The sequence below is a fragment of the Paenibacillus sp. CAU 1782 genome (assembly GCF_054551715.1).
Window position 1 is genome coordinate 57,672 of the sequence record NZ_JBTOLL010000019.1, and the last position, 42,005, is coordinate 99,676.

Consider the following 42,005-nt stretch of genomic DNA (forward strand, 5'->3'; position numbering starts at 1 on the left):
TAGAATACAATATCCGGACAATAATCAGAGAGGCGTTTTTGCCGGAGTCTTTATCCCATATGAAAACGCTGGAGGAAAGGAGCGCTGATGAGCGGAAAGCAGTGGATTTTTCTTTTTATGACCGGAATTCTGCTAGGCGGGTTGCTGTTTGGAGTGGAAGGGGTTCTCTCAAAGACGCGGCCGGGATTTCATAGAGAGCCTGGAGTGCGGCTAGAACAGCAGCTTGGGGCGGCAGGTGTGGAGGAAACGAACAACACGGAGGCTGTGGCCGGAGATGGGGCCGGCCGCAGCGGCGGTATCTCCGAAACAGGAGAGCAATCTTTAAGGGATACCGATGCCAGGGTGCGGGCAGCATCTGCACAAGCAGGTCCGTCCGGGCTTAACGTTTCCGACGATGAACGGGGGGGCGGCGGCGAAAAAGGCGGTTCGCTACATATGCCAGTAAAATCTGCGGGGGCCCAACCGCTGGCATCTGGGGAGGCAGGGCCGCTGGACAACGTGCAGGTGAGGGTTTATTTAAGCGCAGAAAAAAAGATAGAAAAGGTTCCGCTGGAAACTTATGTGCTAGGAGTGCTCGCGGGGGAAATGATGGCCGATTTCGAGCTGGAGGCGCTGAAAGCCCAGGCGATAGCGGCCAGAACCTATATTGTAAGAAGGTTATCTGCCCCCGCTGACGGGGCGTTGAAGAAAAAAGGCGCAGATGTGACGGATACAATTGAGCATCAGGTCTATATTCCCCGAGGGGAGCTTCTGGGCCGATGGCCAGGCGGGGCCGATGCGGAGCAATTGATAAAAATGAAACGGGCAGTTGCGGAAACAAGGGGGCTGGTCATTACCTATAACGGAGGTCCGATTGAAGCGGCCTTTTTTTCCACTAGCAATGGATATACGGAAAATTCGGAGGACTATTGGGAGCTGTCGCTGCCCTATCTGCGCAGTGTAGCCAGTCCCTGGGACAAGGAGTTGTCGCCAAGATACCGGCAGCAGGCGGAGTTTGGACAGAAGGAGCTTTATGCAAAGCTGGGGGTGTCCGGCAAGGCGGCAAAAGGGAAACCGGTCATCAAGCTGATGTCCGAAACGGAAGGCAATCGGGTCAAGGAAGTTAAAGTTAACGGCGTTTTGTTTACCGGCAGGGAAGTGCGCGAGAAGCTGGGGTTGGCCTCATCCCAGTTCACCTGGAAGATCGACGGGAACAACGTTTCCTTTACGACCTACGGAATGGGACATGGAGTCGGCATGAGCCAATGGGGAGCAAACGGCATGGCCAAGGAAGGGAAAACGGCGGCCGAAATTCTGCATCACTATTATACGGGCGCAACAGTCGAACAAGCTTCTAAGCTACCAATGACTCTATCCTCGTAAAAAATGGTAAGCCTCACGTATAAAGCCGGTAGATATGGCAACAATGGCTAGTGAGGTGATCGCTAATGAATGATCAAAACCAAAACAAAGGGAAGCAAAGACCCGAAGAAACTCCCAAAAATAGTCTGGGAGGAGCATCTGCCGCCAAATCTAGCAGCGGACTGAAGAAACTATTCGCAAAGCGTTGGGTTTCTCCAGCAATCTTCATGGCTGCGGCAGCAATTATCGTAACCTTAATGTGGATCTATCAGGGCAGTGATCCCGCGAAGCCGACAACGGCTCCGGAAGATGCCACTGAGGTGACGCAAGAAGGCGGACAGCAAGAGGGTACAGCCCAGGAGAATGTCGGCGGCGGCGATGGCAATGTGGTGGAGGAAGCGGCGAGCAACGAGATTATGCAGTGGCCGGTAGGCAAGGTGGAAGACTTGCAGGTTGATGTCGGTTTTTACGATGAAACGGGCAGTCAATCCGACAAGGAGGCTGCGGTTGTACAAGTCGGTTCGACCTTCGCTCCGCATACCGGGGTAGATTTTGTTCACCCGGATGGAGTTGCCTTCGATGTATTGGCGGCAATGTCCGGCAAGGTAACCCGCGCCGACAGTCACCCCCTGTTAGGCAATATTGTTGAAATCAGCCATGGCAACGGGCTGGTTACCGTGTACCAAAGCTTGGCAGGCGTTGAAGTGGAAGAAGGAGACAACGTGAATCAGGGCACGGTCATTGCGCAAGCGGGCCGCAGCGACCAGGAGCGCGATACAGGCATTCACCTTCACTTCGAGACTCGTTTAAACGGGGAAGCCGTCAATCCGAAGGACTATATTACGGAGTAACTGCATCCAGGGAACTATAGAAGAAACCGCGGCGGGCAAGGGATTTATCCTTTGCCCGCTTTGCTATTTTCAAAAATTATTCACTTTCAAGGCTTGTCACGCTTGGACATAGAGAATATATGCCCACTCCACTCATATACTGTACCAAACTATCTACAGCAGGGAGGCGGGAACGTGCACGATTACATCAAAGAGCGAACCATTAAAATAGGCCGCTGCATCGTGGAAACGAAGCATACGGTGCGCACAATCGCAAAAGAGTTCGGCGTGTCCAAAAGCACGGTGCATAAGGATTTGACCGAACGTCTGCCGGAAATCAACCCTGATTTGGCCGATCAGGTCAAGCACATTCTCGAATACCACAAATCCATCCGGCATTTGAGGGGAGGAGAAGCGACCAAGATCAAATATAAAAAAAGCAGCGGGAAAAAGCGAGAGGTGCTTGCGGCCGGGAAGGCTTAACGTTAGTTTTGGCTGATGGCATATTGGATGTCTACCATGCCGCTAGACATGCTTCGTAGTGGAATTCGGGCTTTTGGAACAACCCTTGGCAGTGCTCTTGGCCGTCCCGGAACGATGAAGGCTGCGTGCCGCTTCATTATTTTTTGCCGTGCATAGAGGAATTTTGTCCTTTTTGGCGAATAATGCAAATGGAACGATTAGGAACGTTGATTAACATTATTGGTTGGGGGACTTTAGCCTTATGCTGAGCAAGGATATCGGGATTGATCTTGGGACGGCGAATGTATCCATTCATGTCAAAGGGAAGGGCGTTGTGCTTGACGAGCCTTCGGTTGTAGCGATCGAGAGCGACAGCAAGAAGGTGCTTGCGGTCGGCGAGGATGCCCATCGGATGGTGGGACGTACGCCGGGCAACATTATTGCCATCAGGCCCCTGCGGGATGGCGTCATCGCGGATTTCGAGATTACGGAAATTATGCTGAAAGCGTTTATTGACCGTGTCGATGGCCGCAAGTGGTTCAGCCGTCCGCGCATACTGATCTGCGCCCCCACGAATATTACGTCGGTGGAGCAGAAAGCGATTCGCGAGGCGGCCGAACGCAGCGGCGCTAAGGAAGTGTATTTGGAGGAAGAGCCTAAGGCAGCCGCAATCGGGGCTGGAATGGATATTTTCCAGCCCAGCGGCAACATGGTCGTCGATATCGGGGGCGGAACAACGGACGTTGCCGTTTTGTCCATGGGCGATATCGTTACGGCATCCTCCATTAAGGTGGCCGGCGATAAGTTTGACGACGCCATCATGAAGTACATCAAAAACAAGTACAAGCTTTTGATCGGCGAGCGGACCAGCGAGGATATCAAAATCAAGATCGGATCGGTTTACGATGACGGAACCCGCGGCGAAATTGACATACGCGGCCGCGACATGGTGTCCGGGCTTCCTCAAAGCGTAACCATTCGGTCCGGCGAAGTGAGAGAAGCGCTGTGGGACCCGGTTATGTCTGTGGTTGCGGCGGCCAAATTCGTGCTGGAGCAGACGCCGCCTGAGCTGTCGGCGGACATTATCGACCGCGGCGTTATTTTGACCGGCGGCGGAGCGTTGCTGGGAGGACTGGACACCTTGCTGGCGGAAGAGCTGAAGGTTCCGGTGCTGGTAGCTGATAATCCTATGCATTGCGTGGTGAAAGGGACAGGCATTCTGCTGGACAATCTGGACAAGCTTAAAAAATAGCAGAGGCGGGCATTCGCGGGTAGGGCGCCTTAGGGGGGCGCGCCGAGGCGGAAATAAGCCTATAGTCTCATGCGGGGCTATTCAGACTAGCCGGATTAAGGCCGATATAAAGGAGAGGCCTGACTTTCGCCAACCAGGACAGGAGGATTACAATGCTGAGAGGTTTGTATACGGCCGCGTCTGGCATGATTGCCCAGCAGCGCCGTCACGATACCGTTACGAATAATATAGCCAACCTGAATACGCCGGGGTACAAGCAGATCAACGCGGTTACGCGCTCGTTTCCGGAGATGCTGCTTGCCATGACGGGAGTGCAGAACGCCGAACGCACGTCGGTCGGTACCTGGACCAGCGGCGTTTTTGCTGAAGAAAGCTTGTCCATTCATGTGCAAGGCGATTTGATGCAGACGAACCGCTCCTCTGACTTTGCCCTCGTCTCCAATCTGGAGCTGAACGGACTGGCGTTCGACGCTTCCGGCAAAGCGATTACGGATGACGGCACCGCTGTATTTCAGCCGCAAGCGTTTTTTACGGTACGTGACCAGAACGGGGAAATTCGCTATTCAAGGGGCGGGGCGTTCATGCTGGACCGGGAAGGTTTTCTTCTGGCAAGCGACGGCTCCAACGTGCTTGACGTTGGCGGCAATCCTATTCAGCTTCCTGCTGGCGTGTCGCTAGATGATCTGGTGCTGACCGAAAACCAGACTTTCCTGGACGGGAACGGCAATGACATTGGAAACCAATTAATGATTACGCGGATTGAAAATCCGAATCAGCTTGTACGGGAAGGCAACGGCAATTTCAGATTCGCGACTGACAATGGACAAGCTGCCCTTATCGGAGCGGGAGACCGCGTCGAGGTTCGTCAGGGCTACGTGGAACGTTCCAACGTAGACGCCGCGCAAGCTGCCGTAGATCTGATGGCGGCCCTAAGAGCATACGAGGCCAACCAGAAGGTCATCCAGTTCTATGATCAGAGCTTGCAAAAAGCGGCTAACGAAATCGGCCGGGTCTACTAATAGCAAGGATCGCGGACTATAGCCAATTTCGTAAAGTGACCGAGGGGAGGATTCATTGTCATGAACGCTTCTATGATCAACGCCATGGTGTCGATGAATGCGCTCCAGCAGAAGCTGGATGTCATGGCTGACAATATTGCCAACGTAAATACAGTAGGTTACAAAAAGAAGGAAGTTACATTTGAGGATCTGCTGACCAACCTGAAAAACCAGCCGGATTCCTTTAATCAGCCAGGCAGGAGAACGGCTATGGATTTCAACCAGGGCTGGGGCGCAAAGCTGTCCGTCATTCAGCCTAATTTGTCCCAGGGACCTCTGCAGGCAACGGAAAATTTGACGGACGTTGCTATTGAAGGAAATGCGTTGTTCGAGGTTACGATCGATGGCGCCAATACAAGCGCTTATACCCGCAACGGGGCCTTCCAGTTGACGATGGCTGCAAACGGTGATACGATCTTGGCAACGGAAAATGGTTATCCGGTCGTTGCAAATGTGCCTGACGCTAACGGCAATCTGGTGGAAGGCAACATCATTGTTCCAAGAGGTTATTCGCTTCGCGTTAATGCCGACGGAACGGTGCTTGGCGTCTCTTCCGACAATACCATCGAGCTTGGAAGCATCAAGCTTCTTCAGGTTTCCCGGCCTGCCGCCTTGACCGCGGTGTCCGATAATCTGTTTATTATTGCCGATGGCATCAACCCTGATGATATTGTGCAAGAAGTCACACCTGATCCGGATAATCGAATCGCTCTGCGTCAAGGCTTCCTGGAGCAATCCAACGTCCAGCTGTCTGACGAAGTAACGGAGCTTATCAATGTTCAACGCGCCTATCAGCTTGCAGCAAGAGCTTTATCGTCCAGCGATACGATGATGGGCATTGCGAACTCGATGCGCGCGTAGGCTAGAATGAAGGTGATGCGTATGACCGACGATGTAATGAATTCCAGCGGGAATGAGTTGCCTCGTCAATCAGCCGGCAACGGCAGAATGACAGGAAATGCGGCTGGCGGGAGCAGAACGTCCGGCAGTCCAACCGGCGTCTATCCTGGCGCCATTCCCGGCGGGCTCTCGCGAGCGCAGCGGCTTAACAGCGTTTCTTCCGGCGACGGCGGAAGCGGATTAAGCGGCGGCAAGGTGCCGGAAAAAGGGAACGGCGGCGAAACCGGGGACAACAAGGTTAAGAACCGGACCAAGGAAACATGGCCCGAAGAGGACGAAGAAGAGAAACGCTTTCCGATTTGGGCGCGGGTGGCCTTTTGGCTGTTTCGCAAAAGCATAGTCCCTGTCATAATGGTTGTTATGCTGCTTGCAGGCTTGTATATCGGATACGTATACCTGGGCAAATCGTCCAAGGACGATGTTTTTGAATGGTCTACCTGGCAGCATCTTTACGATCTGATTTTTGCAGAGTCCTGATGCCGGATGGCGCCGGGAAGGTGAAGAGAAGCGGTTGGCTCTCTGTATGGCCTGATTTTGGGGCTTTGCAGAGGGCTTTTTGCGTTATCGGGCCTTTTGGCTGTTGCTTGGAGGGTCCCCTTTGTTTTCATTTGACGGGAGGTAGTTTATAATAGAAGTTGTTCAAAAAGACCCGCTTTTGATCACGAAGTATGCCTAACGGCATGATCAGCATCGAATATGAAACTCAGCCGAAATTTCCGGTGCTCACTTAGTTTCCACTAAGCTCCGCTCCTCAATTTCTAGCTTCATTCCATCTTCTCGGTGCTGAAAACCGGACTTTTTGAACTCGTATTGGTAGTTGGGAACCATGGTGGGGCATTCCTTAGGAATGTATAGGAGCGTGTGCAATTGAATCTGCCAAATTTATTAACGGCGTTGCGGTTTCTGCTCATTCCCGTCTACATAATCATTTTCGCCAGCGGACATATGATTCCTGCTTTTCTTGTTGTAATAGCGGCGGGAGTTACGGACGTGCTGGACGGACATATCGCCAGAAGATACGGGCTGATTACCCCTGCGGGCCAGATGCTGGATCCGCTCGCTGACAAGTCGATGATTATCGCGGTTATTGTAACGCTTCTTTATGCCGGCCATATTTCGTGGTGGGCAGCGGGGGCATTGTTTCTGCGCGATCTGGGTATGATTGCAGGCGGACTGATCCTCCATTTTAGAGGCAAAAAAAATGTACCGGCCAACTGGATGGGCAAACTGACAACGGTGCTGCTTTATTGCGCCATTATGTTTATTTTTTTCCAAGCTTCCTTTGCGGAAGGTTTTTTGTGGACAGTGATTGCTTTTTCTTTCCTTACGTCAATTGTTTACGCAGGGGCTTACCGGAAAATGAATCCCAAGCTGTCTCCCGGGCCTGAAGGTCCCCAAGGGCCTCAAGGACCACGGGATCAGAAAGAGGCTTGACCTCGGACACTTCAGGTCCTTGGCCAAGCCCCCTTATCTTAACCTTCGCAAACTGCAGTTTTACGAGGGATAAGTATAGTGTGACTGAAATGGACATGTTTTATTCGAGTGAACATAAGAGAGGAGCTTTAAACATGCTTGATATTAACCAAATCCAGGAGATTATTCCCCACCGCCCCCCGTTTCTGCTGATTGACCGTATTTTGGAGGTAGAACCAGGCGTACGGGCTGTTGGCGTCAAAAACGTTACGATGAACGAACCTTATTTTGTGGGTCACTTTCCCGGTTACCCCGTTATGCCCGGCGTTCTCATTGTTGAGGCGCTGGCGCAGGTCGGCACAGTTGCGATGCTGATGGTGGAGGCTAATAAAGGAAAGCTTGGTTTCTTTGCAGGCATCGACGGCTTCCGGTTTAGAGGACAAGTTACACCTGGCGACACGCTTACGCTTGAAGTGGAGATTACAAGACTGAAGGGCTCCATCGGCAAAGGCCAGGCCACTGCAAAAGTAGGCGACAAAATTGTTGCCGAAGGCGAAATGATGTTTGCTTTGTCCAACCGTTAAATCCGGTATGCGTTTAACAACCCATTAATTCAGGAGAGGAACATTTTCAATGAGCAAACCATCCAATGATCATATCGCCGCCTACGAGGCATGGCTGAACGACGCCCTTATCGACGAAGCAACCAAAGAGGAGCTTCGCGGAATTGCAGGCCAAGACAAAGAGATCGCCGACCGTTTCTATCGCGACCTTGAATTTGGCACAGGGGGCTTGCGCGGGGTAATGGGCGCAGGCACAAACCGCCTGAATGCGTATACGGTAGGCAAAGCGACACAAGGTCTGGCGAACTGGCTGTTATCCAAAGGCGAAGCATCGCCGTCTGCGGTGATTGCGCATGACTCCCGCAACTATTCGCCGGAGTTTGCTCTGGATTCGGCGCTGGTACTTGCCGGAAACGGAATCAGGACCTACCTGTTCAAGTCGCTTCGTCCGACTCCACAGCTTTCTTTTGCCGTTCGAGCGCTTGGCGCATCTAGCGGTATTGTCATTACTGCCAGCCATAATCCGCCGGAATATAACGGCTATAAGGCATATGGCAGCGACGGCTGCCAATTGATTCCCGAGGACGCAGAGCAAGTAATCGCTGCAATCGGGGCAATTGAAGGTTTTGGAGAGGTAAAGCGTCTTTCGCGGGAAGAGGCTGAGCAAAAGGGCCTGCTGGTTTGGCTTGGCGAAGAAGCCGATCGCGATTATGTCAATACAGTGGTAGCTCAAAGCCTGAATTCGGAATTGCTCAAAGGAGAGCTCGGGGAAAAGTTCAGCGTTGTGTTTACGGCTCTTCACGGCACGGGCAATCTGCCAGTTCGCCAGGCGCTTGAGGGAGCAGGCTTCCGCAATGTCCATATTGTGGCGGAGCAAGAGCAACCGGATGGATATTTTAGCACGGTCAAGTCGCCGAACCCGGAGGAGCGCGAAGCGTTTACGCTGGCTATCGAGCTGGCCAAAAAAGTAAATGCCGACATTATTGTCGGAACCGATCCCGACGCTGACCGAATGGGCGCGGTTGTCCGCAACAGCGAAGGCGAATACGTTGTGCTGACAGGCAATCAATCCGGCGCGTTAATGGTGTATTATGTGCTGAGCATGCTTGAAGAGCGGGGCCAGCTGCCGGAAAACGGAGTGGTCATTAAAACAATCGTAACCAGCGAAATGGGAGCCGATATTGCCAGCTCTTTTGGCGTCGATGTGGAAAATACGTTGACCGGCTTTAAATATATCGGCGAAAAAATGACCTCTTACGAAAAAACGGGAGAAAAAAGCTTCCTGTTTGGCTATGAGGAAAGCTATGGGTATTTGACCGGCACTTATGCCCGCGACAAAGACGCCATTGTAGCCGCTTTGCTGATCTGCGAAGCAGCCGCTTATTACAGCAGCCAAGGCAAAACGTTGTATGACGTGCTTCTGGAGCTATACGGCAAATACGGATCTTACCTGGAAGGACAGGAGTCACGCACGATGAAGGGCCTGGACGGCGCTCAGAAGATTCAGGGCATTATGAATGACTGGCGAAACAATCCGCCTGTCGAAATTGACGGGGTTAAGGTTGCCGAGGTATTGGACTACAGCGTCGGACTGCAAGGCCTTCGTCCGGAAAATGTGCTGAAGTATAAATTGGAGGACGGCTCATGGTTCTGCTTGCGTCCTTCGGGCACGGAGCCGAAGATCAAGGTTTATTTTGCCGTGAAGCAAGAAAGCCCTGCGTCCGCCGAAGCAGCGCTGCAGGAACTGAAGTCTTCTGTCATGTCCCGCGTAGATCGTGAGGACTAGGCAATGGACCAGCGTCAAGACAGGAACGGAGGATTAATGTGTTGATGAGATGGCAGCGCTGGAACCGGCGCGCAAGAACATGGCTCTGGATTGTCGTTCTGGTCGGCGTAGTGGCTTCATTGCCGCTGGGCTTGTCCAGAATACAGATGGAGAAGTCGGCAAATACCGTCGAATTTGTATTCGACTACATTGATATTTTGGAAGTAGCGGAGCAGCAGAGCAGCCCTAGACAATATCTGGAGGACAAGCTTGATGTGTTGAAGGATGCCGGAATCGGCACAATGGCCGTGTATGAAAGCACGCTTAGGGAGCTGCAGCGTTCAGGCCGCCTCATTTATTACAATGAACGAGACGCCGCGTTGCTTCAAGGCAAGCTGCCTGACGAGCGGGTTAACTATTCCTATGTATTGTTCAGCGGAGCGGAGGAAGCGGGGAAAATTGGTCCGATCCTCCGGGAAGGGCTGGACCGGTACGGGGTGAATTACCGGGATTGGTCTTTCGGTGACCGCAACGGCCTTGTTGTGGAGGAGCCTCTTGCGGCCCTCAACCTAAAAACCTTTGATTTTGACCCCATGACGCTGGATGAGCTCAAGGAGGCGGGATTTCATATCTTGCCGCGCTTTTCCGACCGTGTTGTTCCTTACGACAGCGTACGCACGGATGCTCAACTGGCCCGTCTGAAAGAATACGGCGTCACTCGCGTCTTGTTCGATGGAGAAAAAGCCAAAGGGGCCAGCGATCAAGCGGATCTGAAAAGCTTGGATAGCTTTGGCGAGCTTCTCAAGCATCATGGTATTGGGCTGACGGTTATTGAAAATCTCAAGAAACCGCAGCAAGGGATTAATAAATTGGCCTATTTGAGTCAATATAATGTGGTAAGGCTGTATTCGCTATCTCCGGAGGAAAGCCTGGAGATATCGTCTACCGTTCTGAAGGAACGTTTCCTTCTTGCAGCCAAAGACCGGAATATCCGGATGTTTTTCCTGAACACGATGCTGCAATCCAGCAGTGACACGGGACGGCTGAACGATTCCGTGGACAAGCTTGCGCTTGCCATGGGCGGTGAAGAGGGAGCGATTTCGTTGCTGGCAAAAGAGGGCTTTCCGAACGGCGTGGCGGAGTCCTTCCAATTCAGCAAGCCGTCTTGGGAAAAGCCGCTGCGGGGACTTTCCGTGCTAGGAGCGGTTGCGCTGATCGCGCTTCTGATTTCCGCTTTTATCCCCCATACAGGTATTCCGTTGTTTCTGCTGGGGCTTGCGGGCTCGGCGGGACTATACGTGCTGAACAGTTCGTTGCTTGAGCAAGGGCTGGCGCTTGGAGCCGCAGTGAGTGCGCCGACGCTGGGCATCATTTGGGTATTAAACCGGATTTACTCCAGAACCATTGGGGCAAGGCGCATGATCGGCGGGGAGACGTGGACCGTCGGTGGGGCCGGACATCCTTCGCTTGCGCAGGAGAGCCGTACAACCTGGGTATTCCCTGAGGTTTCGGCGGCTCGCCGCCTGGCCATGGCGCTTGGCTGGTTTGTCGGTGCGACCTTGATTACGCTATCTGCCGTGCCGCTTGTGTTCGGCTTGCTGAACAACATTACGTACAGTCTGGTGCTGGAGCAATTCCGTGGCGTTAGCGCGCTTCATTTTGGCCCGTTGGTGCTGGTTGCCATTTATGTTTTCCTTTACGAGGATTCTGAAGGAACCGGCGTTTGGAGGCGCGGCGTCGCCTTGCTGAAGCAGCCGATCACGCTGCTATGGATCGTTGGCATAGCCTTGGTTGGGGCGGTTGGTTTTTATTATTTGTCCCGCACCGGAAACGGCGGGCAGGTTACGCCGCTTGAGCTGCTTATTCGCGGCTGGCTGGAATCGACATTTGGCGTTCGCCCGAGATTTAAAGAATTTATGCTGGGACATCCGCCGCTATTGCTTGGTTTGTTCCTTGCGATTCGATATCGCGCGGCCTGGGTATTAATGATTGTGGGAGCCATGGGTCAACTGACCATGGTCAGTACGTTCACCCATATTCATACGCCGCTTTATATTTCCATTATCCGCACTCTTCTGGGTCTGGGAGCCGGTCTGGTCTTCGGCCTGATCGCAATTGGACTTTGGACTGCGGCGGAAGGAGCTTTCCGTAAATGGGTATTGCCGCGGTTTCAACCAAAATCCGCTTAGTTATCTCCGGTTATTACGGATTTCACAATAGCGGCGACGAGGCTGTGCTTCGTTCGATCTTGCTGGCTCTGGAGGAGCAGGGGCAGGCTTTGGGTCTTGAAGTGCAGCCGATTGTGCTTAGCGGAGACCCTGCTTGGACCAGAGAGGTGTACGGCGTCGAGTCGGTGCATCGGATGCGCCCAGCCGAGGTGCTGCGTGCTATAAAGGGCAGCCATGGCCTGATTAGCGGCGGAGGCAGCCTCCTGCAGGATGCGACAAGCGCCAAAACGATCCCTTATTACACCGGGGTGATGAAGCTTGCGCAGTTGCTGGGCAAGCCGACGTTTGCTTACGCACAGGGCATAGGTCCGGTAAACAGGCGATGGATGTACCCTTTGATTGCTGGCGTAATGAAAAAAAGCGCCTATGTATCGGTCCGGGATGCAGAATCTGCAGCATTGCTTAGCAGGATCGGCATGCCTAAGGACAAGATTGAGGTTGTTCCGGATCCGGTGATGGGTTTGCCGCTGCCCAAGGCTGAAGGATTGGCTTCGTCGGCGGCAGGGACGGGCACCGTTTCGCTGGAAGTTGAGCATGCTGCGGGAGCAGGTGCTGCCCAAGGCGGAATCCCGGTTCTAGGAGTGTCTCTTCGCAACTGGCGCCAGGATGGTGCCGATATTGCCAGAATTACTGCCGCGCTTGAGGCCTTGTCCCATCGCAGGCCCGTGATTTTGCGGTTTCTTCCCTTTCATACGCCTTTGGACCGCGTGTTGTCGGAAGAGGTGCTGGCTAAGCTGGAGGGTCGCCTGGGACCAGGTAGCTCAGCGGAATTGCATGATCCCGGCGATGATCCGCAGCAAATGCTGTTAGCGGTGAGCCGTTGTCAGCTTCTCCTTGGCATGCGGCTCCATGCTCTGATCTATGCAGCAGGACGAAAAGTGCCGCTGCTGGGGCTTTCCTACGATCCCAAGATTGATCAATTTTTGGCCCGTCTGGGATTGAAGCCGATCGGCACAACCGAAGATTTGCACATCGAGGCATTTGTTGCCGCGGCATGCAGTTTGCTGGATGATGCCGATGGTTGGCGGAACAGGCATGGAGAGGCGATCGAAACTCTTCGCCGGCAGTCGCAGCATCCGGCGCAACAAATTCTGACAATGATGCGTCAATATAGTTCGAGGTGAGTTCCTCTTATGTCGAAAATAGTGCCAACAAAGGTTCCTACCGTATCCATCTTCGGAATTCCGTTCTCCAAGATGGGAATGGACGAAACGGTGAGCCATCTAACGTCTTCTATTGAAGCGGGAAAATTGCAGCATGTCGTGACAGCCAATCCCATTATGGTGATGGCTGCGTTGGAAAATCCATCCTTCGCCAAAGTGATGGCCCGTGCTGATCTGATTGTGCCGGACGGGGCGGGAGTTGTTTGGGCAGCCCGGTATTGCGGAGAACCGGTCGCGGAGCGGGTGACAGGTTTTGACCTGATGCACCGCCTGCTGGCAGAAGGAGAAAAGCGCAGATGGAAGGTATACCTGCTGGGAACCTCGCAGGACATCATCGAATCGGCCGCCGAAAAGCTCCAGCTCCAGTATCCGCAAGTCAAAATCGTCGGTTATCGCAACGGTTACTTTAAACCGGAGCAGGATGATGAAATTGTGGAAGAAATCCGCTCCTTGTCCCCGCATTTGCTTTTTGTGGCGAGAGGCATGGAGAAGGAAAGCTGGAACGCCGATTATAAGGAAAAGCTGGGCGTTCCGTTTATTATGGGCGTGGGCGGAAGCTTTGACGTTGTGTCGGGCAAACTAAAGCGGGCGCCGGGAGTCGTGCAGAAGCTGAAGCTGGAATGGCTGTACCGTCTGCTGCAGGAGCCAAGCCGCTACAAAAGAATGCTTGCGCTGCCGAAATTCGTCGTGAAAGTGATCCGCAACAAAGAAAACGTGACAAAACCAACAACTTTAGCTTAGAAAGCACCGATTTTCATGAAAATTGCACGAAAACGGAGTTGGTGTTTCTTTTTCGATGAGAGTATAATTCACTTCGTTGGCCTGCGAAGGGCTTGTGGTCTATACCGGAAAATAGACCCAGGCGTTCTCGCTGCCGCCGCCGCATAAGGAAAGTTTCTGCGGTGAAATATAAGCGGAGCATGGCTGTTGCCTGTCCCCCTTATGTTTTTAAAAAAGGAGAGTTGTACACATGCCAATCGGCCTTTTGTATGCTATTGGATTTATTGCGGCACTTGCTTTTGCACTTATTTTGACGCCGCTGGTCAAAAAATTCGCTTTTAAAATAGGGGCCATTGACAAGCCTAATCATCGAAAAGTACATACGCGTATTATGCCGCGTTTAGGCGGACTGGCGATTTATGCCGCGTTTGTGGGAGCATTCCTTGCCGTGTCGCCTTTTATTCCGGAGGGACTGCTTCGTCCCCGCGATGTCAACATGATTAATGCGCTGCTTGTCGGCGGAACCATCATTATTATATTGGGAGCTTTGGACGATCGTTTCGAGCTTTCGGCCAAAGTTAAGCTGTTGGGTCAAATCGCCGCCGCTTGCGTAGTCGTATTTGGCTTCGATGTGCATATCGACCTTGTCAACGTGCCCTTCGGAGAAACAATGCAGCCTATCGCAGAATGGATCGGCATTCCGCTTACGATTTTCTGGATAGTAGGCGTTACCAACGCCATTAACTTGATCGACGGGCTGGACGGACTTGCCGCGGGCGTTTCCGGCATTTCCATCGCAACGATTGCGGTTATGGCCAGTCTGATGGGCTTCCAACCTGTTATTTTGCTCAGCACATTGCTGCTTGGGGGCATTATCGGATTTCTTGCCTTCAACTTTCATCCCGCCAAAATTTTTATGGGTGATTCCGGCTCGCTGTTTCTCGGGTTCAGCTTGGCAACCCTGTCGATGCTTGGGTTCAAGCAAGTGACGATCGTATCATTTGTCACTCCGCTGCTCATTATCGGGGTGCCGCTGTCAGACACATTTTTTGCAATCGTAAGGCGTTGGGTCAACAAAAAACCGATTTTTGCGCCTGACAAAGGCCATCTGCACCATCGTTTGCAGGATCTCGGCTTCAGCCATCGCCGCACGGTGCTTATTATTTGGGGAGTAGCCGCCATCTTTGGCGTGCTTGCTATCGTTCAATCCGCCGTGGTGCAATCCAGCGCGGCAAATTGGATCACGTTCGGCGTTATATGCATGACGATCTTTTTCCTGCAGATCGGCGCGGAATTGATCGGTATTGTAGACAAGTCGCGTCGTCCGCTTATTACGCTGCTGTCCCGCATCCGTTTGAGGCTGCTTAAGACGGGAACCGCAACGCGCGGTAAATAAGCAATTATTCATGAATAAAGCAAACCTCTTGTTCCTGCGGGAACGGAGGTTTTTTTATTGTGGTGTGACTAAACATATAAGGAAGAACAGCCGATAAAAAAGATACAGAACTTTTCGGAAGTTGTTGCGTCTATTAAACCGGGGAGCAAAAAAAGGAGATTGAGGAAAAGGGAGGTTTATTTATAAGAAAGCGGAAGTTGTATGTGGAGTGAAATTGGAGGAAGCTGCAAACCGCGCAGGTTTGTTACGTTACCACATAAGGATATAGGTTTCTGATGTTTTTGGCATAATGCGATTATTTACATAAAGGAGGAACAACGTTTTGAAAAGAGCGCTGGCATTATTTTTGACGTTTGCCTTGATTGTTACCTTGACGCCTATTTATGGCGTATCCCAGCAGGCCCAGGCCGCAGGGTCTTATTTCCTATTCCCGAATGAAAACGCGTCGCGCGAAAATGCTCGTATCGTATCCGCGCAAAACATTGAACTGACGGGTACGATCAACGGAGTAGTAGGCAGCTCCATTAGCTACAATGTAAAACAGGTAACGCCTACGGGCACGGAAAGAGAATTGAATACCACAGAAGAGATTACGACGGGTATTCTGACCACTGGAGACAACCGCATCACGATAAGCAGCGTAATCCTCTTCCCTGGCATGAATAAAATTACGTTCAGGGGCGTTGCGGGTTCTTCGACGGTATCGGAATCCATTTATATCGAATATCGGGACAGCCCGATGCTGTATGATTTGAAGGTTCAGTTTGAAAATCAGGAATACGACCTGCTGGAGGACCAGCCAACCATGCTGTATTCCTCCGCTACAACTGTACAAAGCACGGGTACGATCGTTATTACAGGACGTGCGCCAAACGCGACAAAAGTAAACATCAGCATAAACGGCCGTTCCTACGATTTTAACGTAGCGTCCAATGCCGCCAACACATTCAGGTTCAGCACTTCGCAGCTGACCATTGATAAAGGCATTAACAATGTGACCTTCAAAGTTCACAATGGCGGGCAAATCGTTGAAACGACGCGCCAGATCGCCTTCTACAATGGCGAAGTAACCTATTACGATCTTAAACTGAGCGATGGAGCAAAAACGTCGGCTCTGGATAATAATATGGAGTTTTCGACGACTGCCATAAACGCGCTCTCCATTTCAGGTAAAGCCATTATTCCGCTTCCTTTGTACGATAACGCTGGAGTTGCGATTGACTCCACAAATAATACCGATGTTATGGCGAAGCTGCAGAGCAGCCTGAAGGCGGAGATTCAAGGCATAACGCCTGCGCTAACTCCCAAAACCGGTTCGATTTCTTATTTGCCGAATCCGCTGTTATCTACAACTAAATTTATGACGGTGAGCTTTGCTTACGATTTGCCAACAACGGGCTTGAATTTTGACGTCAAACAATCCGTACGATTTATTGCGCCAAACCTTAACGGCGAAAATACTTCGGCTTGGACAGGCTTCACTCTGCGCAACAGCAGCAGAGCCTACATTTATGATGTCAATTATTTGACGGGCTTTGATGGATCCATGACGACTGCTATTGGCACGGCCAATCGTTCACAGTCTATCAGCGACACTCGTATCCTCAACCTGCAAGGCACGGATATTCCAGCATCCGGTGTGGACGTGTATTCTGTTCCTATGGGTGTGGAAGTTTTGGTAGCCAATTATGATAATTTGAACACCAATCTAGCGGATTTAATCGAGGTTGGTTTAAGCGGAAGCGCCACGGGGCTAACTTACAAAATGGTCATGAGAAGTTCCGCCGGCACAAGCACAGAGGCGTTAAGCCAAATTGTTACCCAGCAGGTAAACGGTGAAACCATTACGCTTAAACGAGTATTCTTCGAAATTCAGAAGCTGCCCAGATCCGGTACCAACACGCTGTTATTCAAGCTTGCTACTAGCACTAATGCAAGCACAGCTACGGTAACAGTAATTGCAAGACTGCTGTACGGACCTTATGTCAAATACGATTCTATCGTTAACGGCGGCGACGTCAGACATGATTCCGCATCAGGCTCAACAGCCGCATTGTTGGCGCAACTGAGCAATTTTAGAGGACAACTTTTCAACATTACAAATACCGATGAAATTGCTTATAAAACAACAACCGGTACCGGAGCAAAGAAACAATCGGTATTTATGTATATTAACAATGTAGAAGTTCCGCTAGTTGCGGTCACTGAAGACGGAATCACCAATATCACCAAGTTTGTTCCAGAAGCCATTGCAAGCAACAATGCAGCTGATATTAGCGCACTCTTAAATATTTTGAATAAAGCCGGAGAAAACACGATTAAATTTGTGTTTCTGTCAACAAACAACAATTACGAAAGCACAATGAGATTTAATATCGTGCCTACCAACCTGCCGATGGTGCCTGCCGAAAACACGGACGGCGTATATCCTTACACGACAGGTGCTTGGCCGCCAGTATCCACAGATGCCAATTTCAGCGGACAAAACGGCGTTTACACTACAAAGGAAGCGCGTTTTGATGTGTTCGGCACATTCGACTTTATTGACCTTGGCAACTCTTTGAATCAATTGAGCACTACTTACGGCAACATTACCAATAAAACGGACTATAAAGTTACCATCTCCAATGCAGACTGGTCGACTACCGTTGATTGGGACCTGAGCAAACAAATGAAAGTCGTTAATCCGGACCGGAGCATTGTGACCAATGCCAGCAGTCCTACTGGAGATCATTTGGTATATGGCGGCGCTACTGCGGTTACGCCGGACGCCAATGTAACGTTTTTTTACGATTATGCAAAAGAAAGCTTCATGTTCAGAATCGAAGGTCAGGAAATGCCGGCTGACGGCAGTACGATGGTGTACGTCATTACGGTGTTTAACGCTGGCGAAAACGGTCCTCGCGCAACTTACCGGCTTGAGGTAAGACCGATTTCGATTCCTTACACGATTCACGCGCCTGTCACCGAAGAGCGCACAACGAATAAAAACTTTGTTGAGGTTATTATCAGCTCGCCGGGCGCTGATTCCATCACTGTCGGCAAGGATAAAGCCGAAAAAATTACGTTCCGCGAATATAATGGCAGCGCGGATATTAACGGAACCGCAATTGAAGCATTCCGTGCCGTCGTTAAGGATTTAAGGGCGAATCGGGATACCAAAATATCGTTTACGATTACGCGGGGCGATGATACCATCAAGCAGGATATGACGGTCAAGTATGTTCCAACGAACATACCGGGCGCGCAAATGCTGGCGACGATGGCTTCGAGCCACAAGATGTTCAACAATGCCTTGACGTTAACCTTTACCAAGGGAACGCAGCTTATACGGCCCGGCTACAACGATTCCGTCAATCATGCGACGCAGGTTTATAACGGCAACGAAATTCTATTTGCCATAGCGAACCCGAATGACGGCATCGTGGACAGGCACATGTACGAGGGACAACCGGCCAACTATTCGGCGAACAGTCAGGCGGAGGGCAACCTCCATATCGGCTATCGCTTCCAGGATCAGGCGCGCCAGTTTATTAAGGCGAGTCCTCTGTTCTGGATTGACGGAGGTTTGGCGGACGATCCTTCGACGGCATCCTATGATCCCATTACGACTGGCATCGATCCATTCCCGTTTGATAATTACGACGGCAAATATATCAAGTCGTTTACAAGCCGCTGGAATGAGTTTGGACTGGAATTGAAGCCAAGCGCGGCCGGTAGTCTGACGCTTACCTATGACAGCAACATTGTTCAAAGCGCAGGCACTACAATTACTGTATTCCGATTTGATCCTTTTAATAGCACGTGGGAGAACATCGGAGGCGTCGTTGACGAGAAGAAACGGACGATTACAGTTCCGTTCACTAAGTTCGGTTATTACGTAGCCGGCAAATTAACACGCGGCTTTAACGACATTACGGATCATCCGTATGCTCGTGAAGCAATGGAAGCTATTTATTCCAAAGGCGTTATGAATGCAATCGATCCGACTGGACTATTCGGCGGCGACCGTTATGTCACGCGCGGCGAATTTACTCGCATGATTGTACGGGCGCTTGAAATGGATTTGAACTATTCAGGCGATCTGCATTTCTCTTATTATCCGGAAACGATGACTAATGCCAATAATTCAACCGCTCTATATGACTATCGATACATCGAAACAGCAGCAAGAGCCGGTATCGTTAACGGCAAGCGTCCAGGCTTCTTCGATGAAGATGTCGAGCTGAATCGCCAAGAGGCCGCTACGATTTTGGCCAGGGCGCTGCAATTGAAGCTGGAGACGGACTCTACAAAAGCCAAAGCGCAGTTGGACAAGGCGTTTAAGGATTCCGGAAGCTTTGACTTCTATTCTGTTCCGCCGGTGCTGGCGATTCAGAAGAAAGGTTTCATCCAAGGTAAAGCAGTGAACCCGAACGATCTGAAGGAAGGTTACGTGTTTGAGCCTAAAGCACGCCTTCTCAGAAGTGATGCGGCAATCATCATGGCCCGCGTCATGAACGATATGAAGAAACTTCCGAAAATCTACAATTGATTTTAGCGCCAATACAGGCGCTGTGGCGGGGGAGCAACCCATTAGGGGGTGCTCCCCTTGCTTACCGCAATTAAGCCTATTAATGGCGGTTATTCCAACTATGTTGGATCATGATTCAAATACTGTTTATTGTGGTTAGAGAGTGTTATAGCCTCGCAGGTGCAAACATATCCATGGAAAAAGTTAAGCATCGACGATAGGACTAGAAACAAGCTATACTGACATAGTCCCAGATGAAGTTGCAGAGGTCCAGACGTACTTTGACAAAAGGGAGTACCATATCGGTTTGCAGTCCAAAATGCGTGTTTTGCAATCTGAAAAAAGTCTCAGAAAACTTTTTTGAGAATATCGCAACTTTTTGGCGAAACCGGCGTTTAAATACATGTGATTGTTTCAAATGCCCTTTTGTGATGAATTGATGGATTTTATGGAAAACCAATTGGAATGAATTCACAAGTTCCTCTTTACGGTTCCAAAAGCCCATTGTATAATGTTATAGTGATGCGGATAGTCTAGCATCTATTCTTTCATGGTTTACAAGTTTCTACGGCATGACTTGTACAAGGGTTACCATGTACGTAGACATCATTTATACCAATTTATGCTCAACTCTGGGAAGGGGGTGAATCGGCTATGAGGGAAACGAGCAATACATTAAGTAAACAAAACTCTCAACAACCGAAGCAATTTAGAGGAGGAGAAAAAAAGGTTATGAAGAAAAGTTTATCCTTGCTGGTTGCGATTGCCATGGTATTCTCCATGTTCGCAACTGTAGTATCCGCAGCTGGTCCTGCTGAAGGCCAAACTGCTGGTCAATACCTGAATCAACTCGGCGTTATCAAAGGTAATGGTACTGATCTGAAAGAAGATCAAACTTGGAAACGTCAAGATATCGTAGTTCTGCTGTCCCGCTTGCTGGGCGTAGAAGCAGCTGCTAAAGCAACTGCTAAAGGCCATGAGTTCACAGACGTAACTGACGCTAACTACGACGGTTACATCACTTGGGCAGTTAAAGAAAACCTGGTACAAGGTAAAGGTAACGGCAAATTCGGTTACAACGATGAGCTGAAAACCCAAGAGTTCTACGCACTTGTACTGCGCGCTTTCAAACTTGACGTAGCTTATGACGACGTTCCAGCTAAAGCTGTTGAACTGAAACTGGCTGCTGAAGGTACTGACTTCGCTGCTATTCCTACTCGTGGCGCTACTTACTCCACAGTAGTAACAGCTCTGAACACTGTAGTTCCTGGCACTGGTAAAACTCTGGGTGAAGTTCTGGGTCTGATCCAAGTTACTGAGCTGGCAATCAGCACTGTAACTCAAACAGGCAAAGGCGAAATCACTGTGGCTTTCAACAAAGCAACTACTGCTGACGAGCAAAAAGCTCTGACTGCTAAAGTAGCTAACGGCGCAGTTCCTTACACTGTAACTACTAAATGGACTGAAGAAGGCAGAAACCTTGTTCTGACTTCCACTTACCTGCCAGCAGCTAAGTACACTGTTACTGTAGGCGAATTCGCTGCAGTAGAAGTTACAATCGTAGACGAAGTTCCAACTAAACTGGAAATCGGCGCGACTACTCTGCAAAAAGCTGACGGTCAAGATCTGAAAGTTAAACTGTTCAACCAGTTTGACAAAGAAGTTACAAATGCTTCGCTGAACATCACTGTTTTCAATGCTACTTATGGCAAAAGCGTTCCAGTATCGAGCGGCAAAGTTAACCTGCTGAGCGACAACGTTTCTCGCGTAGGCGACACTGTTGTTGTTAATGCTTCGAACACAACTGGTCTGAATGCTTCCAAATCTTTCCAAGTAGTAGCTGGTAGCGCAGCAACAGTTGTTAAATTGAGCGCTCCAACTCCACTTAAAGACAAAACTCGTATCTCTGTTAACGAAGAAGGTATCGTTCTTCCGTACACATTGACAGACCAATACGGCGGCAACATTGTTCTTACTGATACTAGCGGTTATGTAACTGTTGGCGCTGACAGAACTGTAGTTCTTAACGGAATTACTTTCCTGGTAAGTGACATCAATGCTGTTACTGCTTTCTCCGTTGATAAAGACGGCGTTCTGAGAATCAAAACCGGTTCCCAAGCAGGTACTGTTGTTGTTAGCGCAATGAACGCAGCTGTAGCTAACGCTTTCAGCTCCATCAACTTCAATGTATCTTCTTCTGCTGCTGTTAAGAGCCTGAACCTTCAAATCCCTGCTACTCTGGTAGCTGGTAGCGAAGAGTTCGTGATTCCTTACACTGCAATCGATACTTTTGATCAACCAATCGCTGCTAAAGATCTGAGCTTGTCTAACGTTACAATCAACTCTGCTGGCGTTGACTTTGCTGCTGGTTACCCAAGATTGAATGCAAAAGGCGAACTGGTAGGTAAATTTGTTTCTGTAACTGACAACAGAAAATATGCTTTCATTACTGCAATCAGCACTACTACTTTCCAACAAGTAGGAAGCGTACAAATCGAAGTTAACAAAGATGCAACTGTTGAGAAAATCAACGGTTTGAACATCGCAAAATACTTCGCAAACTCTGGTTCCGCTGAGCTTAAGGCTGACCAAATCACTTACCGTGATTCTTATGGCCGTACTAAAAAAGTAGCTAACCTGTCTGATGTGACTATCGCATTGACAACTCCAGCTAACAATACAGATGCACTGACTCTTACTGGTGCAGATCTGGCGGCTCATGCTTCGCAAACAGGCGAAGTTAAAGTTAAGATCACTTATGGTACAAACGCTGATACAAGCGAAACTTTCACAATCAATGTTATCAAAAACGAAGATGTGAAAAACTTTGCTCTTAAAGCTGTAGGCACATTGTTTGCTGGTACTGCTCCAACTGGCATTGCTGCTGAAAAATACGAAAAAACAGTTGAACTGGTTGGTAAAACTGCTTCTAACGATGATGTAGTTATTAACCAAACTACTGCTTTTGACCTTGTAACTTCCAGCAAGCCAAGCATTGTTCAAGTAGCAGTAGCTAGCCCTAAAACAGTTAAAGCTCTTGATGCTGGTACATCCGTACTTGCAGCATTCAAAGACGGCAAAAAACTTGCTGAAGTTGAAGTAACTGCTTCGAAAGATGCTCCTGTAGCAACAACTGTATCGTTCGAGAATGGCGAATATCATTTGACAACTGCAACTAACTTTGCAGCTGAAATCAAAGTTAAAGACCAATATGGTGTTGATTTGACTGCAGGTACTCACTTTGCTGGCTTCCTGTCTTCCGACAACACTAAGGTTGCAACTGTATCTGGCACTACTGTAACTCCAGTTGCTGGTGCAAAAGGTACTGCAACAATCACTTACCTGACTACAACTGGCGCTAGCGCTACAACTGTAGTTTACCAAGACTAATCATTAACGGTTGTCTTGCAAAAACAAGCAGAGCATATGCTCTGCTTGTTTTTTTGTACGCTAAAAAATTTAACATACATAAAAACGAAACAAATCCCCTGTGTTTTACGTTTAATATAATAGCTATTACATAGGAGGTCGAATCATGAAAACAAGATGGATCAAGGCTGGAGCTGCTGTATTAACAGCTAGCGCGATTATGCTACATACCGATATCCCTTTTTCTACAGTGCAAACAGTCCAAGCCGCTTCAGCAAGTTTTATTAATCAAAGTGTAAAATTAAATTCATCCACTGTTCTAACACTTGAAAATGCTCAATTTTTAATGCAAGAAAATGGCCGGGTATTATCCTATACTGTATTAATTACGAATAATGGAAATTCGGAACTCATGCTCAATGACTATTGGGTTCGGGTGAAAACAGCATCTGGCAAATCATTTTCAACAAAAATTTCAGAGATAGATAAAAATGTGAGATCGGTTGCCCCAAAAACAAGCAAATATTTAACCTATTACTCGTATGTTGATAATTCCACAAAGCTATCTGATTTAAAGTTTAATGTCATTGCTTTCGATTTTTCGGTAGCTGGATACGAGCGTAATTTGGGAACGATTCAATATTCAAAAAATGCAAGTGAATCGACTGCTGTTGGTAAGGCTTCCACTATGTTGTATAACAATGTTAAGCTGTCTTCCAGCATTAGCAATTATTCTTTAACTCAAGATCAGAGTAATGTCTATTTACACCTTAACTATAAATTAGAAAATCAGGGCTTTAATGCAGCTGATCTAACTAATTTCAACTTATTTATTCAAAGCAAAGACCAGGCTGTTTATCCGGTAGTCGTAAGTGAGTTGGCTGGTCAAAGCTTGCAGCCTAAACAGCAAAAAAATATATCTTTGCATATTACATTGCCGAAGTCTCTTATAGGACAGACACTTAATCTTATTCCGGCTGTGAAGGAAGCATCTTCAAATGTTATGTTGCCATTAGGATCATTTTCTATTCCAGTTGTTAAGGATTCTACTCAAACTGAAATAGGTAAAGTAAAGAGTGTATATTTTGAAGGGGAAAAAGTGAACACATTCCTAGACTCCGCTTTGGTAGAGAGGAATGCATCTAATAATACGGTTACTTTGCAATACGCAATAAGAAATGTTGGAAAGCTTTCTGTAAATTATCCTAACTTCTCATTTGCTTTAATAACTGACACAGGGATTTCTTATCCTTTAACCTACAAAAAAAGCGAAGAGACTTTAAACAAATTAGCTCCGCAAATGAGGGAAGTTGTGGAAATAACCGGAACAATTCCTTCCACTCTCGACTTATCTAAAGCAAAACTCATGGTTAAGTCAGGAATCGCAGATAAAAATGATGGGTATGTTCTGGGAAGCTATAAAATTCAAACTAGCCAACAATCAGGCACACTTGCCAGCAGCTATAAATATGGTGAGTTTAATGTAGCTGTAAATGGTATTTTCAGAACTGCGACATCGACCAATGACTTGCTGGTGGCCGATATTAATATTCAAAATAACGGTAGTACGAGTAAAGCTGTACCACAGCTTTCAGGCTATTTTATGATTAATGGTGTAAAAGTAAACGATACACTTGCAAAAGTGAATCTAGATAACAATGTAGCGATAGCTCCAAAGGGAACGCATAATGTAGCCGTAGCTGCGAATATTCCTTATGATTCTAAAATTGATAACATTACATTTGTTTTAACTGAAAAAAATGGCGAATCTGAAAAGGTGTTATATCGCTATGCGGGTAAACAAGTGAATTCAATTCCGGAGCTTACAACAAATGCTTTGTATAGCATCAGTAATTCCGGGCGTAAAGCAGATGCTCAAATCACCAAAATGGCCGTTTATGAGGGCAAACTTGATAACTACTTCTACACTGAACTTGCAGTAACGAATAAAGAAGTACGTGCATCGCAATTAGCAGAGTATAGCGGATATCTGAAAGATGAAAATGGTCAAATCATACCATTAACTTTTGCAAAATTAACTCCCAAAATCGATCCTAACGGAAAAGTATTAATATCTGCTTGGGCAAAAACGAGAAAAAATGTCGACCTGAATACATTTGAAATGGTACTGGGTCAAACCGCTACAATATCTCAAGGAAGCACTCCAGAACAAAGCAGTAGTATTGTGATCAAACCTGTGAAATACAACCTGGGTAATCTTGAGGTTTCAAATTCGCAAAAATCATTGTTGAATGTTCCTTTTGCGGGATACAATTTCAGCATGAAAAGAGTAAATGCCCTTCTTAATGTAACAGGTATGTATACAGTTACCGGGCTCAAACTTACCTTTGATTATGACTTAGTCAAAAATACAAACTATGATTATATTGCCGGGGATCATAAGTTGTTGATTGAATTTGTCGATCAAAGCAGCGGAACGCCTACTTATTCAAAGCAATTTACCTTTGGAACTCCAGAGAATGGGGAAACTAAAATAGAAGAAGCGCTGAATCGTTCCCAAGAAATCATTTTTGAGGATGCTGCTATTCAAATGAAAGTACAAAATTACGATAACTACATTATCAATATTTATGATGTGTTCCAGGATGCGAAGATACTTGTAGCATCCAAAGAACTGAAATGGTTTACGACAGAGTAAACTTCTTATACTACACATCCATCTTTAAATCTAGTATGCTACTGATAAAGCTAACTAGATTGAGAGGAGACAGAAGTAGTGAAAGTTAAAGCTATAAAAATCGCAAGCGCAGCTGTTTTGGTGACAGCAGGCGTTACAGTAGGAATGGTAATGGCAAAGCCGTTTGAAGCTAATTCGGCCGCAACGCCAGGTACTGTGAATGACCCTGTTGTAACAAAAAGCTATGTTGACGAGCAAATTGCCAAGCTTGCCGCAAACGGTTCAGGTAGCGGTAACTCGGGCAATACAGGATCGGGCAATACGGGTGGAAGCAGCGAGAGCGTAAAGCTTGAGGTTGTTGAAATACCGGTTGGCAAAACGTTAATGGCTGGCGCCGGCGCTGAAGTTGTTGTTCGCGTAGGCAAGGCTGTGGCTTTCAGCACTACTACAGATGGTTTATCCGATCTGACGGATGGCATTGATATCAAAAGCGGGAAAGATGTGCCTAAAAATCATTTGATCTGGTTCCCGCGCGACGGTCGCGGCATCCAAGGCCATCCCGATGAAACTGCACCGTTAACGGTTCTTGTAAAAGGAAGCTACACATTGCGCTAAAATTTTGGTTATCTGCTATTATGTCTGAATTGATAACGAAGTATTTACATTCAAATTTAAAGGAAAAAATAAACAGGCTGTCTCAACTTCGTAGTGAAGTGGGGCAGCTTGTTTTATTTTATAGCGACATCTGGAATCGATGTTATATTTTGCGCGTGCTGACAATAGGTTATACGCTTGAGACATACGGAATTGATGCACACTATGCCTGTATTTAAGCTATAAGGAGGCGTAGAAAAATGAGCCGGTCAAATAAAATTGTCGTACGTGAAAGCAAATCCGTATTAGATGGAATGAAGTATGAAATAGCAGCTGAACTTGGGCTGTTTAACGGTGGTTACACTGGAGCAGGAGACGCAGATACAGAATTCGCAGGCGAACTGGGATCAGTTTCTGGCAGCAGTGGGTCTGCCGGTCATGTACACTGGTCCACTTTATCTACTCGTCAAGCGGGTTCCGTTGGCGGAGAAATGACGCGTCGGCTGATTGCTCAAGCGGAGCAAGTATTGAAGTTATAGCTTTGGCAGTGGACCTTCGTCCATTGACACTAATGAACATTTTAGGTATCATGTGTTTTTAGAAGAAGAGTTGTCGAACAACCTTTTCCTTCGCGGAAAAGGTTCGTTTTTTGTAGAGCATAAAATTGAATTTGCAGGAGGTTGATAAGATTGTCCATTAAAGGCCGTCATTTATTTACATCCGAGTCAGTTACCGAAGGGCATCCCGACAAAATTTGCGACCAGATCTCTGATGCGGTCCTGGACGCGTTTCTTGAAGCGGACCCCCATGCGCGAGTTGCCTGTGAAGTTTCTGTAGCAACAGGTCTTGTGCTAGTCATTGGTGAAATCAGCAGCAAAGCGGATTTTATCGACATTTCCAGTATTGTGCGCCGCACAATTAAGGATATTGGCTATACTCGCGCCAAATACGGTTTTGACGCAAGCACTTGCGCGGTATTGACCTCGCTTAACGAGCAATCCGCAGATATCGCCCAAGGCGTAAATGCGGCGTTGGAAACACGCGAAGGTAAGGACATGAAGCAAGAAAACGAAGATATCGGCGCAGGCGACCAAGGTTTGATGTTTGGTTTCGCTACTAACGAAACCCCTGAACTGATGCCGCTTCCAATCGCGCTTTCACACCGGATTGCCCGCAGGTTGTCCGAAGTTCGTAAAGACAATACGCTTGGCTATCTTCGTCCAGACGGAAAAACACAAGTTACGATTGAGTATAAAGACGGAAAGCCGGTTCGTGTGGATACTATTGTTGTGTCTACACAGCATGCTGAAGATATTACGCTGGAGCAAATTCAAAGCGATATTATGGAGCATGTAATCAAGCCGGTGGTTCCGGTTGAATGGCTGGATGAAGCAACAAAATATTTTATTAATCCGACAGGCCGTTTCGTAATTGGCGGGCCTCAAGGCGACGCCGGCTTAACCGGCCGTAAAATCATCGTTGATACGTATGGCGGCTATGCTCGCCATGGCGGAGGCGCGTTCTCCGGCAAGGATCCAACAAAAGTAGACCGTTCAGCGGCTTACGCAGCCCGTTATGTGGCTAAAAACATCGTGTCTGCTGGACTGGCCGACAAATGCGAAATCCAGCTAGCTTATGCAATCGGTGTAGCTCAGCCGGTGTCGATTAATGTGGATACTTACGGAACAGGTAAAGTGGCTGAAGAAAAGCTGGTTGAGCTGATTATCAAAAACTTTGACCTGCGCCCTGCCGGCATTATTAAAATGCTGGATCTACGCCGTCCGATTTACGCCCAGACAGCGGCATATGGCCATTTTGGACGTACGGATGTCGATCTGCCCTGGGAACGTGTGGATAAAGCAGATAAACTGAAGGCGGAAGCTGAACTTTAATCTGTCGTTTAGTATGGATAAAGCAGCCGGGTTTTATGCTAGACTTGGTGCTGCGTGCAACTTTCGAGCCGTTTACAGCGTCTTCCAGTCAGGATGCTGCAAACGGCTTTTTGCTATTCCCATACATAACCTAAAATTTTGGAGACAAAAAGCCGACAAATAAAGTACGAGTGTATTAGTTGAGGAGTGAATCCAGAAATGAATCAAACCCGCAAGCTGTCACTGTTTATCGCCATCCTATTGATCCTGCAGCTTGGCGTCCCCGGCTGGTCGCCCGATCATAAAGCAAGCGCTGCAACAAGCGGTCCCTTGGATATCAGCCTATATCCGTCGGCTAATATGAGTAATGCGCCGATTAACTCCAAGCTGAAAATCGTTTTTGACGAGAATGTACGACTGGGAGCTTCAACAACTTTTGTCCATTTGTATAAGACGGCGGATAATTCATTAGTGGAAAGTATAAGCGCCACTTCCGGGCGTATTTCCATTACATCATCAAATAATAGCGAAGTAACAATCAGTCCAACCAGCAATTTTCTGCCTTTTACCGAATATTATGTCTTAATCGATGCGGGCACATTCCTTAATGTGTCGAATGGGGCTGCATACGCCGGTATTCAAAGCGCAACCAAATGGAAATTTAGCACATCGGGAACTGCAGATACGACCAGGCCGCAATATGTAACCCGTGGTCCGGAAGGTTCGCTGGCAAACGTGCCGATGACTGCTTCAATCTACATAACGTTTAATAAACCCGTCTATGCTGCATCCGGCAACATTGTGCTTCGCTCCAGAGACAATGTCGACAACCGGCAAATACCGGTTACTTCGGCAAGCGTCACGGGAAGCGGTTCGACCCAGATCACAATTACACCGGATACCGCTTTGCAGCCTTTGACCACCTACGATGTGATTATATCGCAAGGCAATTTCGAAGATGCAACCGGCAATAGCTTTGCTGGCACAAGCTGGACCTTTGCAACGGCTCAAGCTCCCGTTAACCTGGCGGCGGTAAATCCGTTTACCCCGGCGGCTAACGCCACCTTGGTACCAATCGAGACGAGTTTGACGATTAATTTTGATCAAAATGTTTATGCCAATGGCGGAAAATACATTGAATTGCGGCGGGTTAGCGACAATGTGGCGGTACAACGCATTCAAGCCATCAATACGTCGCGTGTTACCGTTAACGGAAGCACAGTAACGATTCGTCCGGAATCCAGCCTGGCGCCAAATACAGCTTACTATGTGTGGATTGAGCCGGGAGCATTCTCCAAGCCCGCACCTAGTAACAGCGAATGGTTTTATGGCATCTCCTCGGCTACGGTTTGGCAGTTTACGACAGGATACGGCTATGATAATTCACCGCCGGTTATTCAAACGTTGGCTCCCGTATCGGGAGGTTCAATTAACAATGTTAATGGCACGTTGTCGATCGCCTTTAACGAAGAGGTGTACCCAAGCAGCGGCAATATCGAAATTCGGCAAGTCACCGGGAACACGCTGTTCCGCTCCATTCCCATCACCTCAACGCGCGTTAAGGGAGGGGGAACGAAGCAACTGGTTATAGATGCAACCAGCTATGTATCAGCGGGAGACCCGGCCAAAAGCTTTATTAATAATACAAGGTATTATGTGACAATAGGCAATCGGGCGCTGCGTGACGGTGCAGGCAATTATTTTGCCGGTATTTCCAGCACAAGCGGTTGGACATTTACAGTTACGCAAGACGGCACCCGTCCTAATGTGCAATCCTTAAGTCCGGCTACAGGAGCAACAGCCGTAGGGCTGCAGCAAAGCTTTGCGGCACTTTTTGATAAGCCAATTGTTGTTGGCAGCGGAGGGGTCACGTTTATACCAACGGGCACAAACGCCGGCAATGCAACGACAGTTTCTGGTACGAAGCAAATTGATCCCAATAACGCGCGTCAATTGTTGATTACGCCTAACAGCGCGCTTGTCGAAAATACGCGTTACTACATCAATATGGATGAAGGAGCCGTTACCGATCTGGTGGGGAACTCGTTTGTCGGCATCCTCAACCAGTATCAATGGGAGTTTCTGACGATTGGCGGCGACAAAACACCGCCTTCGCTTTCCCGGTCCGAAGTGAGCGGCTCTGTAATCCGGCTGATCTATAATGAGCCATTGAATGCTAACCTGGCTCCTTCTCCAGCCAGCTATTATGTGACGGTTGCCGGTGCGCCGCGTAATGTATCGGCTACTAAGATCGAAGGCAATATGGTAACTCTGACGCTTGCCAGCGCTGTTGCCTATACCCAAAAGGTTGTGTTGTCCTATACGAAACCTGCCAATGGCCTTGTACAGGACTTGTCTGGTAACCAGGCGGAAAGCCTGAGCGGGGTTGAGGTGACAAATGGTTATTCAAACACAAACCCGACCGTAACTAGCGGTTCGGCTTCAGGCAATACGGTGGTGCTTAATTTCAGCGAGCAGCTGCTTTCTGTCAGCCCCTATGCGTATACGCAATTTTCGGTTACGGTTGGCGGAACCCGCTACAACCCGACAGCAATCTGGCATAGCGGGAACGTGATCCAGTTGACCATAAGCGGTACGATCGCTAGCGGGCAAACCGTTCTGGTATCCTATGCGCCCGGCAGTTACGCTCTTATGGGCAGCTCCGGCAATTCCGTAGGTTCGTTCAGCAATTATAATCCGGCAACGGGTTCGGGAAGCGGCACCGGCACGGGCGTCGATACGACGGCCCCATATGTGCTTTATGTGACCGCAAGCGGAACATTAGTCACGATCAAGTATAATGAAATACTGAACCCATCCAGAATTCCGGGAACCTTCCAATACAGCGTATTGGTTGACAACGCGGTCCGGTCCATCAATTCGATCACAGTAGCGGGAGATTCTGTGCTGCTTAATCTATCGTCTGCCGTGACGGCATCGCAAACGGTAAAAGTCAGCTATGTCGGTTCAAGCACGGGCGTGTCCGATTATCGCAGCAATGCAGCCGCTTCGTTCACTGGTTTGGTCGCAAACAGCGGCACGGGAACCGGCGGTACGGGGACGGCGCCAGCGCTCCAAGGAGCTATTGCCAAAGGCGCGGCACTTACATTGACATTTAATACAACGCTCGACCCATCCTCCATTCCGGCAACCAGCCAGTTCCTGGTTCGTGTAAAAGGGCAGGTGCGGATGGTTAGCAGCGTCCAGGTGATAGGAACAACTGCAGTCCTGACGTTAGCTTCTCCCATTAATGTTGCAGAAACGGCGGATGTGACTTATTATGGCACGGGAACGACTTTGAAATCCGCCACCGGCATAAATGTCGGGCCGTTCTCGAATACAACGATTGCCAATCAGACAACATTGCTGGATACGCTGACCGGAGATTATGAAGCATCGGATGGCGGCGGAGTCGCCATTAAGTCGACCGGCGCAACTATAATGACGGATTCCTCGCCGGCAGGGGTGCAAGCTAATCGCTATACAGTGGATCAAGGGAAGTTTGTAACGGCGGTTACGACATCCCGTGATGCGGGCATTGCAAGTCCGCGTGTAGCCTTCAAAGTACCAGAGGGGCAAAATGCCGCGTTAGTGGCGATTTCGTTGATTCCGCTCGAAATGGCGAGCAAGCAAGGAAATGTAACGTTTGCCGTAGAATATGGCGACATCACGTACGAGCTTCCGCTGAGCACACTGAATTTCTCCCAGTTGTCGAGAATGGCTGGCGGAAATGGGGTTTCCAATCTACTGTTGATTGCCATTGACAAGGGATCTAATTCATTGACTTCGGCGTTGTCCACCGCGCTGAACTCGTCGAAAGCAACGACAATGTCCAACCCGGTTCATTTTGAGGTCATGGTGGTCAATGGTTCAACGAAGGAAAAGGTGGAGACTTTCAGCGGTTATGTCGGACGGTCCATGAAAATTCCATCGGCTTCGGACACAACGCAAATCTCCGCAGTGTGGCTTGATCCCGTAACGGGCACGTTGTCTTATGTGCCAACGGTATTCAAAACAACGAATGGAGTAACGACGGCTACCTTCAAACGTCAGGGCAATAGCGCATATGCCATCGTTAGAAATTCGTCCACCTTTACGGATATAGCCAAACACTGGTCGAAAGACACCGTCGAAATGATGGCGCGCAAATTTATCGTTGAAGGCCGCACAGTGACGGCTTACGATCCGGATAAACCGATTACCCGTGGCGAGTTTGCAACCTATATTGCCAAAGGCTTAGGGCTGACAGGCGATCGTACGGCCGCGGCAAAATTCAAGGACGTAAACAAGGATACAGCGATGGGGGCCTATATTGGCGCTGCCGCTGCCGCAGGAATTGTTAACGGGGTGGACAGCAGCAACTTTAAACCCAACAGCTTCATTACGCGTCAGGATATGGCGACTATGATGATGCGCGCGGCCAAGGTTGCGGGCATGACGGTCACTCTGCCATCATCCGAAAATTCGTATCTGCAGGCTTTCAACGATAACGGTCAAATCAGCTCTTATGCAAAAACCAATATGGCTCAAGCGATCTACCTTGGCATCATCAACGGGAAAAGCAGTACGCGTCTGAGCCCGACAGCTAACGCGACCCGTGCCGAAGGAGCCGTTATGATTATGCGGCTTCTGGAGAAGGCGGAATTGTTAAGTCAGTAAGAGAAATAGGGCAAGATCAAAATTTGTGATCGTTTCTAGCCCAATGTAGGTCAGCCTTGAAACACGTAACCTAATCGTGTTCGCTAAAGCCGCTGCTCAAGCTAATGACTTGGGCAGCGGCTTTTTTTTGTCGATAAGGACAACTGGATGGAGGGGGCAAGGGGCGAGCGGATTACGGAAAACATTTTTCAGGATGAAAAAAAGTGATCGTTGTCTTCTATGAAATCGTAACTTTTCTATCATTTTAGGAGTCTAATTGAGTAGAAACTAGGAGATGGGAGAGTTGCTTTAAAAATGGGTAAGCTTCAACAAGGCGCGCGTCGGCAGAAGGTGAAATTGGGGAAGAGAGCAGTTGTTATCGCATTAAGCGGGGTTTTATTGATTCAGCCGGTGGGCAGTCTTTTGCCCCAAAGCTGGCATGGGGCTATTATTTCGCAGGCTTATGCCGCGGAGGCGGGACTAAAGCTGAAATCGCAATCTACCGTTTCGGCAGGAATTAAGAGACTGGATTATACGTTTACAACGACAAGAAGCGGCAAAAGCGTCTCCACTATTGTTCATGTTATAGAAGCGGATTTAAGCAAGCCGTACGTTTCGCTGGATACGATGAGCGGAAGAAATGGCAGCGTCGGCCAACGCAATAATATTCTGAATATGACAAAAGAAAGCGGAGCGGTCGCCGGCATTAATGGCGACGTATTCGTTATGGCCAACGAGGGCACGGCGCTGGGCGCCCAGGTGCAAAGCGGCGTATTGACAACCAGTCCTTCGCAGCTAAAAGGCATGTATTCTTTTGCGGTGACAAACGATCGAAAGCCGGTTATTGACTCCTTTTCTTTTGCCGGTACGGTTACGGCTGAAAATGGAAGTGCCTTCGCACTGGAAGGCATCAATCAGTCCACCTATTTCCCCGAAATCGATGGGGCTACGGGCGTTACATACAGTCATGTCGACAAGCTGTTTATTTACACCAGCGCTTGGGGCGGGGCGGAGCGGCCTGCTCATTCCGCAACCATTCCTACAGAGGCCTTGATTGTGGATGGCGTCGTGACGCAATTGTCCGACGGTGTGCAGCTTGACGTTAAGCCGCCGGAGAATGGATACATTCTGAGAGGCAGCGGCAAAGCCGCACAATTTATCAAGCAAAATCTGGTTGTTGGACAACGAGTGGATAGCCAGTATGCATTAGTATCCAATACGACGAAATTGCCGGTAGATCCTTCCTCCTTCCAAATGCTTGTTGGCGGGCATACGCTTCTGGTGAACAATGGGGCATCCGCTGCTTTTTCTCGCGATATTGCGGGTGTTAGCGGCAATTCCTATACTTCCCGTTCCGGCGTAGGCTATTCCCAGGACGGGCAAAAAGTATACTTGATAACAAGCGAACGATCCGGCAGCAACACCGGCTTAAGCCTCAAAGAGCTGCAAACGGTTATGGTTGGACTGGGCGTGTTCAAAGGCATTAATCTGGACGGTGGCGGCTCCACGACAATGACGGAGCGGCAGCTTGCAACCACGAATATCCAACTGTCCCACTCTACGCAAGAGAGCTCCCAGCGCAGCGTCGCCAACGGTATCGGCGTGTTTACGACGGCGCCTCAGGGCACATTAAGAGGAATGGTGATGAGCGGCGCAACGATGCTGCTGCTTGGCCAAGAGGCCAAATTTACCGTCAGGGGCTACGATAACTACTACAATCCTATTGCAATTGATACGGCTGCTATGGAATGGAGCTTGTCTTCTGCGGTCGGCACCATTAAAGACGGGGTTTTGACAGCAAATAAAATCGGTAAGACGCAGGTTGTCGCAAAATCGGGATCCGTCGAGCAAAAAATCGATGTCGAGGTTGTTGGTCAAGAAAGCATTGCGTCGATGTCGATTTCAGCGTCCGCTGGCATGTTGTCCAAAGGGGCTACCCTTAATGTGCCGGTGACCGTCAAACTGAAAAACGGCAATTCCTATACACTTTCGGGCGATGCGCTCAAATGGGAGTTTGTAGGCTTTGACGGCGAATACAAAAATGGCGTTGTAACCGTAAATGAAGTCAAGCCGGGCGTAACGACGGGTTATGCGATTGCCCGCTACGATGGCTTTGGAGCCATGGTCCCGTTTGTGAAGGGGGAGCAGGACTCCGTTTTGGAGGATTTTGAAGTGTCTCGCTACGCTATTACTTCCCAAGTGACGCCTGCTGATGTAACGAAGGGCTCCGTTAGGCTGGTAAGCGATTTGCCGGAGCAAAAGAGCAACCGCGCACTGCAAATTTCCTATGATTTCTCCGGCGGTACGGGGACCAGAGCATCCTACGCCGTGTTTGGCAGCAACGGGGTTACGATTTCCGGTTCGCCAACCCAACTGACGATGGATGTCTACAGCGATAACAGCAAAAACTGGGTGAGAGCCGAGATTGTGGACGCTGCAGGGAAAGCCCATCTGCTGGACGTCGCCAAAGAACTGAACTGGAGCGGCTGGAGAAATGTAAAAGTCGATCTGGCGTCGGCTGGTGTCAAGTTCCCGGCCAAGCTGAAGCGGGTATATGTCGTAACCATCGATCAGGGAAGCGATAAAAAAGCGGCATCGGGCGCAATTGCCATCGATAATTTGACGCTGCGCACGCCCTCTGAAGTGAAGGAGCCTGCCCGATCCTCCATCACGATGACAGTTGGCAACGTCAATGCCTCCGTAAGCGGCAAAGCGGTTAAACTGGAGGCAGCGCCGCTGCTTCAGAACTGGACGACTTATGTGCCTTTGCGCTTTGTATCGGAAGCGATGGGAGCCGAGGTTCTCTATGATCAAAAAACGCGCAGAGTCTCCGTTTTGCGTGGCAGCCAGCTGCTGGAAATGACAATCGGCAAAAAAGAATACACGCTGAACGGAGTGCGTTACACCTCCGATGTAGCCCCTTTTACCCAGAATGGAAGAACGCTGATTCCGATCCGTTTGTTCTCGGAAAAGCTGGGATTTAAGGTGAATTATGAGGAGAAATTAAAGAAAATTACCATCGATTAAGCTGTACGTTGCAGGGCTAAAGTATGGTATTATAGTAGAGTAAATCCTGTATCATGGAGGAGTGCCGAGCATTAGTGGATCACTTGACTGTCGATATTAATAGAGTTATTGCCAACGCTGTCAAGGCGATGGAGGACAGCAAATATCAGATTTATGAAATTTGCCAGTCTGCTCGCTCGGAGCTGGAAGCTCTTGAACAGGAATTGGAGCAGGTATTGCAAGAAACGATAACAACGATAGACAAGGTAGACCATCTGGAGCAGGAATACCGCCTTGCTCGAATCAGGCTGACGGAAGTCAGCCGCGATTTTGTCCGCTATAGGGAAGAGGACATTAAAACCGCGTATGAGAAGGCAACCGGCATTCAGCTTGATTTGATGGTCTACCGTGAAAAAGAAAACTACTTGAAATCCCGCCGCGACGATCTGCAGAAACGGGTGCGGAACGTGGAGCAATCCATTGAGCGCGCGGAGAGCATCAGCTCTCAAATGAATGTTGTGCTTGAGTATTTAACGGGGGATCTCAATCAGGTTACAAGAATTATTGAATCGGCTAAGAACAGACAGCTATTGGGCTTAAAAATCATCCTTGCGCAGGAAGAAGAACGAAAACGGATCTCCAGAGAGATTCATGACGGTCCTGCGCAATCTCTTGCAAACATCGTATTACGGACTGAAATTGCTGAACGAATGCTGGCCAAAAATCAAATACAGCTCGTTCAGGATGAATTGGTCGATCTCAAAAGCCAAGTGCGCGCGGGGTTGGAGGAAATCCGTAAAATCATCTTTAATTTGCGGCCTATGGCATTGGATGATTTGGGAATTGTTGCGACGCTTCGCAAGTTTACGCAGGATTTTGAAGAAAAAAGCCGAATTCATACCAAGTTCGAAGTTGTTGGCAGGGAGCTCAGGTTGCCCTCTGCAATGGAGGCCGCGATATACCGTATGGTACAGGAAGCGTTCTCTAATGTGCTGAAACATGCAAGCGCATCCCATGTCTCTCTTGAAATGCATTATTCGGAAAGGCTGATAACCTTGACGATCCAGGACAATGGGTCCGGATTTCGAGTGGAAGGGCTGCCCAAGACGGCAAACCGAAACTCGCATTTTGGCCTGATTGGAATGAGAGAGCGTGTGGAATTGCTTGAAGGAAGGATTGATATACAATCAAGTCCAGGGCGCGGGACCGAAATTACAATCATAATTCCAGCAACTTCTGATCAAAGAAAGGAGATTGAGGATCATGAACCAGACATCTAGCGACCCGCAAAAAGTGAAGATTTTGCTTGCTGACGATCATCAGCTGTTTCGCGAAGGACTAAAGCGTATTTTGAATATGGAGGATGACATTGAAGTCATCGGCGAATGCGGCGATGGCATTCAAGTCATGGAGTTCTGCAATCATACATTGCCTGAAATCGTGTTAATGGATATTAATATGCCCATTGAAACAGGCGTTGTCACAACGGAAAGACTCAAGTCAATGTTTCCTGACGTTAAAGTAATCATTTTGTCCATTCACGATGATGAAAGCTATGTGTTCGAAACGCTGCGCAAAGGCGCTACGGGTTACCTGCTGAAAGATATGGAAGCCGAGGAGCTGATCAATGCGATCCGTTCCGTGCACCAGGGCTTTTCGTACATTCACCCCAAAGTAACCGGCAAACTGATTAACCAGCTGCGCCGAATGACTTATCTGGATGAAATGGGCGTAGCCTCCGGAGCGGCGGCAACCAAAGAAGCCGGCGTCAAGTATCACGCTGCCGAGGAAAGTCCGCTGACCCGGCGCGAAGCCGAGGTTTTGCGTTTGATGGCTGAGGGCAAAAGCAACAAAACGATCGGCGAGCATTTGTTCATTAGCGAAAAAACGGTCAAAAACCACGTCAGCAGCATTCTGCAAAAAATGGAAGTGGATGATCGTACGCAGGCTGTTATTAACTCCATCAAATTTGGCTGGGTAACCCTGTAGTTCTTTTTTGCTAGTAAGCATTTTCTGCTGCGCCTTGAAGTGCGCGCCCCTGGAGGGACCTGCGGAATTTTTGATCCCGAGGATTTTCAGGGGAGGCGCGTCATCGTGTCGTAATCTCCGCATACAAAAAAAGAGCGAACAGCAGAGGTTCGCCCTTTCCTTCTTGCTTTATGCTTCATATCCATTGTTTCCCTCTATGATTTCGTCAAGGGTATGCAGTTACCTTCCTCCCTTTGCTCTTCCCGTAATCCCGTTTCTATTTCCCTTAATTAGGCTTTTGCCGGCGTCCGATCCTCATCAGAAGAAAAACACCAGTGAGAATGGCTAGTGAACCCAGAAGATAATAGGGAAGCACGCTCACCTCGCCTGTTTTGGGCAAGGTATCCAGAGGTACGCCTGTTTCGGGATTTGTGCCGTCGGATGCGTGATCCACCGCTGTTCCCGTTCCTTCGCCCGCCGGTATAGGCTCTTCCTCAATAATAACTAAATCATCCGTGGGCTCAGGCGTCTGCGGAGCCTCTGAAGGAACAGCAGACTCTTCAGGAGTCGGCGTTGGTTCCGGTGTGCTTGTAGGCGTCGGAGTTGGCTCTGGGCTTGGTGTCGACACAGGTGTGCTCGTAGGTGTAGGGGGCGGCCCTTGGCTTGGCGTCGACACAGGCGTGCTCGTAGGTGTAGGAGTTGGCGCGGTAGGCGTAGGCTCCGGTGATGTCGTAGGTGTAGGAGTCGGTTCGGTTGGCGTAGGCTCCGGTGATGTCGTAGGTGTAGGAGTTGGTTCGGTTGGTGTAGGCTCCGGTGATGTCGTAGGTGTAGGAGTTGGTTCGGTAGGCGTAGGCTCCGGTGATGTCGTAGGTGTAGGAGTCGGTTCGGTAGGCGTAGGCTCCGGTGATGTCGTAGGTGTGGGAGTCGGCTCGGTAGGCGTAGGATCCGGTGATGTCGTAGGTGTAGGAGTCGGCTCGGTTGGTGTAGGCTCTGGCGTTGTTGTAGGAGTTGGAGTTGGCTCTCCGCTTGGCGGCGTACACGTTGATCCTTTATACAGCAAATGGGCTCTTAAGGTCAGGTGGTCGTGACCATAACCTGGATTTAATGTTTCCTGAATGGGGCCGGCATACAAATCGAATTGACCGTGTCCGCATCTCGGCAGTTGAATAACAAGACTATAGGAACCGGCTTTATCGTACTTTTTGCTGATTCCATTATCGTAAACCTGCTTTTCATAGGGTTCCGGTTTTTCGTCAAATGTGTAGACGGAGAAGCTGACCTCAACGCAGTCTTTGGTGGTTACAAATGAAGCTGTTGCCGTCCCGTCGTTGTTCACCTTGATGAAGGGGAAGTCAGGTTTCTCCTGTATCGAGCCAAAATGTTTGCTGTATGTTGTACAACTGTTTGCTGGTTCCTCCAAAGTCCCCGTTTCTACGTTGCCGCTGCTCCCTGCAAATGCGATCGCACCAAGCGGCAGGGATAAAACAAGCAGAAGCGCCAGCATAAACGCAAGGGTGCGTTTGTTCCTCTTCATTTATTCACTCTCCTCTTATCATTGGGTCTTCTCTATCGAGCAAGGCCAGGCCTGGCCGTTTCACCTTCTTCCTCTGTTCCTCTGTTTCTCAGTGCGGGTTGAAACTTCATTTTTTGCCGCATAGGAATTTCATGTATCCGGGCAGGACGAATCATGAATTCTTACTGGCGATAAAACCTTCCGCTAAATGCGGACGCACACCTTCGAAGAGCCGTGGCTGAGGCCTTCTTACCGCAAAGGAAATGATCGTTTTTCGGGCAGGTCGAAAAACAAATTCCAGTTGGCAATTAGATGAACTATTAAGCTCGGCAGTTCAGCTTGGGATAGCCTGCATCAAGGCTTTCTTACTATATGTGTGTCATTTTACAAAAATGATAGCATATACCGTAAATTGAGCAAGGGTGTATTTTTGGATTATGTTGTTGATCGGTACCGTATTTTGTCGAACGTGTAAAATAAAGCACAATGGCCAATCTCGTCCGTTGCGCGTAACCGTTAGGCTGTCTTCGGCATATAGTGTCACTATACAGGAGGTGGCCGACATGCTGGGGATTTTGCTTCTCGTCATCGGATGTTATGCCAGTGCGGCACTGCTCGTGCATGTGATGTTTCGAATAAGCGGAGGCAGCGGCAGAGCAGCCAGTCATTATGTATTTATTGCGGATCAGCGCCAGAAAAATATGGAGTGGCATTTGAGGGTATTGCAATCCTTTTCCAGGTGGATGGGAAAAAGTATAGCGCTTACGGTTATTGACCGTGGATTAAACGAAGAGTCGCGAGCGATAGTGGAACGGTGGAAATATAGCGGCAAAGAGGTAACTTTACATGACTTGGGGCCTTCCTCGTTTCGGGGATTGGACGATGTTGCAGGCGATGGAGTGGCATCGCACATGATGTGGCAGTTGAAAGCGCAAGGTATTATTAGCGAGTCCGATCAGGCGGTGCTGATTGATTTGCAAAACCCCGCGGATTTGTCCAAAATGCCGTTTTAATTTATAATATACGAAAAGTGAAGCACACTTGCGTACCTCTTTGCCGAGGAAAGCGAGTGTGCTTTTTTGCGTTCGCGGCTTAAAACGCGGCGAAGGACAGGCCGGTGCATAGGATGGGAGAGGATTGGAATGAAAGGCTATGTATATCTGCTGTTGCGGAAAGAAGGATGGGAAGCAAGGGCAACGATAGCGCCGGAAGTGGATGAGGCGTATTGGTTTGGACGAGATGCGGAAACACGAGGGAGGATGGGGACAGCGGGACAGTTGGAGAGCGACGCCAGCTATTGTGAAGCGGCGGGGCAGCGAAACGGAATGGAACATTGTGAAGAATCGGGAGACCGTGAAGTTGAGGGGCAACGTGAAGCATTGAAGCATCGCGTAGCAATGGAAGACCAAAAAGAGTTGAAACATCGTGGAGCAAAAAAACAGCTCAAAATCACGGAGCGTCATGAAGCGGTGGAAGCATGGCTTTGCAAGGAAGAGTTGCCCTGGGGACAAGCTTGTCTTGTTGCTGATCTTTGGAATAGCCGACAGGGGGAATACGTAACGGGACGCCCGGGATATGGGCGTCACCATCCTTTTCAGCAGCTGGCAAAGCTTGTTGCCGAGCTGCAAGAGAGGGATGGCCGGCAGCAGGGCTCGGCCATCTCGGGGGCGGCGCGGCATCAGCTTGCCGGCCGCTGGGGGGAACGCTCACGAGGCGTAGCCGTGAGCGGGGAGACGGCGGCTTTGGCGCAGCTGGCCGCCGGGCTGTTGCAGGGTCGCGCGCTGCTGGGCTGCGAAGCGCGCGACCTGCTTATCGGCGCAGCCGGCCCCGGGGCCGGGAGCAGCTGGAGCGGAGCGCTTCAGCTGCTGTCCCTGCTGGGGCAGGCGCGCCTTGCGGGAGCGGTCGCCGCCGGGGACGGCGGGCGGCGAGCCGCTGGGGGGCTGTGCTGCCGGCGCTGCGGCAGCGATGGGTTCAGCCTCAGGCGGACGCGCTGCCATGCCTGCGGGCGGCTGTGCGCTTATTGCGAGGCATGCCTGATGATGGGGCGCAGCAGGGAATGCGAGCTTTTTGTCACTTGCGCATATGTCCCGCCTGATGCAGCAGTCTCATTATCGCGTGACTCCGTCCGTGAAGCTGCCTCACGTTATGCATCTACCGGAAAGAACTGGGGGTTAAGCCCTGCCCAGGAGGCTGCAGCGGCACAGGCATTGGATTTCATTGAGTCTAAATTAAAGCAGCGAAGCGCAAGAGATCGTTCAACTCCCGGCTTTGTTGCCGCTAACCAAACGACAACATCAACAACTAGCCTTCGTCCTTTCACGCGAAAACTGATTTCATCGGCACAGCAAATGCTGTCATCCGTCATACAGAAGCGGGATGATTGGGCGCATTACTTTTTATTGTGGGCGGTTACGGGCGCCGGTAAAACGGAAATGATTTTCCCCCTGGTTGAAACGGTCCTTGGCAGGGGTGGCAGAGTGTTAATTGCATCGCCGCGAAGAGATGTGGTGATTGAGCTTGATCCTCGTCTAAGGAAGGCTTTTCCGGACACTTCCGTCGTGACTCTTTATGGGGGCAGCGAGCAGCGGTGGGAGCAGGGTAGCATTACTCTTTCCACGACCCACCAGTTATTTCGTTTCCATCAGGCGTTTGATCTCGTCGTTATTGACGAGCTTGATGCTTTCCCGTATTGAATGAAATGTATATGATTAATTGAAATTTACCTCTGTAATCCGAAATGGGAGCGACTTTCCTTTCTTCGAATGCTCCCGGCCGTTTGCTACATCGCACTCAAAATAAATATT

General features: G+C 49.3%; 27 protein-coding genes. 26 read left to right on the top strand and 1 reads right to left on the bottom strand.

The features are described from left to right. Window positions 1–87: 87 nt before the first annotated feature. The 24 genes from spoIID (at window position 88) to ACX93W_RS23800 (ending at window position 37,709) form a co-directional block, all read left to right on the top strand. The gene (spoIID, locus tag ACX93W_RS23685) at window positions 88–1,362 is read left to right on the top strand and encodes a stage II sporulation protein D (RefSeq protein ID WP_459394856.1); all 1,275 of its coding nucleotides are present in this window, start codon (window positions 88–90) and stop codon (window positions 1,360–1,362) included. A gap of 65 nt (window positions 1,363–1,427) precedes the next feature. Further along, the gene (locus ACX93W_RS23690; RefSeq protein ID WP_459394857.1) at window positions 1,428–2,192 is read left to right on the top strand and encodes a peptidoglycan DD-metalloendopeptidase family protein; all 765 of its coding nucleotides are present in this window, start codon (window positions 1,428–1,430) and stop codon (window positions 2,190–2,192) included. Window positions 2,193–2,366: 174 nt separating this feature from the next. After that, on the top strand, window positions 2,367–2,654 hold the full coding sequence (spoIIID, locus tag ACX93W_RS23695) for a sporulation transcriptional regulator SpoIIID (RefSeq protein ID WP_459394858.1): 288 nt from the start codon (window positions 2,367–2,369) through the stop codon (window positions 2,652–2,654). 241 nt (window positions 2,655–2,895) lie between these two features. Beyond that, a complete protein-coding gene (gene mreB, locus ACX93W_RS23700; RefSeq protein WP_459394859.1) occupies window positions 2,896–3,885 on the top strand; it encodes a rod shape-determining protein MreB in 990 nt (329 codons plus the stop codon). Between the two features lie 152 nt (window positions 3,886–4,037). Then, a complete protein-coding gene (locus ACX93W_RS23705; protein ID WP_459394860.1) occupies window positions 4,038–4,904 on the top strand; it encodes a flagellar hook-basal body protein in 867 nt (288 codons plus the stop codon). A gap of 60 nt (window positions 4,905–4,964) precedes the next feature. Next, entirely contained in the window at window positions 4,965–5,804 is an 840-nt protein-coding gene (locus ACX93W_RS23710) for a flagellar hook-basal body protein (protein WP_459394861.1), read from the top strand. A gap of 21 nt (window positions 5,805–5,825) precedes the next feature. Further along, the gene (locus tag ACX93W_RS23715) at window positions 5,826–6,320 is read left to right on the top strand and encodes a DNA-directed RNA polymerase subunit beta (RefSeq protein WP_459394862.1); all 495 of its coding nucleotides are present in this window, start codon (window positions 5,826–5,828) and stop codon (window positions 6,318–6,320) included. Between the two features lie 390 nt (window positions 6,321–6,710). Continuing rightward, complete coding sequence (locus ACX93W_RS23720) at window positions 6,711–7,277, top strand: CDP-alcohol phosphatidyltransferase family protein (protein WP_459394863.1); 567 nt, start codon at window positions 6,711–6,713, stop codon at window positions 7,275–7,277. Window positions 7,278–7,411: 134 nt separating this feature from the next. Then, window positions 7,412–7,840, top strand: coding sequence for a 3-hydroxyacyl-ACP dehydratase FabZ (gene fabZ, locus ACX93W_RS23725; RefSeq protein WP_459394864.1), 429 nt, complete (start codon window positions 7,412–7,414; stop codon window positions 7,838–7,840). A gap of 49 nt (window positions 7,841–7,889) precedes the next feature. After that, window positions 7,890–9,605, top strand: a complete 1,716-nt coding sequence (locus tag ACX93W_RS23730) for a phospho-sugar mutase (RefSeq protein ID WP_459394865.1) — start codon at window positions 7,890–7,892, stop codon at window positions 9,603–9,605. A gap of 44 nt (window positions 9,606–9,649) precedes the next feature. Next, window positions 9,650–11,773 carry a DUF5693 family protein gene (locus tag ACX93W_RS23735; RefSeq protein ID WP_459394881.1) on the top strand — a complete coding sequence of 708 codons (2,124 nt, stop codon included), beginning with the start codon at window positions 9,650–9,652 and terminating at the stop codon, window positions 11,771–11,773. Then, a complete protein-coding gene (csaB, locus tag ACX93W_RS23740; RefSeq protein ID WP_459394866.1) occupies window positions 11,737–12,936 on the top strand; it encodes a polysaccharide pyruvyl transferase CsaB in 1,200 nt (399 codons plus the stop codon). The genes ACX93W_RS23735 and csaB overlap by 37 nt, the downstream gene beginning before the upstream one ends. Window positions 12,937–12,945: 9 nt before the next feature. Further along, complete coding sequence (locus ACX93W_RS23745) at window positions 12,946–13,716, top strand: WecB/TagA/CpsF family glycosyltransferase (protein ID WP_459394867.1); 771 nt, start codon at window positions 12,946–12,948, stop codon at window positions 13,714–13,716. A 235-nt stretch (window positions 13,717–13,951) separates the two neighbouring features. Further along, window positions 13,952–15,091: a glycosyltransferase family 4 protein gene (locus ACX93W_RS23750; protein WP_459394882.1), complete on the top strand. Its 1,140-nt coding sequence runs from the start codon at window positions 13,952–13,954 to the stop codon at window positions 15,089–15,091. 322 nt (window positions 15,092–15,413) lie between these two features. Next, window positions 15,414–19,625 (top strand): S-layer homology domain-containing protein, encoded by a 4,212-nt coding sequence (locus ACX93W_RS23755; RefSeq protein WP_459394868.1) that lies wholly within the window; start codon window positions 15,414–15,416, stop codon window positions 19,623–19,625. A gap of 633 nt (window positions 19,626–20,258) precedes the next feature. After that, window positions 20,259–22,994, top strand: coding sequence for an S-layer homology domain-containing protein (locus ACX93W_RS23760; protein WP_459394869.1), 2,736 nt, complete (start codon window positions 20,259–20,261; stop codon window positions 22,992–22,994). Window positions 22,995–23,139: 145 nt separating this feature from the next. Beyond that, window positions 23,140–25,632 carry a hypothetical protein gene (locus ACX93W_RS23765; protein WP_459394870.1) on the top strand — a complete coding sequence of 831 codons (2,493 nt, stop codon included), beginning with the start codon at window positions 23,140–23,142 and terminating at the stop codon, window positions 25,630–25,632. A 78-nt stretch (window positions 25,633–25,710) separates the two neighbouring features. After that, window positions 25,711–26,226, top strand: coding sequence for a hypothetical protein (locus ACX93W_RS23770; RefSeq protein WP_459394871.1), 516 nt, complete (start codon window positions 25,711–25,713; stop codon window positions 26,224–26,226). A 239-nt stretch (window positions 26,227–26,465) separates the two neighbouring features. Continuing rightward, window positions 26,466–26,744, top strand: coding sequence for a small, acid-soluble spore protein, alpha/beta type (locus ACX93W_RS23775; RefSeq protein ID WP_459394872.1), 279 nt, complete (start codon window positions 26,466–26,468; stop codon window positions 26,742–26,744). Window positions 26,745–26,894: 150 nt separating this feature from the next. Continuing rightward, window positions 26,895–28,097, top strand: coding sequence for a methionine adenosyltransferase (gene metK / locus ACX93W_RS23780; RefSeq protein ID WP_459394873.1), 1,203 nt, complete (start codon window positions 26,895–26,897; stop codon window positions 28,095–28,097). Window positions 28,098–28,295: 198 nt separating this feature from the next. Beyond that, window positions 28,296–32,735 (top strand): Ig-like domain-containing protein, encoded by a 4,440-nt coding sequence (locus ACX93W_RS23785; RefSeq protein ID WP_459394874.1) that lies wholly within the window; start codon window positions 28,296–28,298, stop codon window positions 32,733–32,735. Window positions 32,736–33,029: 294 nt separating this feature from the next. After that, window positions 33,030–35,741, top strand: coding sequence for a stalk domain-containing protein (locus ACX93W_RS23790; RefSeq protein WP_459394875.1), 2,712 nt, complete (start codon window positions 33,030–33,032; stop codon window positions 35,739–35,741). Between the two features lie 74 nt (window positions 35,742–35,815). Then, window positions 35,816–37,000: a sensor histidine kinase gene (locus tag ACX93W_RS23795; protein WP_459394876.1), complete on the top strand. Its 1,185-nt coding sequence runs from the start codon at window positions 35,816–35,818 to the stop codon at window positions 36,998–37,000. Beyond that, window positions 36,984–37,709 (top strand): response regulator transcription factor, encoded by a 726-nt coding sequence (locus ACX93W_RS23800; protein ID WP_459394877.1) that lies wholly within the window; start codon window positions 36,984–36,986, stop codon window positions 37,707–37,709. Before ACX93W_RS23795 ends, ACX93W_RS23800 begins: the two co-directional genes overlap by 17 nt. 265 nt (window positions 37,710–37,974) lie before the next feature. Here the strand turns inward: ACX93W_RS23800 and ACX93W_RS23805 are convergent, their stop codons facing one another. Further along, window positions 37,975–39,222, bottom strand: coding sequence for an LPXTG cell wall anchor domain-containing protein (locus ACX93W_RS23805; RefSeq protein ID WP_459394878.1), 1,248 nt, complete (start codon window positions 39,220–39,222; stop codon window positions 37,975–37,977). Between the two features lie 542 nt (window positions 39,223–39,764). Between ACX93W_RS23805 and ACX93W_RS23810 the strand changes: the two genes are divergently transcribed. Together ACX93W_RS23810 and ACX93W_RS23815 are read left to right on the top strand one after the other, a co-directional pair. Next, window positions 39,765–40,214 (top strand): hypothetical protein, encoded by a 450-nt coding sequence (locus ACX93W_RS23810; protein ID WP_459394879.1) that lies wholly within the window; start codon window positions 39,765–39,767, stop codon window positions 40,212–40,214. A gap of 129 nt (window positions 40,215–40,343) precedes the next feature. Further along, on the top strand, window positions 40,344–41,894 hold the full coding sequence (locus ACX93W_RS23815) for a DEAD/DEAH box helicase family protein (protein ID WP_459394880.1): 1,551 nt from the start codon (window positions 40,344–40,346) through the stop codon (window positions 41,892–41,894). The last annotated feature ends 111 nt before the right edge of the window (window positions 41,895–42,005 follow it).

Bases quoted from the DNA above. Each gene is read 5' to 3' on its own strand.
- spoIID (WP_459394856.1), top strand. From the start codon at position 88: ATGAGCGGAAAGCAGTGGATTTTTCTTTTTATGACCGGAATTCTGCTA.
- ACX93W_RS23690 (WP_459394857.1), top strand. From the start codon at position 1,428: ATGAATGATCAAAACCAAAACAAAGGGAAGCAAAGACCCGAAGAAACT.
- mreB (WP_459394859.1), top strand. From the start codon at position 2,896: ATGCTGAGCAAGGATATCGGGATTGATCTTGGGACGGCGAATGTATCC.
- ACX93W_RS23705 (WP_459394860.1), top strand. From the start codon at position 4,038: ATGCTGAGAGGTTTGTATACGGCCGCGTCTGGCATGATTGCCCAGCAG.
- ACX93W_RS23710 (WP_459394861.1), top strand. From the start codon at position 4,965: ATGAACGCTTCTATGATCAACGCCATGGTGTCGATGAATGCGCTCCAG.
- ACX93W_RS23715 (WP_459394862.1), top strand. From the start codon at position 5,826: ATGACCGACGATGTAATGAATTCCAGCGGGAATGAGTTGCCTCGTCAA.
- fabZ (WP_459394864.1), top strand. From the start codon at position 7,412: ATGCTTGATATTAACCAAATCCAGGAGATTATTCCCCACCGCCCCCCG.
- ACX93W_RS23730 (WP_459394865.1), top strand. From the start codon at position 7,890: ATGAGCAAACCATCCAATGATCATATCGCCGCCTACGAGGCATGGCTG.
- ACX93W_RS23735 (WP_459394881.1), top strand. From the start codon at position 9,650: ATGAGATGGCAGCGCTGGAACCGGCGCGCAAGAACATGGCTCTGGATT.
- csaB (WP_459394866.1), top strand. From the start codon at position 11,737: ATGGGTATTGCCGCGGTTTCAACCAAAATCCGCTTAGTTATCTCCGGT.
- ACX93W_RS23745 (WP_459394867.1), top strand. From the start codon at position 12,946: ATGTCGAAAATAGTGCCAACAAAGGTTCCTACCGTATCCATCTTCGGA.
- ACX93W_RS23760 (WP_459394869.1), top strand. From the start codon at position 20,259: ATGAGGGAAACGAGCAATACATTAAGTAAACAAAACTCTCAACAACCG.
- ACX93W_RS23765 (WP_459394870.1), top strand. From the start codon at position 23,140: ATGAAAACAAGATGGATCAAGGCTGGAGCTGCTGTATTAACAGCTAGC.
- ACX93W_RS23775 (WP_459394872.1), top strand. From the start codon at position 26,466: ATGAGCCGGTCAAATAAAATTGTCGTACGTGAAAGCAAATCCGTATTA.
- ACX93W_RS23785 (WP_459394874.1), top strand. From the start codon at position 28,296: ATGAATCAAACCCGCAAGCTGTCACTGTTTATCGCCATCCTATTGATC.
- ACX93W_RS23790 (WP_459394875.1), top strand. From the start codon at position 33,030: ATGGGTAAGCTTCAACAAGGCGCGCGTCGGCAGAAGGTGAAATTGGGG.
- ACX93W_RS23800 (WP_459394877.1), top strand. From the start codon at position 36,984: ATGAACCAGACATCTAGCGACCCGCAAAAAGTGAAGATTTTGCTTGCT.
- ACX93W_RS23805 (WP_459394878.1), bottom strand. From the start codon at position 39,222: ATGAAGAGGAACAAACGCACCCTTGCGTTTATGCTGGCGCTTCTGCTT.
- ACX93W_RS23810 (WP_459394879.1), top strand. From the start codon at position 39,765: ATGCTGGGGATTTTGCTTCTCGTCATCGGATGTTATGCCAGTGCGGCA.
- ACX93W_RS23815 (WP_459394880.1), top strand. From the start codon at position 40,344: ATGAAAGGCTATGTATATCTGCTGTTGCGGAAAGAAGGATGGGAAGCA.